Consider the following 56,826-nt stretch of genomic DNA (forward strand, 5'->3'; position numbering starts at 1 on the left):
AAGCCCGCCGTGCCCAGCGTGGTCGAGTTCGCCACCGCGTTCGTCCCCAGCGCCACCGAGTTCGCCGTCGTCGCGCTCGCGTTGCCGCCGATCGCCACTGCGTTCACGCCCGTCGCCACCGAATCCGCCAGCGTCGAGTTCGCGTGGAAATACTTGATGCCGCCACCGTTGACGATGTTCGTCACCTGGTTGTTGATGTTCGTCACGCGACCATCGATGTTGGTGATTGCACCGCCCACGTTGTTGTACGTGTTGCCGCCGACTACATACGTCGGGTTGCTGATCGCACCCGTCGTCGAGTTGTAGGTCGAGCCACCGCCCAGCGCCGCGGCCGTCGCTGCACCGTCCGTGTTGACCTTCGCGTCTTCCGACTGCAGCTGGCTGACGTTGACCGCGTCCGTCGCAGCCGAACCCGCCGCCACGTTCGTCACGCGACGCTCGGCGCCTGCCTTGCCCACCGACACTTCACCATTGGCCGCCGACGCCGTGCCCGACAGCGTGCCGTTGCCCGGGTTATAACCCGCTGCGCTCAGGTTGGCCGTCGTGGTCGAGCCCGCACCCAGCGCCACCGAGTTCGCGGCCGTCGCGCTTGCGCCATTGCCCAGCGCCATCGCGTTCGATGCGCTTGCCACGGCAACCGGACCCACTGCCACGCTGTTCGCGCCCGAAGCCGTCGAATCGGCCAGCGTCGAGTTCGCGTGGAAGTACTTGATGCCGCCACCGTTGACGATGTTCGTCACCTGGTTGTTGATGCTGGTGACGTTATTGCCCAGGTTGTTGACCGTGTTGCTCAGGTTCGACACGTTGTTCGACACGTTCGACACGTTGTTCGAGACGTTGTTGACCTTCGCATCTTCCGACGTCAGCTGGCTCACGTTCACCGCGTCGGTCGGGTTCAGGCCCGCCGCCACGTTCGTGATCCGACGTTCTGCCCCTGCCTTGCCCACCGATACTTCACCGCCTGCGGCCGTCGACGCCGAGATCGTCGTGCCACCCACAGGCGTAAAGCCAGCCGTGCCCAGCGTCGTTGAATTTGCGACCGCGTTCGCACCCAGCGCGACGGAGTTGGCCGTCGTTGCGGATGAGAGATAGCCGACTGCGACGGCCCCGTTAGCGCTGGTGGTCGCGTAGGAGCCCAGCGCGGTACTGCTCGCCGCCATCGCAGCGGCATACGTTCCGAATGCGGCCTGGTTATTGGCACCTGCTACATTGAGCGTCTGTGCGCCATAGCCGATCGCCGTCGACGCGCCGCCACCTGCCGTCGCGTATGCGCCCACCACAGTATCGGCGTTGTACGATGCATACGATGCGTCACCGATGGCGATCGCATCAGCTGTGAGTATGCCGCTAGTGTATGAAGTCGCATTCGGGCCGATCGCGATCGATCCGGGAGAGCCCGACTTTGCGTCGTCTGTGCCGTCGTTCTTTCCGGCCGCCTTGAAATAGCGTGTCCCCTGACCGTTGTTAATGTTGGTAATCGACGTGTTCAGCTTGCCCAGCGCCGTATCGACCGTGCTGAATGCCGTGCCGATATCCGTCTTCGCACCCGAGGTGCCGTCAATCGAGTTCGCGTTCGCGAGCGCATAGCTCGGCGCGCTGATCGCGCCCGTCGTCGAGTTGTAGGTCGAGCCGCCGCCCAGCGCGGCTGCTGTGTTCGCACCGTTCGTGTTGACCTTCGCGTCTTCCGACTGCAACTGGCTCACGTTCACCGCGTCCGTCGCAGCCGCGCCCGCCGCCACGTTCGTCACGCGACGCTCGGCATCCGTCGAACCCACCGACACTTCACCGCCGGCTGCAGTCGCCGCCGAAAGCGTGGCCGAACCGGGGTTGTATCCCGAATTAGTCAGGGTTGTGGAATTGGCGACCGAGCCGGCGCCAAGTGCGACGGAATTTGATGTGGTTGCGCTGGCACCACTGCCCAGAGCGAGAGAATTAATGTTCGACGCAATGCTCGCGGCGCCGATGGCAACTGCCTGCGCGCCAGTCGCCTTTGCTGCCGCCATCTGGCCGCCACCGGCCTGCGTGGCCCCGATGGCAACGGACTGGGTTCCCGTGGCCGATGTACCGCCCCCCAGCGCCATCGCGCCCGCTGCTGAGGCATTTGCATGATCCCCGATAACGATAGCCGAGGTACCCGTTGCACTAGTAGAAGTACCGATTGCGATCGTATCGGTTCCATTCGCCAAAGTGTTACAACCCATGGCGAGGTAGTTCGTCCCCGATCCTCCGATGGTCGTCCCGGGGCAGTCGTCTCCCTTGATCATCGGTTCGCCATTGCTATTATTTATATAGAAGCTGGACGCGAATGCATGGCCGGCCATGCCGGTCGATAACGTCAGCGCAAGGATGGAAGCGACTGTCTTAGACTTGCTAGAGCTTGACGTCGATTTGCCCCGACCCTTCGCATTCTCCTGCACCGCCACCCAAGTCCCAGTTGATTCATTCCAGACTGACCGATAAGCCTTATTCATCTGTTACGTATTCCTAAATATATTGAAATCTTGTCAACGTGCAGAACGACGTTCCGGCACGCCAATGAAATAACCTCTCGCATCCGTCTGGCGAATGCGACGCTCACGCGAAAATTGAGTGTTTCGACCGGCTTCGAATGCGTGGCTGCCCGATGTGGCAACTTCGATCGCCGATGTTTGATTTGAAGATGAGAGGCCTACGAAAAACTACGGCGACTCTTCTTTTTCCCTACGACCCCCGAACTTTATTGTGATATAGCACGCGTCTGAATCGGACGACTCCTAATCCACACTTAAACCGCATGACGAATGCGCTGATACGCGACTTGTCGAGTGCCGACGCGGTGAACGGCGCGCAACTATTTGATGTTGCGCAAACAACGGCTAACGCCCTGGGTGTCGGCTCGACGGTGAACATCGGCGGCACGGTCAGGAACCCGACCTGCGTGATCGGCGGCATCAAGTACTTCCAGATGAGTTCGACACTCGCCGATTCGTCGGCGACGGGCGGGACTCGATGGCAGTCGAAGGCGCGGCATCGGCCGCGGCGCAGAGCGCGGTAGGAGTCGGCAGCCAGTCGACGGCAGCGTCGGTGAACTCCGTTGCAGTGGGCGGTGCGGCGACGGCCACGGGTTGAAATGCCAGCGCGATCGGAAGCAACTCGACGGCCTCGGCGGACAACTCGGTGGCATTGAGCGCAGGGTCGATGGCGGATCACGCCGACACGATGTCGATGGGCTCGACGGCTAACGAACGTCAGATCACCAACGTCGCGGCAGGCCCGCAAGGTACGGACGTCCTCAACGTCGATCAGTTAAACCAGACGGTCGCCCACGCGATAGACAACCTGCCCGCAGGCACGAGCGAGAAGGACTACACGAACCAGCGCTTCAACCCAATGCACCACACCGCGAACCAGATCGCGAAGAACGCGTACGCAGGTGCAGCCGCCGCGATGGCGATGCCGAACCTCACGCCGTCGGAGCCTCTGGCGACACGATCACCGCAACGGGGCGCGGGCATGTACAAGAACGGCTCGGCCGTTGACGTCGGAGCAGCGTAGCGTTCGCGTAACAACAAGCGGCTCGTCAACGGCGCAGCGTCGGTCACCTCGACGGTCGGCGCAGGCGTTCGCGCTCAAGTCGGTTACCCGTTCTAAACCGCTCGTGTGAAGCGGGCGCCCGAAGGTTCAGGCGCCCGCCCCACAAAAGCACAAAGCCCGGTTTGCTGAAAACAGCAAACCGGGCTTTTCAATTCTCGCCGCGCTGAAAGAAAGATCAGAACGGCTTGATCACCACCAGCGCCACGGCCGCCAGCATGCCGAGCACGGGAAGCTCATTGAACATCCGATACCACTTGTGCGAGCGTTTATTCCCACCGCGTTCGAAAGTCCGCAGCAACACGCCGCAATACGCGTGATAAACGATGAGCAGCACGACCACGCCAACCTTCGCGTGTATCCAGCCCTGCCCGCTACCGATTCCAACCGCCAGCCACAGCCACAGCCCGCACGCGAGCGCCGGCACAGCGATGATCGTCATGAAGCGAAACAGCTTGCGCGCCATGATCAATAGACGCTTCACCGCATTGGAATCCGTCTCCATCGCGAGATTCACGAAGATTCGCGGCAGATAGAACAGCCCCGCGAACCACGAAGCGACCAGAACGATGTGAAACGTCTTGATCCAAAGGAACGACATGATCTTGTTCTTATTCGACGTTCGGGTTTATTGGCGGCCTTCGCCGTGCCCCAGCACCACGTATTTCATCGACGTCAGCCCTTCCAGCCCGACGGGACCGCGCGCATGCAGCTTGTCGTTGGAAATGCCGATCTCCGCGCCGAGGCCGAATTCGAAGCCATCGGCGAAGCGCGTCGATGCGTTGACCATCACGCTCGCCGAATCCACTTCGCGCAAGAAGCGCATCGCGCGGTCGTGGTCTTCGGTGACGATCGCATCCGTGTGGTGCGAGCCGTATTCGTTGATGTGCTCGATCGCCTGATCGATGTTGTCGACCACTTTGACGGCCAGCACGGGCGCCAGATATTCGGTGCGCCAGTCTTCTTCCGTCGCATCGACGAGCGGCCCGACGCCCGCATCTTCAAGCAGCTTGCGCGCAGCAGGATCGACGCGCAGTTCCACGTCCTTGCCGCGATACAGCTTGCCGAGCGCCGGCAGCACTTGCGCCGCGATATCCCGCGCGACGAGCAGCGTCTCCATCGTGTTGCAGGTGCCGTAGCGGTGCGTCTTCGCGTTGTCGCACACGGTCATCGCCTTCACGATGTCCGCGCGGCCATCGACGTACACATGGCAAATGCCGTCGAGGTGCTTGATCATCGGCACGCGGCCTTCTTCGATCAGACGCGCGATCAGGCTCTTGCCGCCGCGCGGCACGATCACGTCGACGTACTCGGTCATCGTGATCAGCTTGCCGACGGCCGCTCGGTCCGACGTTTCGACCACTTGCACCGCTCCCTGCGGCAACCCCGCCTTTTCGAGCCCCTCGCCGATCAGCTTCGCGAGCGCCGTGTTGCATTCGAGCGCCTCGGACCCGCCGCGCAGAATCGTCGCGTTGCCGGACTTGAGGCACAGCGCCGCGGCGTCGATCGTCACGTTCGGCCGCGATTCGTAGATGATGCCGATCACGCCGAGCGGCACGCGCATCTGGCCGACCTGGATACCGCTCGGACGATACTTCAGATTGCTGATCTCACCGATCGGATCGGGCAGCGCGGCCACTTGCCGCAAGCCTTCGACCATCGTCTTCAGCGCCTTGTCCGACAGCGTCAGGCGATCGATGAAGGCAGCGTCGTGACCCTTGTCGCGGGCGCGCGTCAGATCGCGCGCGTTCGCTTCCTTCAATGCTTGTGTCTCACGCTCGATGGCGGCTGCAACGGCTTCGAGCGCGGCGTTCTTCGCCGCCGTCGACGCCCGCGCCATCGCACGCGATGCGTGGCGCGCGCGGCGGCCGAGGTCGGTCATGTACTGGTCGATATCCATGATGATTCCCGTTGTGCCGCGTGTTGCTTCAGTCTCCTCTGAAGCGCGGCGGACAATTTCTGTAAGCGGAACGTTGCGACGATTGTATGACGTGTGACAGTTGTCTGCTCGGCGTGCGAACGCCGTGTCACGTGCTGTGGAAGGCTGCCGCGCCGTGCTGGCTGACGATCGGAAGGCTTTGCCGCTGCGAGCACGACGGGTGAAGCACGCGAAGCAGCGAAGCGACCCGAATCGTCAGGCGATGCGACAGCCTACGACGGTCGGCGAATCGGCGACGGTCGCGCTGGCGCTGGCCGCCCGCCTGGCGCGGGCCGGGAAGGCTCGGCGTGGGTGCGCGATGCGGACGCGCCGGCGACCGTCATCGCGAGTTCAAAGAGTCCCGCCCACGGATCGGGCGGCGGATCGTTAAGATGATTGCCGGGCGTGCCGCCCGACAAGCCCTTCACCTGACGATCGAGCCTGGCCGCGAGCGTGAGCGCCTTTTCGAGCGCGGCTTCCGTCACACGCGACAGCGCCGGTCCGACGAGCCGCTCGCGCGGTCCCCACACACGGTTTTCGCGCAATAGCATTGCGAGCGGCTTGCCCGCTTCCACACCGCGCTTGATCCGCAACAGCGTGCGAATCTCTTCGACGACAGCCCACAGCACCAGCACGGCCGCTTCGCCTTCGCCCTTCAGACCGTCGAGCATCCGCGCGAGGCGGCCGACGTCGCCCGCCAGCATCGCTTCGTTGAGCTTGAACACGTCGTAGCGCGCGACGTTGAGCACCGCGTCATGGATCTGTTCGAACGTCAGCGCACCCGACGGATACAGCAGCCCAAGCTTCTGGATCTCCTGGTGCGCCGCAAGCAGATTGCCTTCGACGCGCTCCGCGATGAACTGCAACGCGCGCTTGCCGTCCTCGCCCGCCGCGACACGCTGGCCTTGCAGCGCGAGACGCTGCCCGACCCAGCCAGGCAACTGCGCACGTTCGACGGAATCGATTTTCAGCGCGACGCCCGCATCGGCCAGAGCCGTGAACCACGCGGCCTTTTGCGTCGCCGCGTCGAGGCGCGGCAGCGTGACGAGCGTCAGCACGTCTGGATTGGCCGAAGCGGCCAACGTCTTCAGCGCATCCGCGCCTTCCTTGCCGGGCTTGCCCGTCGGAATGCGCAGCTCGACAAGCTGCCGGTCGCCGAACAGCGACATCGACTGGCTTGCGCCGAGCAGCGAACTCCAGTCGAAGCCCCGCTCGACCGTGAACACCGCGCGATCCGTGAAGCCATTCGCGCGCGCTGTCGCGCGAATGCGGTCGCACGCCTCCTGCGCGAGCAGATGCTCGTCGCCGTACACGACGTACAAGCCGGCGAGTCCTTTCGCGAGATGCGCTTCGAGCGCGTCAAGACGCAGTTGCATGGCGACGAATGAGCGAGAGTGAAAACAGTGGTGCGAGGCAGTGGATCAAAGCGGCGGCGGCGGCAGCGGCGCGCGCGGCGAGACACCCGGCACGCCTTGGCCCGGCGCCGGATGCAGCGAACGCACGACGGCGAGACGCCGCATCAGCTGATCGACGGCGTCGTTCTGCATGTCCGCGTAGAGGATGTCCGATTCCGCCGCCTTCGCCTGTGAGAACTGGTCGCTATAGGTCATCGCGCGGTTCAACGCGATCGAGCTCGGCGGGATCAGCAGCGTGCCGTCCGCGCCCCGCAGCGTGTAGTTCAGCGAATAGTTCAGCGCGTATTCTTCGACGACGCCCAGCGAGTTCAGCGTCAGCACGCTGTTGCCGCGCGCTTCCACGACCTGCAGGATGGCGTCGGCATTGACGGGTGAATTCACGATCACCGTGTCGCTGCCGCCCTGCACCATGCGCGTCAGGCGCGCGGCGACGGCCGGCGTCGCCCCCGTGATGGCGAGGCGCTTGAACGCATAGTCCTGCTGGCCGCGCAGCTGGAAGCCGCACGCGGACAGCAGCACCGCGCTGCACGCCAGGGTCAGAAAAGATCTGCGAGTCACATGGGCTCCTGGTTCGCAGTTGAGGCGCTATCGCCGTGTCCGTCAGACGACGATGTTCACGAGGCGGCCCGGCACGACGATGACCTTCTTCGCCGGCTTGCCTTCGCTGAACTTCGCGAACATTTCGTGCGCGAGCGCCGCGGCCTCGATGGCTTCGCGCGACGCGTCCTTCGCGATCGTCACGGCGCCGCGCACCTTGCCGTTCACCTGCAGCACGAGTTCGATCTCGCTTTGCTCCAGCGCCTTCTCATCGACCTTCGGCCACGGCGCGTCGAGCAGCGAACCGAACTCGTCTGCGTAGCCGAGTTCCTGCCAAAGCTGGAACGTGATGTGCGGCACGACGGGGTACAGCACGCGCAGCAGCACGCCATAAGTTTCACGCAGCACCACGGCGCTCGCGGTCTTCGCGCTTTCAATCGCGTTGAGCATTTTCATCGCCGCCGACACGACCGTGTTGTACTGCAGACGCTGGTAGTCGAAATCGGCCTGCTTCAGCACGCTATAGATTTCGCGGCGCAGCGTCTTCTCCGTATCGGGAAGCGTGGTGACCGCAAACGTGTCGCGCTGCGACAGCGCCGCTTCGTTCGCCTGGCCGAATGCCCACACGCGACGCAGGAAGCGGCTCGCGCCCTCGACGCCCGCGCCCGACCACTCGAGCTGCTGCTCGGGCGGCGCGGCGAACATCGTGAACAGACGCGCAGTGTCCGCGCCGTACTGGTCGATCAGCACCTGCGGATCGACGCCATTGTTCTTCGACTTCGACATCTTCTCGACGCCGCCCAGCACGACGGGCTGGCCGTCCGCGTTCAGCGTCGCGCCGAGCGGGCGGCCCTTGTCGTCGTGCGTGACGGTCACATCCGCCGGGTTGTACCAGGTCTTCTTGCCCGCGTCGTTTTCGCGGTAGTAGGTTTCGTTGAGCACCATGCCCTGCGTGAGCAGGTTCTTCGCCGGCTCGCCGAACTTCACGATGCCCAGATCGCGGCAAACCTTCGCCCAGAAACGCGAGTACAGCAGGTGAAGAATCGCATGCTCGATGCCGCCGATGTACTGATCCATCGGCATCCAGTAGTCGGTGCGCTCGTCGACCATCGTCTTCGCGTCGGGAGCCGCGTAGCGATAGAAGTACCAGGACGAATCGACGAACGTGTCCATCGTGTCGGTTTCGCGCTTCGCAGCCGCGCCGCACTTCGGACACGTGCAGTTCAGGAACGCTTCGGACTTCGCGAGCGGATTGCCCGTGCCGTCCGGCACGAGATCTTCCGGCAGCACGACGGGCAGATCCTTCTCAGGCACGGGCACGTCGCCGCACGACGGGCAGTGGATGATCGGGATCGGCGTGCCCCAGTAGCGCTGGCGCGAGATGCCCCAGTCGCGCAGACGCCAGGTGACCTGCTTGTCGCCGAGGCCGAGCGCCTTCAGATCCGCCGCGATGGCATCGACGGCTTCGCTGTAATTCAGGCCGTCGTACTTGCCGCTGTTGACGAGGACGCCGTTTTCCTTGTCTCCGTACCATTCCTGCCATGCGTCCGTCGAGAACAGCTGGCCTTCCACGGCCACGACCTGCTTGACGGGAATGCCGTACTTCTTCACGAACGCGAAGTCGCGCTCGTCGTGCGCGGGCACGCCCATCACCGCGCCTTCGCCGTAGCTCATCAGCACGTAGTTGCCGATCCAGACTTCGACTTTTTCCTGCGTCAAAGGATGCGTGACGTAGAAACCCGTCGGCATGCCCTTCTTTTCCATCGTCGCGATGTCGGCTTCGGCGACGCCGCCGTGCTTGCATTCGTCGATGAACGCGAGCAGTTCCGGCTTGCCTTGCGCGAGGCGCGTCGCGAGCGGGTGCTCGGCGGCGACCGCGCAGAACGTCACGCCCATGATCGTGTCGGCGCGTGTCGTGAACACGCGCAGCAGCTTGCGCTCGCCGTCGATTTCATACGGGAAGCCGAAGTTCACGCCGAAGCTCTTGCCGATCCAGTTCTGCTGCATGACCTTCACGCGCTCGGGCCAGCCGAGGCCGTCGAGATCGTTCAGCAGTTCATCCGCGTACTGCGTGATGCGCATGTAGTACATCGGGATTTCGCGCTTCTCGACGAGCGCGCCCGAGCGCCAGCCGCGGCCGTCGATCACCTGCTCGTTCGCGAGCACGGTCTGATCGACGGGGTCCCAGTTCACGGTGCCCGTCTTCTTGTATGCGATGCCCTTCTCCAGCATCTTCAGGAAGATCCACTGGTTCCACTTGTAGTAGTCGGGGCTGCAGGTGGCGACTTCGCGCGACCAGTCGATCGCGAGACCCATCGACTGCATCTGCTTCTTCATGTACGCGATGTTGTCGTACGTCCACTTCGCGGGCGGCACCCCATTGGCCATCGCGGCGTTTTCGGCGGGCATGCCGAACGCGTCCCAGCCCATCGGCATCAGCGTGTTGTAGCCGTTCATCCGCAGATAGCGGTACATCACGTCGTTGATCGTGTAGTTGCGAACGTGCCCCATATGCAGCTTGCCCGACGGATACGGCAGCATCGAAACGCAATAGAACTTCGGCTTGTCGGCCTTTTCCGTCGTTTTGTACGCGTCGGTCGCGCGCCATTGTCCTTGCGCGGCGGACTCGACGTCGGAGGGAACGTATTTTTCGTGCATGGTGTGATGGGATCGCTGTTCGGTGCCGCTGTTCAGTGCTTCGGCACCGCCACGGTGCTCTGCTTGATGAAATGTCTCGTCGGTTCCCCTTTCTTCAAGGGGAAAGGGCTGATTATACCGTTCGGCCGGGTTCACGCCGCGCGCGATGCGGGGGCGCAGCGCGTTATTGCGCGCCGATTGGACGTGTTCGACGGCGAATGCTGGCTGTTTGGCCTGGCGTGCCGTGCCGACGGGTTCGTCGATTTGCCCCGAATGGCTTGCCGGATCGCTTGTCGGATGGCTTGTCGAGTCGCCGCTTGCCGGATGGCTTGCCGAATCGCTTGCCGGATAGTTCGCTGAATGGCTTGCTGGGTGACTCGCTGAATCGTTTGCCGAACGACTCCCGCAGGACGGTTCAGCGGGCGGCCGGCACACCGCCCTCCGGCGGCGCTTGGGGCGCGGTTTGGGGCGCGGTTTGGGGCGCGGCTTGCGCCGCGTTCGCGCCGCCCGCTTCACCGCCCTTTGCCCCGCCCGCGCCGGCATTGCCCGCCGGCGGCTCCGTCACGAAACCGATCCGCTCCAGTCCCGCCTGCTGTGCCGCGCCCATCACCTGCGCGATCACCTCGTAGCGCGTCGAGCGCTCGGCGCGCAGATGAATCTCCGGCTGCGCCGTCTGCTTGCCCGCGTCGTTGAACTGGGCGCGCATCTGTTCGAGCGTGATGGGCTTGTCGTTCCAGTAGAGCTTGCCCGCCGCATCGATCGACAACGTGATGGTCTGCGGCGTCTCGCGCGCCTCGGCGGCCGCGACGCGCGGCAGATCCAGCCGGATCGCGTGCGTGAACAGCGGCGCCGTAATGATGAAAATGACGAGCAGCACGAGCATCACGTCGATCAGCGGCGTCATGTTGATGTCCGCCATCGGCGCGGCCGTCTTGTGCCTGTCGAGTCCGCCGAATGCCATATTCCGTGCCTCGTTCCTCGCGTTGAAGCCTGCTGTCTCGTCCGCGCCTGGCGGCGCGTCGACATGCGCGTCGTACGGCCCTACGCCTGCGTCCGCGCGGGCGAACGCCTGCCGTGACCGTCCCGCGTGTCGCCGCGCTGGGCGTCGTGTGCTTCGCCCGCAGGCGCGCAGACATACGCGTGCAGATCGTGCGCGAAGCCATCGAGTTCCTCAGACAACTGCCGCACCATCCGCCCCAGCACGTTATAGGCAAGCACGGCGGGAATCGCGACGACGAGACCGAATGCCGTCATGATGAGCGCTTCACCGACAGGCCCCGCGACGTTTTCGATCATCGCCTGCCCGCTCTGCGCAATGCTGCCGAGCGCGTGATAGATGCCCCATACGGTCCCGAGCAGTCCGACGAACGGCGCGGTGCTGCCCACCGACGCCAGCAGCACTTGCCCGAATTCCAGCCGCCGCTGCGAGCGGTGCAGCGCCTGGCGCAGCGCGCGCAACACGCGTTCACTGCGCTCGACACGCGCGAGCAGCACGCCCGGCGACTCGACTTCCGAAGCCTGCAGCGCCGCCTCCGCCAACGGAGAAAAGATATGCTCGCGATCCGCGCGGCGCAGCGCGGCGACGCCATCGGAAAGCGTCGGCGCCTGCCAGAAAAGCGCAATGGCGCGCGGCCCCTGGCGCTTCGCGCGCCCGAGCATCCAGCTCTTGACGATCAGGAAACACCAGCTCGCAATCGACATCGCCAGCAGCACATACGTGACGCCATGCGTGATGGCGTCGCTGGATTGCAGGTAGTGGATGATGCCTGTATTTGCCATCGGAACTCGCCGTTCGCCTCGGCTGCTACAGCGCCTCAGCGCGTGGAAAGAGGCTCGCGCGGGACTTAACGCAAGCCCAGCACGTCCTGCATGTCGAACAGACCCTTCTGATGGCCTTCGAGGAAACGCACTGCGCGCAGCGCGCCTTGCGCATACGACAGCCGGCTCGCCGACTTGTGCGTGATCTCGATGCGCTCGCCGATGCCGGCGAACAGCACGGTATGGTCGCCGACGATATCGCCGCCGCGAATCGCCGAGAAACCGATGGTCGACGGATCGCGTTCGCCCGTCACGCCCTCGCGCGCGTAGACGGCGCAATCGTCGAGCTTGCGGCCAAGCGCGCTGGCGATCACTTCGCCCATCGTCAGCGCTGTGCCCGACGGCGCATCGACCTTGTGACGGTGATGCGCCTCGATGATTTCGATGTCGTAGCCATGCGAAAAATGCTTCGCGGCGAATTCGAGCAGCTTCATCGTCACGTTCACGCCGACGCTGAAGTTCGACGCGAAGACGATGCCGATCTTTTCAGACGCGGCGCGAATCTGCGCCTTTTGCGCGTCGTCGAAACCCGTCGTGCCGACCACGAGCTTCGTGTTCGTGCGCAGCGCGGCCTCGATGTGCGCGAGCGTGCCCTCGGGACGCGTGAAATCGATCAGATAGTCGGATTGCGCAAGCACGGCGTCGATATCGTCCGAGATCGGCACACGCGTCTCTTTACCCAGAAACGCTCCTGCATCCTGACCGAGTTGCGCTGAGCCTGTGCGATCGAGCGCGCCCGACAGCGACGCTTCAGGATCGTTGAGGACGGTTTCGATGAGCATCCGGCCCATGCGGCCCGACGCGCCGGCGATAGCAATTTTCATGTGTAGTCCAGCAAGCAGCGCCGAAAGACGGCACTGTTAGCCAGCGCGTCGATCGGCGACGAAAGAAACGAAGCGAGCGATGCCCGCCCAAGCGCGAAACCCGACAACAATCGACAACAATCGACAACGAGCGGCTACACGAGGCGAGGGCGCATCGCGGGATGACACATGACGGACGAACGCGCCCGCCCGTCATGTTAGGGACAACGGAATCAGCCGCCCGTTCCCGTGTTGGTCTGCGATGACGACTGCGACGACGTGACAGGCGCGCTCTTTTGCTGACCGTTGTTGCTTTGCGGACCCGTCGGGCCAACCGGGTTGTCGCTCGGAACGCCCTGCATCTGCGGCGGCGGCGGACGCGTGAAGCGGAACTGCGGCTTGCCCGGCTCCGTCGAGTTTTGCGGCACTCCGCCATTCGACGGCGGAGTGCCCGCGCGCACCGACGGCGTCGTGCCGGGCGCCGGTGGCGGCACGGCATTGGTCAGTCGGTTCGCGGCCTGCGCGGCCTGCGCGTTCGGATCGACGACGGGCAGATTACCCGCCTGCGCCGCGTCGGACGTCGCGGAGCGCACCGTGTCAGGCGTGACGGCGGGTGCCGGCGCAGCCGCAACGGGCGCGCTCGCCGCGGCCGAGTCGCTCGCGACGACTACCGGGGCCTTCACCTTCTTGCCGCTGCGGTCGCCGTCGATATCGGCGAGCAGCTCAAGGTTCGACGGCAGGTCCTCACCGCCCGACCAGCTCGCGACGCGATCACCCGAGAAATTCACGATGAAGTCACGCTGCTGGACGACGGACGTCGACCCGCGCTTGAAATAGAAGACGTAGTCCCAGCGATCGGCGTGGAACATGTCGGAGAGCAGCGGCGTGCCAAGCACCTGCTTGACCTGCGCGCGCGACATGCCGACCTGCATCTGGGCGGCCATTTCCTTCGACACGAAGTTGCCCTGAACCACGGTGATGCGGTACGGGGTGATGCTTTGGGCGACGCGCTGCGTCAGGCTGTCGTATGTGGAACATCCAGCCAGAACCGCCACAGCGGCAGCGACGACCAAGGTACGGCGCATGCTGCTCCCCCGGTTGATCAATAGAGCTTTTGGAATCATTTCCCCCACCGTGCGGGCTTCCCGAGCCGCGCGAGTTTCCGTCAAAGATGACCTGAACAGCAATTCACATTACTATTAGAACCCTGCATTGTACTCTAGGGATCCCTTGCCATGACCAATCCAACCGATCTGAAAAATATCGGACTCAAGGCGACCCTACCGCGCCTCAAGATTCTGGAAATTTTTCAGCACAGCCCGGTGCGCCATCTGACCGCCGAAGACGTCTACCGTAGCCTGCTGCATGAAGAACTGGATATCGGCCTCGCCACGGTATATCGCGTGCTCACGCAGTTCGAGCAGGCGGGTCTGCTGTCGCGCAGCAACTTCGAGTCGGGTAAAGCCGTTTTTGAGCTGAACGAAGGGACGCACCACGACCATCTCGTGTGCATCGACTGCGGTCTTGTCGAAGAATTTTTCGACCCCGAGATCGAGAACCGCCAGCAGGCGATCGCGAAGGAACGCGGCTTCAAGCTGCAGGAACACGCGCTCGCACTTTATGGCGCATGCACGAAGGACAAGTGCCCGCATCGCAAGCATTGATGCGCTCAGGGACGCGTTCGGGGACGCGGCCCGTGCAGATTCGCCAGCAGGACGCAGAAAGGCCCGGTCGATGAACATCGGCCGGGCCTTTTGCTTAGCTCAGTCGACGGCCGTCAGCGTAACTCAAACGGCCAGCGCTTCGAACGATTCGCGCGCGAGGCGCCAGCTTTGCGGCAACGGCGCCTCGTCGCAATTCGGCCCTTCTCCGCCGCGATCGATCACGAGGAAGTCGCTCACGCGCTCAAGCGCCAGCAGCGGATGATGCCAGACGCCCTTTGCATAATTGACGCCCTGCCAGCCGCGCGTCGAAAACGCTCTGAGCTTCGACGGGTCCAGTTCGCCCGCCGGCGCGACGACGATCAGATAAGGCGCATCCGACAGCGGCACGAACGCCTGGCTGCCGAGGGGATGCCGCTCCATCATCGCGATATCGATCGGCCATGAGCGCGGCTGCGCACGGAACACGTTGATGAGCGGACGGCCGCCCTGCGTGCTCACGTCGACTTTCGCCAGGTCGTGATAGCGCTCGGTCGTGCCTCCGTTGATCGGATAGTGGCGCGCGCCTTCCAGTTCGATCACGTCGCCGAATGGGGCAAACGCTTCGCGCGTCAGGCGCTCGATGCGCAGTGTGTTCATGGCCGTCTCCGTCGATGATGTGTGCCCGTGCAGCGTGCGTTATTCGAGTTCGCCCCACAGACGCAGGCGCGACACACCGCCGTCCGGGAAGATGTTGAAGCGCACATGCGTCACCGGGCCGAGCGCGGCGAGTTCCGCGCTGAACGTGTGCACGTTGTCCATCTCGAGCTTCTGCTCGGGCAACAGGACGGGCCAGAACATCGCTTGCGTGACGAGCGAGTCGTCGGTGCCGCCCGTGACGGACGCCGCCTGCAGCGAGCAGCGGTCCGGGAAGTTGCCCTTGAAATGCGCCGTGTCGACTTCGACCTTGCGGATCACGCCCGGCCGCGCGAGCGCGACGATAGCCCAGTCGTTGCCCGGCTCGCGGCGGCGCCGCGTTTCCCAGCCGTCGCCCATGTTCACGCCGCGCCCGGGCATCAGGATCTGCGAAGCCGGCCCGAAATGCTGGTTGTTCGCCGCGACCAGATACGCGCCGTTTTCGATTGCCGCCAGATCGATCAGGCTGCCGCGCTCGATGCGGTCCCAGTCGCGCTTCGGCTGTCCGTAGACACGCAGACGCGCGAGGCCGCCGTCCGGATACAGGTTCACGCGCAGATGCGTGAACGCGCGCGTATCGCCGACTTCGACGTAGTGGTGCTGATTGCCTTGCAGCGTGGTCGCGGGGACGATGGTTTGCCAGTCGGCATGGTCGGCGGGAAGGTCGTCGTCGCAATAGCACGCCTCGATCGACGCCGCCGGCGGGAAATTGCCCGTGAAGTGGCTCGTGTCGAGGTCGACGCCGTGCACGATGCCCGGCCGCGCGAGCCGCACGACGCAGTAGTCGTGGCCCGTGGTGCGCTTGCGGCGCGTCTCCCAGCCGTCCATCCACTTGCCGTGGTCGTCGTACTTGCCGGGGATGAATACGGCCGGCTGCGGGTCGAGCATCCGTTCTTTCGGCGCGAAGAATTCGTCGCTGGCGAAGAGCGCCTTCGCGCCCAGACGCGGGTCGGCGAGATTCATGTAACGGCGGGTGAAGGCGGGTGCGTTCGGATCGAGAATCGGATTGGCCATGATCGGTTCAGTCTTCAGTCGGTGAGGTGATGTGTTGCGGCGGACCTTGCGAGCCCGCCGCCGTTGCCATTGTTGGTCGGTCAGATGGCGGAAAGCGGTGTCAGACAGCGTGCGCCGGGTTCGCGTGGCCCGCTTCGCCGTCGAGATCGGTGCTGGTCGGCACGAAGCGGTAGTCGCTGTCGAGGTTCAGCACACGGTGGGCGCGCGCCTTGTCAATATCGTTCTCCCACACGCCGACGACGACTGTCGCGACGCAGTTGCCGATCAGATTCGTCAGCGCACGCGCGATGCCGACAAACCAGTCGACGGGCAGGATCAGCACGAGGCCGAGCACGGGAATCGCCGGAATCGCGGAGAGCGTCGCCGCGAGAATCACGATTGCGGAGCCGGGAATGCCGTGCGCGCCTTTCGACGTAATCAGCGAGACCAGCACGACGACGATCAGATCGTGCGTCGAAAGCGGTGTATTCGTCGCCTGCGCGATGAAGATGACGGCGAGCGTCAGATAGATCGAGAAGCCGTCGAGATTGAACGAGTAGCCGGTCGGGATCACGAGGCCGACCGTCGAATCCTTCACGCCCATCCATTCGAGCTTGCGCATGATCTGCGGCAGCACGGCGTCGGACGAAGCGGTGCCGAGCACGATCGACAGCTCTTCGCGCAGATAGCGGATCAGCTTGAACACGCTGAAACCGGCCAGACGCATCACGACGCCGAGCACGACGGCAACGAAGACGATGCAGCTCGCGTAGAACACGACGACGAGCATGCCGAGCTGCTTCAGCGACGCGACGCCATACGTGCCCGTGGTGAACGCGATCGCGCCCAGCACGCCGAGCGGCGCGAGCTTGATGATGAAGCTCATCACGCGGAAGAACACTTGCGCGAGCTCGTCGATCAGACTGTTGACGAGCTTCGCGCGCGGCCCGAGCAGCGACAGCGCAGAGCCGACCAGCACCGAGAACACGAGGATCTGCAGAATGTCGCCCTTCGCGAATGCATCGATCGCCGTGTCGGGGATGATCTTCAGCAGGAAGCCTGCCGTGTCCTTCAGGCTCTTCGCATGCTCCGTGTAGGTGGCGAGCGACGCGGCGTCGAGCGAATGCAGATCGATGTTCATGCCGACGCCCGGCCGCGTCACATACGCGAGCACCGCGCCGATCACGAGCGCGATCGTCGTCATGATTTCGAAGTAGACGACCGCCTTCAGGCCGACGCGCCCCACTTTTTTCAGATCGCCGGCGTGCGCCATCCCGCTGACGACGACGCAGAACACGATCGGCCCGATCACCATCTTGATCAGTTTGAGAAATCCATCGCCCAACGGGCGCAGGGACTGCGCGAAATGCGGAAACAGTGCGCCGATCACGATGCCCGCCACCAAAGCGATCACCACCCGGCCAAACAGCGAATTGAAGAACTTCAACACGGCTTTCTCCCGGTCAGGAATTGAGTCTGCAGTACGGTTTCAGCACCTGTTCATACTGGTCCGACCAGTACTGTTATGGCGAATAGTAGGAAGCCGATATAGTGAGGTCAAGGATTCTCGGACCGGTGTTTACCCGCTCTGGTCTGACCGGCCTTCTCGCGCGAAACTTGCATTGCAAAGGCGATTTGCGCGAAGCGATCGAAGCCGTTCTACAATACTGGTCAGACCGCACTGAACCGCCGACGAACTCATGAAAAACGTCCCGCATACCGTCACCGACGCCGCCATCGCGACGATCCGCGAGAGGATCGAAGGCGGCGCTTACCCTGTCGGGAGCCTGCTGCCTGCGCAGCGGCAATTGTCGGAGGAACTGGATATCAGCCGGGCGTCGCTGCGCGAGGCGCTATCGACGCTCGAAGCACTCGGCATGCTGACGATCCGTCCCGGCAAAGGCGTGTATGTGCAGTCGACGAAGGCATCGTCGGCGCATCCGTGGCGTTTTGCGGACCAGTCGTCGCTGCCGGACACGTACCAGATGCGTTTCGCGCTGGAAGGGTTTGTCGCGCGGATGGCGGCGCTCGCGATCGGCGACGACGACGTCGAATGGTTCGAGGACAACATCGCGGCGCTGCATGGCGCGCTTACCAACGGCGAGCTCGATGAGGCGGCGCAACTCGATTTCGACTTTCATATGCGCATCGTCAATATCGCGGGCAACGCGGCGATCGAGTCGATCTTGCGGAGCAGCGCCGACATCATGAAGGAAAGCCAGCGCATGCCGTTTTACCGGCGCGAGTTGGTGCTATCGACGTATCACGAGCATCGCGCGATTCTCGATGCGTTGAAGACGCATGATCCGCACGCCGCCGGCAAGGCGATCGAGAAGCATATTGCCAATGCGGCGCAGCGGGCGGGGGTTTATTTTCCGACGCCGCAGTGACGTTTTGGTCTGCGACGGCCTCGCGATCTGCGACGGCTTGTTTGGTTTAGTTCATTCTTGGCCTGCGCGGGCATGGCGCAATGCGATTTGCTTTGGCTTTTGCCGGCATCCGCGATTGCGCATCGCATCGCGGATGCCAGCGACAGCGGCAATACACAAACCGCATTCGCGGATGCCAACGTGCACCACAAAGAAAAAGCCGCCCCGAAGAGCGGCTTCTTCACTGAAAGCAAAAAAACTTACTTCGCGTTAGCGAGAGCAACCGCCGTATCCAGCATGCGGTTCGAGAAGCCCCACTCGTTGTCGTACCAGCTCGACACCTTCACCAGACGGCCCGACACCTTGGTCAGCGTCGCATCGAACGTCGACGAAGCCGGGTTGTGGTTGAAGTCGATCGACACCAGCGGCGCCGAGTTGTAGCCGAGGATGCCCTTCAGCGCGCCTTCCGATGCTTCCTTCATGATCGCGTTGACTTCATCGACGGTCGTGTCGCGCTTCGCGATGAACGACAAGTCGACGATCGACACGTTGATGGTCGGGACGCGAATCGCGTAACCATCCAGCTTGCCGTTCAGTTCCGGCAGAACGAGGCCGACAGCCGATGCAGCGCCCGTCTTCGTCGGGATCTGGCTGTGCGTGGCCGAACGCGCGCGGCGCAGGTCTTCGTGGTAGACGTCGGTCAGCACCTGGTCGTTCGTGTACGCGTGAATCGTGGTCATCAGACCCGTTTCCAGACCGATCTTGTCATTCAGCGGCTTGACGAGCGGCGCGAGGCAGTTCGTCGTGCACGATGCGTTCGAGATGACCGTGTGCTCGGCCTTCAGCGTGTTGTGGTTCACGCCGTAGACGATCGTTGCGTCGACGTCCTTGCCGCCCGGCGCCGAGATGATCACCTTCTTCGCGCCGCCCTTGATGTGTGCGCTCGCCTTTTCCTTCGTCGTGAAGAAGCCCGTGCATTCCATCACGACATCGACGCCCAGCTCGCCCCACGGCAGTTCAGCCGGGTTGCGGTTCGCCAGCACGCGGATCTTGTCGCCGTTGACGATCAGGTTCTCGCCGTCGACGCTCACTTCGCCCGGGAACTTGCCGTGCGCCGTGTCGTACTGGGTCAGGTGCGCGTTGGTCTTGGCGTCGCCAAGGTCGTTGATCGCGACGATCTCGAGATCATGCTTCTTGCCGTTTTCATAGAAGGCGCGCAGCGTGTTGCGGCCGATCCGGCCATAGCCGTTGATTGCGACGCGAATCGTCATGTTCTATCTCCTGATGACTAAAAAATTCTTCCGTGATGCTTCGTCTGATCCAACTCGAAGACGTCATGCGTGCCGCCTTTCGACAGCGCGCATGACGCGCGGCTCGCGTGGTTAGCCGAGCGCTGCCTTGGCCGTCTCGACCACCCGCTCGACGGTGAAGCCGAAAAACTTGAACAGAGCACCTGCCGGAGCAGACTCGCCAAACACATCGATACCGACGACGCCGCCTTCCAGACCCACGTACTTGCGCCAGAAATCCGTCACACCCGCTTCGATCGCGACGCGGCGCACGCCGGCCGGCAGCACCCGCTCGCGATAGTCGGCGTCCTGCTTGTCGAACGTGGTGGTGGACGGCATCGACACGACGCGGGCCGCAATGCCTTCACGCGCGAGCGGTTCGACGGCCTTCATCGCGAGTTCGACCTCCGAGCCCGTCGCGATCAGGATGATCTTGCGCGCGGGAATGTCGTCGTTCCAGTCCTTCAGCACGTAGCCGCCCTTGGCGATGTTCGCGATCTGCGCGTCGCTGCGCGGATTGAACGCCAGATTCTGGCGGCTGAAGATCAGGCACGACGGGCCATGATGCTCGACGGCCTGCGTCCAGGCGACGGCCGTTTCTACGGTATCGGCCGGACGCCATACCTGCATGTGCGGAATCAGACGCAGGCTCGCGACGTGCTCGATCGACTGGTGCGTCGGGCCGTCTTCGCCGAGGCCGATCGAATCGTGCGTGTACACGAAGATGGACGGCGACTTCATCAGCGCGGCGACGCGCAGCGCGTTGCGGCTGTAGTCCGAGAACGTCAGGAAAGTGCCGCCGAACGCCTTGTAGCCGCCGTGCAGCGCAAGGCCGTTGATTGCCGCGCTCATGCCGAACTCGCGCACGCCCCAGTTCACGTAGTTGCCGGCCGCGCCGTGTTCGCCTACGCGCACGTACTTCGCCGCCTTCCAGTTGGTGAGGTTCGAACCCGTCAGGTCGGCCGAGCCGCCGAGCAACTCGGGCATCACGGCTGCGAGGCCTTCGATCGCCTGTTGCGACGCCTTGCGGGTCGCGACGGTTTCAGCGCGCCCGTTTGCGCCAGCGATGATCGCCTGCGCCTTTTCCGCCCAGTTGTCGGGCAGTTTCTTCGCCATCCGGCGCTCGAATTCCGCGGCTTCCTGCGGATACTTCGCGCGGTAGGCAGCAAACGCATCGTTCCACTCGCCTTCGATCTTCACGCCCTTTTCCTTCGCGTCCCACGCTGCGTAGACTTCTTCGGGAATCACGAACGGCGGATAGTGCCAGCCGAGCTTCTCGCGCACGGCCGCGACTTCCTTGTCGCCGAGCGCCGCGCCGTGCACGTCATGCGTGCCTGCCTTGTTCGGCGAGCCTTCGCCGATCACGGTCTTGCAGCAGATCAGCGTCGGCTTGTCCGACTGCTTGGCGTTGCGGATCGCCGCATCGACTGCTTCGACGTCGTGGCCGATCACGCCTGGGATCACGTTCCAGCCGTACGCTTCGAAGCGCTTAGGCGTGTCGTCGTGGAACCAGTGGACGACTTCGCCATCGATCGAGATGCCGTTGTCGTCGTAGAACGCAATCAGCTTGTTCAGCTTCAGCACGCCGGCGATCGATGCCGCTTCGTGCGAGATGCCTTCCATCAGGCAGCCGTCGCCAAGGAACACGTACGTGTGGTGATCGACGATCTTCGCGTCCGGCTTGTTGAATTCGTTTGCGAGCAGCGATTCGGCGAGCGCCATGCCGACTGCGTTCGCGACGCCCTGCCCGAGCGGGCCCGTCGTCGTTTCGACGCCCGGCGTGATGCCGTATTCCGGATGGCCCGGCGTCTTCGAGTGCAGTTGACGGAAGTTCTTCAGCTCTTCCATCGGCAGGTCGTAGCCGGTCAGGTGCAGCAGCGAGTACAGCAGCATCGAGCCATGACCGTTCGACAACACGAAGCGGTCGCGATCGGCCCATTGCGGGTTCTTCGGGTTGTGGCGCAGATGACGCGACCACAACGCGACACCGATTTCGGCCATGCCCATCGGCATGCCCGGATGACCGGAATTCGCTTGTTGAACGGCGTCCATGGCAAGCGCGCGAATCGCGTTGGCCATCAGGGAGGTGGGGGCGGGAGACGAGGTCGTCATGTCGATTCCGGAGAATGGTCCAAAAAGCGGAGGCCGTTGGTGGTCCGGAAGCCCGGCGGCCGGTCTGCTTCGGCGCACGGTGCGGCGCCGGGAGACGCGAGGGCGGGCAGAGCAAACGGACAGGGCTGCAAAGCGGGATATTCTAACAGATAGCCGGCCTTGGCTTCCGCCATAGACGGGCGTTTCGGGGCGTTTCGGCACGCATCGCGCGGGCGTCGAGGCGGCTGGCCTGGCGCGCGGCTTGCGGTTCGCGGGCGGGCATTTTACGTCGCGAGTGCGCGCGAGCACCGCTTACCGGCAACGTCCGCGGGACGGTGGCTGTGCCCATGAACGATGCAATGCAACGCACATCGCTCGTCCCCGGTCCACACAGCCGCCTCCCCCGGTCAGTCGCAATCACTCAATCAATCAGCCGCGCCAAGACACTGCGAGTCCGAGACAGGGTTGAGGGAAATGTCGTCGCGCGATCGATTGTTCGCCATTCGTCGCGTATTCGACGGTAAACTAGGCCGATTCTTAGAGCGTTCGCTTTTGGAGTGCTGCAAAATTCATCGCTTCTTCGGCACGGCTGCCTGTGGCAAGGCAAAGCCGGACGCGCAGCGACGGCATGACGACACGATGGTTCAGGAGAGTTCGATGACCGCCCCACGCCCCGCCGGAGTGCCATGGCTGACACCCTATTTGACGGTCCGCGACGCGCGCACGGCCATCGCGTTCTTCGAGGCGGCGTTTGGTTTTCGCGTCCGCGACAGCATGCACGACGACGGTGTCGTGATGCATGTCGAGATGACGTATCAGGATCAGTTGATCATCATGTTTGCTCCCGAGGGCGCGTTCGGCTCGACGGCAAAGACGCCGAAAAGCGCGGGCACGACGGCACCCCAGTCCTTTTATCTTTATGTCGACGATGTCGACGCGGTTTATGCGCGGGCCATCGCCGCCGGCGCCAGGTCGCTGAGCGAGCCGCAAGATCAGTTCTGGGGCGATCGTTTTGCCCAGATCGAAGATCTCGACGGCTATCGCTGGGCGTTAGCCTGTCACCTGTCTTGAATGAATGAGAACTTCCCTTATGCCTCGCTTCTTCGTCGGCACCCCGTTCAGAACCGACGACATCGTTTCCCTGCCAGATGAAGTCAACCGGCATGTCCGCGTCCTGCGGCTGCAGCCGGGCGACACCGTGAGTCTGTTCAACGGCGACGGCGGCGAGTACGGCGCCGAGATCGTCGATATGGACCGGCACGGCACCATCGTCCGGATCGGCGCTTTTCGAGACGTCGAAGTGGAACCGCCCTATCGGCTGACGCTTGCGCAGGGCATCGCCGGCAGCGACAAGATGGACTGGCTGATCGAAAAAGCGACTGAACTGGGCGCATCTGAATTCGTGCCGCTCACGACCACGCGCAGCGTCGTGCGTCTCGCCGGCGAACGTGCGCAGCGCCGCCAGCTTCACTGGCAGCGGATCGTGCAGTCGTCATGCGAACAATGCGGGCGCAACCGCCTGCCCGAAGTGATGCCGACGCGCGAGCTCGCGACGTGGCTCGGCTCGATGGCGAAACAGCCCGTCGACGGCGAACTGCGGCTGCTGCTTTCGCCGCGCGCCAGTGTGCCGTTCTCCGCCCTGCCCATCGAGCCGCCGAGGGTCCGCGCGCTGGTGCTGGTCGGCCCGGAGGGCGGTTTTTCCGCGGCGGAAGAGGCCGCCGCAGCCAGTCACGGCTTCATGGCCGTCGGCCTCGGACCGCGCGTGCTGCGCACCGAAACGGCCGGAATCGCGGTGCTGTCAGCGCTGGCTGCGCGCTGGGGCGGCTGGTAAGCCGCTCGCGTTCACAGCGCGCTCGCAGGCCACAACGGCACGCGCCAACAAACGAAAAGCCCGCCAATTGGCGGGCCTTTTCCATCGAACCGGCGCGTCTCGAACGGCAGACGACTCACGCAAACGAGTAAAACACCCGGAAAGCCACCTTGCGCTCGGCCCAGAATTCTGCGGCTTCGCGGAACACGTCGAGCAGCGTCTCGCGCGCTTCCTTGTCGAATTTGGTCGCGATCGGCAGCGCTTCGAGCACAATGACGAAGCCCGGCTGCGCGCCTGCCTTGTGAACGAGATCCGTCAGTGAGTCGTACAGCGCGTCGTAGTTTTTACCGAAATGCTTGGGAAACAGGAACGACGTCGCGATCGTCTCCATGACCTCCTGCTTGGACTGCGCGTTTCCGACATACGCATAGAGGAAATGCTGACCGAGCCGGTTCGCCTCGTCGGCGAGATCCTGTACGCGGAATGCGCGGATCGACTGCACGATGTTCGGTCGTACGGTCTGAAAAAGACTCATGCGTTCCCCTTCCGAAGAAAGGCCCGTACTGGCTTCGCTCTGGATATGTCGGGCCTGGCCGGCGTCGCGCATCTGCATGACGCGCTGAAACATATTGCCGTCGCCGGGCGCGAAAAAATCCGTCGCGACTTTCGAGTCGTGCGCGTAGACGTTGTCGCTCATGCCGATTATCCCGATGTCATTCAATAATGCGATTAAAACTGGCGTAGTGGTCGTCTGAGTAATAACAATTGTCGGTCCGCCTGAGCGGGCCTCCACAGACTATGCGGCGTGCGCCGCGATCGCGGGCGCGTGGCGTGGGAACGGTGTATTCGTGGTAATAGCCGCGCCGGTGCGACGGCAGCAACCGCTCACGATTGCCGAATACGACGCCGTCCTTCTCATACGGGTAAGGCCCGCCAGCTGCAATCAAGTTCAATGTCTTGACGGCTTCCGGCGGCAATTGCGCCACCGCGATGGTGCCCCCGGCCTGTCCCTGCTGTGCTTCCCGGGCTGCGGCGCCCGTTGGAAAACCGCCGGCAAGACCGCCGACCGTCAACGCGGCGATCAGCACGCCGTTGCGGAGCCACTTGCGTGCCATGAATCAGAATTCCCGCTGTTGACGAACGAGTTTGACGACCATGTAGGGTAGCCCCCTTTCCTTTCGGATCAGGGGCCCCCGAAGAACTGTACGTGCGAGTTTCCCCGCATACAGCTCAAGCCTACATACAAAATCCCGCTTATAGCAGAACCGGCTTAGTCACCGCAAGTTTACCAGCATGTACCTGGCGGTGGCAGTCCGGGTGAAGCAACGCTCGATTGGAAATAGCGTCTGACCCGCCCAGCATCCGATACGTCAAATGATGATCGTGCCAGCCCGTTTCTTCCGTCAAGGCTTGTCCGCAGTGCGCACAAAGTCCGTTCTGCGACATGTACAGCGAGACCCATTGTTTACGGTAGCGCTTGGAAAGCCACATCCGCTCCTGACGCAGCGTCTCACCGTATTGCTCCCATCTGACATCGAAGGGATTGTATTCACCCGCTACTTTCTTGGTCCGCCGAACCGGCGTACTACTCGGCCGGAACAATTCCAGCAACCAAGTACTGCCATCGTCTTCCGCTATCGGCGCGCCGAATACCCACGTCCGTTTGCCAACTGTGTGAAAGTACTTCTTTCGTACCCACCTGGCATTCTTCTGTGGATGCCGGCGCCTGCACCACCGCCAGAGCCTCTTGAAAACCAGATGCTCCATGCGGCTGTACGCCTGCTTGGCCACGACGGGGCTGTGATACTGCGCCCAGCCTCGCAACATCGGATTCAACAGAAGGATCAGACCTTCCTGAGTCGCCTCCTTGTTGCCACTGATCGTTTCCGCCACCTTGCGATAGAACGCTTTCACGTTCTTCTTGCTTGGCTTGATGAGCAGCTTTCCCGAATACTTCCGGAAATTCCACCCCAGGAAGTCGAAGCCGTCATCAATGTGAGTGACCCGCGTTTTCTCCTCCGATAGTCGCAGTCCTCGAACGTCAAGGAATGCTTCCACCCAAGGTTTCACCTCGTTTTCCAGCAACTCCTTCGAATTGCCAGTGATCACGAAGTCATCCGCGTATCGCACCACATTCACTTTCAGCTTCGAGGCTTTAACCACTCCATACCGGGCACGAAGGTGCTTCAGTAGTTCAGGTTCAAGCCCGTTCAGCGTCACGTTAGCCAGCGTCGGGGAGATGATCCCTCCCTGCGGCGTACCGGCCTCAGTCGCCTGCAGCTGACCCTTGTAAATCAGGCCAGCCTTCAACCATTTCCGCAGGATCTCCGCGTCCATAGGGACGTGGTGCTCCAGCCAGTCGTGGTTGATGTGGTCAAAGCAGCCCTTGATATCTGCTTCCAGTATCCATTGGGCCGAGGCCTTCTTGGACGTGCAAACAAATATCTGACTCTTTGCGTCGGCCGTCGAGCGGTTAAGCCTGAACCCATATGAGTTCGGATCGCTCGTCGATTCCGACACCGGCTCCAATGCCAGCAGATAAAGAGCCTGCATCGCCCTGTCCCGCATCGTCGGGATACCCAGAGGGCGCTCCTTCCCATTGGCCTTGGGGATAAAGACCCTCCGTAGTGGCAGGGGTCTGTATCCACGCCGCTTCAACCTGCCGACAGCTTCCCATCGGCTTTCAGGCGAATCCCATAGCTCGCGATCGACTCCCGCCGTTCGCGCACCCTGGTTTTGCGTAACACGTCGTACCGCATATAGCTTTGCGGACAACGTGCGGGTCAGCATCCGTTGCAGAGTTTTCACCCTGCGCCAATCGCTTTCCCGCGTCGCCTTCGCAATTCGAATCTGCATCCCTCTCACGTTCCGTTCAACCCGACGCCAATCGACGGCGTGCCAGTTGTTCGGCGCGTGGGAAAGCGCAGATCTATCCTTTCGGACAGATACTCTCATGCTGCTCTCCTGCTCGATGAAGTGAAACCCGAGCGGAGACCAGACCACCCCTTGCGGGAGCGATCTGCTCCCGCAAGGGGGTTAAAAACGTACGTTGATGGTCCGGAAGCCCATCAACAATCACTTTCCAGCCGAGGGTAATCAGCCGTCTTGCGACGGTAGACCAGACGGAAGTCTGCCCGCTTATCGCGTGAGGTAATGTCTCAACCCCTATCCGGACCATTACAGCCCGGCATTCGCTTTCTCCGTCCTCCCATACCCGCACCGTCAACAGCGTTCCTTGCGGTCCGCCTGCCAGCCCTCCTGCACTGGCAACGATACGGGCTTACCACGTTCCCGGCATGTCACACGACTGACGTAGGTCCCACCTATTCCCCGGCGGTCTGTTGGCGACGTAACCCGAACTTTCAGCGGGGTAGCCGACCGCACACCATTTTGGTTAGTGCCCAGCAGCAGTTGGCACTTTCCTTATCACGAGGTTTATCAGTGATTCACATACGTTGACCATATCAGCCAGCCTAGCTCCGAATCCCCTGCTGCTGAGGATTACCAGACGGGTACCTCGCGGCACTCGCCTGCCCGAAACGTCCGGGGGCTTCATTGTCAGAAGAGCTTCACACCCCACCGTTGCCAGTGGCGCATGTCTTCTTAGGCTACTGCTAGTCGCATAGCAGGTTCTCTGCTTCGCTCCTACATCTCGCGAAGGCGAACAATGACACGCCGAGCTTTGCGCTCGACTTGTGCCGAACCACGTCCAAACTCGGACGCAGGTATCACATACTCCAATCCGCTTGGTTAGCGGAGTTGAAGCCGCTAACTGGGCGGAACCTGACGGTAATCAGGTCAATGCAATCAAATTGACCGGCGCGGACGCCGACCAATATTCACGGCAGCGATTCCTAACAAGCAGCACTAGGTATCGCTTACTTCACAGGGGTGGCATCAAGGTGCCACGCATATGGGACGGCTTTCGCCGTCCAGTCGATGCGACGCGTGTCGCACGAAAGTCGTAAGGGTATCGCTAATGTCTTTTGGAATCAACGTTCATTCGTCGGACAAAAGGCCGCCCGGGCGAAACGGCTCGCCGTCGAAGTCGGTTTTTACAATTCTTGACGCAGAATTTATCTCGAGCGAGATAAACTTATCTCTGAGGCACGATGTTGGACGACTTTCATGCCTCGTCGTCCGGACTGCATGCAGTAAAAATCAAGTCAAGCGTCGGCCTTTTTGCGGGATGGCTAATCCCCAGCCACTGCTCGGAAGGCGTGCCCGTTGCGGGCACGCCTCTTTTTTAGCCCGAACAGGCTAAAAAACCTCTAGCCTGCGCGCGCATCGGCAAACTTAACGTGCCGCGTTCACGTCGGCGACCAGCAGCGCCGTCATGTTGACGATCCGGCGAACCGTCGCGGACGGCGTCAGCACGTGGACCGGCTGCGCCGCGCCCAGCAGGATCGGCCCGATCGCGATGTTATTGCCCGCCGCCGTCTTCAGAAGGTTGTACGAGATATTCGCGGCGTCGATGTTCGGCAGCACCAGCAAGTTCGCGTCGCCTTCCAGCGTCGACTCGGCGAGAATCTCGCGGCGCAGGTTCGCGTCGAGCGCGAGGTCGCCGTGCATTTCGCCGTCGACCTGCAAATACGGCGCGCGTTCCTGCAAAATTGCCAGCACATCGCGCATTTTCTGTGCAGAGGGCGCATTGCTCGTACCGAAGTTCGAGTGCGACACCAGCGCGATCTTCGGCTCGATGCCAAAGCGCCGTACTTCGTCGGCGGCCATGATCGTGATTTCGGCCAGTTCTTCCGCCGTCGGATCGACGTTCACATGCGTATCGACGAGGAAGATCTGACGTCCCGGCAACACGAGCGCGTTCATCGCCGCATAGACCTTCGCGCCGTCCTTCTTGCCGATCACCTGGTCGATGAAGTGCAGGTGGCGATGCGTCGTGCTGACCGTGCCGCAGATCATGCCATCTGCATGCCCCTTTTTCACCAGCATCGAGCCGATCAGCGTCGTGCGACGGCGCATTTCCAGCTTCGCCATCTGCTCGGTGAAGCCCTTGCGGCACATCATCTTGTGATACGTCTGCCAGAAGTCGCGATAGCGCTCGTCGTGGTCCGTGTTGACGATCGTGTAATCCTGCCCGTTGACGAGACGCAGGCCATACTTCGCGATGCGCTGCTCGACGACGGCCGGGCGGCCGATCAGGATCGGCTTGGCGAGCTTTTCGTCGACGACGATCTGCACCGCGCGCAGCACGCGCTCTTCCTCGCCCTCCGCGAACACGATCCGCTTCTTCTCCGGTTCGACGCCGCGCGCGAGCTGGAAGATCGGCTTCATCGTCGTGCCGCTGTGGTAGACGAACTGCTGCAAATGCTGCTTGTACGCTTCCATGTCCTCAATCGGACGCGTCGCGACGCCCGAATCCATCGCGGCTTGCGCGACGGCTGGCGCGATCTTGACGATCAGGCGCGGATCGAAGGGCTTCGGAATCAGGTATTCCGGACCGAACGACAGATCCTGAATCCCATACGCGGTCGCGACGATGTCAGATTGTTCCTGACGCGCCAGTTCCGCGATCGCGTTGACCGCGGCGATTTCCATTTCCTTCGTGATAACCGTCGCGCCGACGTCGAGCGCGCCACGGAAAATGAACGGGAAGCAAAGGACGTTGTTGACCTGGTTCGGATAGTCGGTGCGGCCCGTCGCGATCACGGCATCCGGGCGCACTTCCAGCGCGAGCTCCGGCAGTATTTCCGGCGTCGGGTTGGCGAGCGCCAGAATCAGCGGCTTTTCGGCCATCTGCCTGACCATGTCCTGCTTCAGCACGCCGCCCGCCGACAGGCCGAGGAACACGTCCGCGCCGTCGATCACTTCCGACAGCGTGCGCGCATCCGTCTCACGCGCGAAACGCTCCTTGTCCGGGTCCATCAGCTCCGTGCGGCCCTTGTAGACCACGCCGGCGAGATCCGTCACGTAGATGTTTTCGAGCGGCAGCCCCAGATCCACCAGCAGGTTCAGACACGCGAGCGACGCGGCGCCCGCTCCCGAGGCGACCAGCTTGACTTTCTCGATGCTCTTGCCGACCACCTTCAGACCGTTCGTGACGGCCGCTGCGACGACGATCGCCGTGCCGTGCTGGTCGTCGTGGAACACGGGAATCTTCATCCGCTTGCGGCATTCGCGCTCGACGATGAAGCAGTCGGGCGCCTTGATGTCTTCGAGATTGATGCCGCCGAAGGTCGGCTCCAGCGCGGCGATCACGTCGACCAGCTTGTGCGGGTCCGACTCGTTCAGCTCGATGTCGAATACGTCGATGCCGGCAAACTTCTTGAACAGGACGGCCTTGCCTTCCATGACGGGCTTCGACGCGAGCGGCCCGATATTGCCGAGGCCGAGCACCGCCGTGCCGTTCGACACGACGCCGACCAGGTTGCTGCGCGCCGTGAAGCGCGCGGCATTCAGCGGATCTTCGACGATCGCCTCGCACGCGAACGCAACGCCCGGCGAGTACGCCAGCGCGAGGTCGCGCTGGTTGATCATCTGCTTCGTCGGGGCGATCGCGATCTTCCCGGGGGTCGGGAATTCGTGGTAGTCGAGAGCGGCTTCGCGGAGTTTGGTATTGACGGGAGTCGACATAAGCGGACTTGGAAGTGCGGATTAGAATAGATGTTCGACGGCATTGTAGCGCCAATCCCAAAAGTCGAACCCTGCAATCCAGGTGCAACTGCCGCGACAGAAACAGCGTGAAAGGAACGCGTCCCGTTTTGCGTCAGGCAATGCGACGACTGGAATGCGCGCCTTTAGCGTCGTGTTAGCTTCCTGTTAGCGTTTGTTAGGCGCATCGATCCCATTCGCGTGCGCTGCCTTTCGCCCTCTCACGCCCATTTATGCTTTCAGAGTTTTCACTGATCGACCGATTCTTCGCACGCCGCGCTTCGGCTTCGTCTTACCCTCAAGGCGCTGCTCTGGGAATCGGTGATGATTGCGCGCTGCTTTCGCCACCGACGGGCGAGATGCTTGCCGTGTCGACGGACATGCTGGTGGAAGGCCGCCACTTCTTTCCTGATGTCGATCCGAAAGCGCTCGGCCACAAGGCGCTCGCGGTTAACCTGTCGGACCTCGCGGCGATGGGCGCGAAGCCACAGGCATTCACACTCGCGTTCTCGTTGCCGAGGGCCGACGCCGCATGGCTGGCCGCTTTCAGCGAGGGCCTGTTCGAATTGGCCGAACGCCACGGCTGCGAGCTGATTGGCGGCGATACGACGGGCGGCCCGCTCAATCTGTGCATCACAGTGTTCGGTTCGGTGCCGCCGCAAACCGCGCTGCGCCGCGACGCCGCGCAGCCGGGCGACGACATCTGGGTGTCGGGCATGTTGGGCGACGCGCGCGCGAGCCTCGGTGTGCAGCGCGGCGAGTGGTCCGCCGATTCCGGCGACGCTGCGGCATTCCGGCGCGCCATGGAGCTGCCCGAACCGCGCATCGCGCTGGGCCTCGCATTGCGCGGCGTCGCACGCGCCGCGCTCGACATTTCGGACGGCCTGGCCGGTGACCTGATGCACATTCTCGAGCGCTCGCGCCTGAACGCGTCCGTCGATGCCGACGCGCTGCCGCGCTCGGACGCGCTGCGCCGTCTTTCCGCCGACATCCAGCGCCGCTGCGCCGTCGCGGGCGGCGACGACTACGAACTGTGCTTCACCGCGCCGCCGTCCGCGCGTGACGCCGTCGTTGCGGCAGGTCAACAGGCGAGCGTTCCCGTGACGCGCGTCGGTACAATAACTCCCCTCGATGCGGCGGGCACCGCGCCCGCAATCTCGTGGCACGACGCATCGGGCGCTCCACTCACATTGACCTTGCAAGGCTTCGACCATTTCCATGCAGAATGAAACCTCGCTTGGCCCGTCCGGCAACTTCTCCGACGCGCCAACGGGCGGACAACCCGGCGGACCATCCAGCGCATCGGCCAACGGGACCCCTGACGGAACGACAAGCGGCGCGCCGCAAGGCCAGCCGCGCGCGCCCAGGCCCCGGCGTGCGACCGCGCGCTTCATGCTGTCACACCCGTTCCATATCTTGTCGCTGGGTTTCGGCAGCGGCCTGTCGCCGGTTGCGCCGGGCACCGTCGGCACGCTGTTCGCATGGGCGTCGTTCGCTGCGTTCAGCGCGCGGCTGACCGTGCTCGAATGGGGCATTCTGATCGCGGGCGGTTTCGTCGCCGGCATTGGCATCTGCAACTTCACCGCGAACAAGCTCGGCATCGGCGATCCGTCGCCCGTCGTGTGGGACGAGATCGTCGCATTCTGGCTCGTGCTGCTGATGGTGACGCCCGCCGACTTCACCGGTCAGTTGTGGGCGTTCATCGTCTTCCGCTTCTTCGACATGGTGAAGCCGCCGCCTATCGGATACTTCGACCGTCGACTGAAAGGCGGCTTTGGCATCATGTTCGACGATCTCGTCGCGGCGTTCTTCACGTTGCTCGTGATTGCGCTGTGGCGAATGTCGGTCTGATCTTTTCGTGCTTCCGGCGTTTCTCTCACTCAGAGTCCAGCATGGCTACCGATTCCGTCGTTCACCAACTCGCCATTCGCGTCGGCAACCGTCTGCGCGACGAGCGGCTGATGCTCGCCACAGCTGAATCATGCACGGGCGGGATGGTCGCAACGGCCATCACCGATATTTCCGGCAGTAGCGGCTGGTTCGAGCGCGGCTTCGTCACGTACTCCAATCAGGCCAAGAGCGAGATGATCGGCGTCCCGGCCGATCTCATCGACAAGCACGGGGCCGTGTCCGAGCCCGTTGCGCGGGCGATGGTCGAAGGGGCTTTGAGGAATTCGCGCGCGCAGGTCGCGCTTTCCGTTACGGGCGTGGCGGGGCCCGGCGGTGGCACGGAGACCAAGCCTGTCGGCATGGTGTGCTTTGGATGGAGCAACCGGCTTCATACCGTCGTCGAGACGCTCGTGTTCAAGGGCGACCGCGAGCGTGTCAGGGTTCAGGCCGCGACGCATGCGCTGCGCGGGCTGCTCATTTTGCTCGAAGAGCGGGAACGCTGAGAACGCGCATGGCCGCGAAACCTGTCCATCTCGCCCGCGACGAGCTGATCCGCCGCTTCGGCCTTCAGCCCCATCCCGAAGGCGGGTTCTTTCGCGAAACCTATCGCGCTTCGGATTCCGTGCGACGCGACGGGTCCGCCGACCTCCGCAGCGCATCCACCGCCATCTACTACCTCCTCTGCGATGGCGCGCACTCGACCTGGCATCGGATCAAGTCAGACGAAGTCTGGCATTTCCATGCCGGCGATCCGCTCAATGTCTACGTGCTCGAAGACGACGGCTCGCTCACCGTTCATCGGCTGGGCAATGCGCTCGAACACGGCGATTGCGTGTTTCAGGCCGTCGTGCGATCCGGCCGGTGGTTCGCCGCCCAGTGCGATGACACGGCGAGCGTTGCGCTCGTCGGCTGCACGGTTGCACCTGGTTTCGAGTTCAGCGAGTTCGAGATCGCCGCCGTCGATGCGCTGCTGAAAGCATTTCCCGAGCATCGTGATCTGATCGTCAGGCTCGGACCGGCTGGTTAAGCACGCTGCCAACACAGACGCGCTCGACGCACGAACCCGTCCGTCCTCGACGATCAACGGAACGCGTTGATCTTGTCACGCGTGTCCTGCGCCGCCTGCGCCGCGGCTTGCGTCCAGTCGTCGCCGTTGCCCGCGTACAGGATCGCGCGCGACGAATTGATCAGCATGCCCGTGCCCGCCGCCGTGCGGCCCGCCTTCACGGTCGCCTCGACGTCGCCGCCCTGCGCGCCGATGCCCGGAATCAGCAGCGGCATGTCGCCGACGATCCCGCGCACGGCTTCGATTTCCTTCGGAAACGTCGCGCCGACCACGAGACCCAGTTGGCCCTTGATGTTCCACTTTTGCGCCGCCAGTTCCGCGACGGTCTGATACAACGGACGGCCGCCCGCCTCGAGGAACTGCAGGTCCGACCCGCCGGGATTCGACGTGCGGCACAACACGATCACGCCCTTGCCGTCATGCTCCAGATACGGCTCGATCGAATCGAAGCCCATATACGGATTCACCGTGACGGCGTCCGCGCGATAGCGGTCGAAGGCCTCGCGCGCGTATTGCTCGGCCGTGCTGCCGATGTCTCCGCGCTTCGCGTCGAGAATCACGGGCAGGCCCGGATGCTTCAGATGAATGTGCGCAATCAGCTGCTCCAGCTGATCCTCGGCGCGATGCGCGGCGAAGTACGCGATCTGCGGCTTGAACGATGACGCATACGGCGCGGTCGCATCGACGATTTTCTTGCAGAAATCGAAGATCGCGTCCGAACGGTTCACGTACGCACCGGGAAACTTCGACGGCTCAGGATCGAGACCGACGCACAGCAGCGAATTCGTCGTGTGCCATGCGTGGTTGAGCGTCTGGATGAATGAGGACATAGGAAATCTCGCGGCGCGCCAGTGACTGATGAGGCGCGTATTTTACCGCGCCGCCGGGCGCCCGCCCGCCCTGGCGCATGGCGCGCAACCGTTATGCCATAGGATCTGCGGCCCTTACTGCCCGCGCCTCGCCGCGCGCCCGCCCGCCATCGCGCGCAGCCCGGTGCGCTCGACAGTGAAGCTGAACGACCGTGCAAGCCGCTCGCCGCGCGCGAGCATCGTCATGCCGTTGGCGGCTGCGCCGCCCGGCAGGTTCATCGCGTTGATCGGGTGATCGACGGGTTCGAAGCAGAAGAAGTCTTTCGATGTCGGCGTGTAAAGAATGTAGTACTCGGTGTTCGCCGATACCGTCAGCGACAGCCGACGCTTCGGCCATACCACCGTTGCATGTCCGCTCCACCCGGTGAACGCGTGATTGACCACCGTGCGCGGCAACGGATACGCAACGCCGAACTGCCATGCGGGCGGCACGGGCACATGGCGCACGGGCAGCCAATCGTCGCCCGACAGCCATAAGCCCGCCGCTGCCGCCGACAACTGCGTATCGGCGTCGCGCACGAGAAACGGATGCACGCCGAGGCCGAACGGCATCGCATCGCGCCCCGTGTTTTCGACTTCGAGCGTGATCACGAGCGTCGAGCCTTCCAGCGCGTAAGTCTGCGTCGCGCGATATGCGTAGGGCTTGCCGTCGCGCCGGTCGAGCGTCAGCGTCACGCTTTCGGGATCAGCCGCCGCGATGTCCCACTTCGCGAGCCAGCCGTCGCCGTGGATCGGCAGCCGTTCACCCGCGCGATTGCACGGCACGTCGATCGCGCGCTCGCCCAGCCTGAACTGTCCGCCGCCGATCCGGTTCGAATACGGCAGCAGCGAATAACAGGCGAGATCGTTCGCGTCGGTCTGCGCATCGACCTGGCGGCAGCGCCTGAACACGGGAACAAGCGTGCCGTCGTTGCGGAAGTCGAAGCGCGTGATGCCGCCGCCCAGCGACGGCGCGACATCGAGCCTCAATAGCGAATTGGCGAGCGTCACGCACGCGACGTCGCCCGCGCTCGCCGCGCCGACCGCCACCGCGGACGTGCTCGGCCCGGCCAGCACGGGCTGCACGGCGGCCGCAAGCCGCGCTCGCCGCGCGCGAGACTGTGGAGAAGATGGGACAGCGGAATTCGCAACAGTCATATCAAGCTCCCATGAGAGGCATCGAACATCGCCACCGGCGCTTCTGAAAAAGATGGCTGCTTATGCGGGCGGCGCGGCAAACCGGCCGCCTCTTGGGTCTTTGCTGCATGCTGTGCCCCAACGAGCGTTCCTTCGGGGCGCGAACTGCCCTGCTCCAGATGCTTCCTTCGAACACCTGCTTAGACTGCCTGTGACTATCCCTGCTCGCTACGCACTCCGGTTCGGCGCGAGCGCCGCAGGCGAGCCCTGGAACACCGGCTCCGGCAAGCCACGCCGGCCCGGCGTTGCGACATATACGCCACCGGCGCGTGTATCGCCCGCGAGAGCCTGCGCATCGAGCCCGACACGCGCGCTCGTCACATACAGCGTGCCGAGCTGCGCGCCGCCCAACGCGACGCAACTGGGCTGCGCGGTCGGCACATCGACGCGCTGCGTCTGCGCGCCGTTGGCGTCGTAGCGCACGACGCGGCGTCCGCCCCACTGCGCGTTCCACAAGCCGCCTTCGCTATCGACGGTCGAACCATCCGGTTCACCCGTCGCATCCTTCAGCGTCACGAACAGGCGCTCGTTCGTGACGTCGCCGTTAGCGTGGTAATCACACGCGCGGATTTCTCGCGTCGGCGAATCGCAGAAGTACATCGTCGCGCCATCGGGACTGAACGCGATACTGTTCGAAATCGCGGGCGATGGCAATGGCAATCGCTCCAGCGACAGATCGTGATTCAGCCGGTAAAACCCGCCGATCGCCTGCACGGGCGACGCTTCGTCCTTCGTGCCGAACACGAAGCGGCCCTGACGATCGCAACGGCCGTCGTTGACACGCGTATTCATCCCCGCTTCGACGTCGACGATGTGCTCGATCCGGCCCGTTGCAAGGTCGAAGAATGCAAGCCGCGATGCGAGACCCAACAGCATGTAATGCGGATCTGCGCACAGCGCGAACGTCGCGAGCCGTTCCGGCATCGGCCAGAACGTACTGCGCCCATCGCGCGGATCGTACCGCCACAGGCGCGCGCCTTCAATATCCGTCCAGTAGAAAAGGCCGCTGCGCGCATCCCACGTCGCGCCTTCGCCGAGCGTGCATTTCGAATCGACGAGCAACGCCGCCTGGATGTTGTTTGCCGCCTCGCTCATGCCCAGCCTCCGTCGACGATGATGTCCTGAGCGGTGATCATGCGGCTGTCGTCGGCGGCGAGGAAGAGCGCCATGCGCGCGAGATCTTCGGGCAGCAGCTCGGCGTCGATGCACTGGCCCTGCTTGATCGCGAGCCGCCCCGCGTCGTCGAGCCACAGACGCTTTTGCTTGTCCGTCATCACCCACCCCGGCACCAGCGAATTCACGCGGATGTTGAAAGGACCGAGATCGCGCGCGAGCCCGCGCGTAAGCCCCTGCACCGCGGACTTCGACAGCGTGTACACGGGGAAGCCGCCGTTCTTCAGCATCCAGCTGATCGAGCCGAGATTGATGATCGAACCGCTTTTGGCCGCCTTCATGTCTTCAGCGACGGCCTGCGCCGCGAAGAACTGGTGACGGATGTTGACGGCAATGCCCGCGTCGAACGACTCGGGCGTGACGTCCTCGATCCTGTGGCGCACATCGTTCGCCGCGTTGTTCACCAGCACCGCGATCGGGCCGAGCGCCGCGCGCACGTCGGCGATCGCCTTTCGCAGCGCGTCGATATCGGTCAGATCGACGCGCAGAAACAGCGGCTCGTGACGCGAATCGCCGAGTTCGTCGGCACGCGCATCGCCCGCCGTTTCATCGATATCGAAGAACGCGACGCGCGCGCCCTGCGCGACGAAGTGCTCGACGAACGACGCGCCGATGCCCGTCGCGCCGCCCGTGATCAGCACCGTGCGGTCCACGAGGCTCGGATAGCGCGCATAGGCGCTGTGTGCTTCACGCGCGTTCGCGCTGGCGGGAGACGACATCGTCCGGTTTCCTTCTTCTGAATTGAGCGTAACGAACAATCAGCCGCGCGTTAGTCGCGCGAGCCGCGGTTCTTCAACTGGTCGAGCAGCACCGCCGCGAGCAGGATCGCACCGCGCACGAGGTACTGGTAGAACGCGTCGATGTTCAGCAGGTTCATCACGTTTTCGACGGTGCCCATGATCAGCACGCCGATCACGACGCCCGAAATCGTCGCACGTCCGCCGAGCAGCGACACGCCGCCGAGCACGCACGCCGAAATCACGTTCAGCTCGAAGCCTTGCGCGGCGTTCGGCTGACCCGACGTGATACGCGATGCGAGGATCACGCCCGCCAGCGCCGTCACCGCGCCTTGAATCAGGAAGATGTAGACGCGCGTGCGCTCGACGTTGATACCGGCGAGGCGCGACGCTTCCGGATTGCCGCCGATCGCGAGCGTGTTGCGGCCATAGACCGTCGAGTTGAGCATCACGCCGAACATGATGAAGCACACGAGCGTGACCCAGATGGGCAGCGACACGCCGAACATCGTCAGGCCGCCGAGCGCGATGAACGTATCCGACGACACGCCGACAGCCTGGCCGTGCGACACGATGAAGCCGAGGCCACGCACGATTTCCATCGTCGCGAGCGTCGTGATCAGCGCGTTGATGCGCAGGTACGCGATCACCGCGCCGTTGACGAAGCCGATCACGGAACCCGCGACGACTGCGGCGACGATCGCGATAAACGTGTTGCCCGTCGCGTTGAGCACCATCGCGCACAGCACGCCGGCGAACGCGACCGTCGAGCCGACGGACAGGTCGAAGTCGCGCGACGCGAGACAGAACATCATCGTGCACGCGACCATGCCGATCTGCGAGATCGACAGCGCGAGGCCGAGCATGTTCTCGATCGAGAAGAAGTGATCGACGGTCAGCGACATCGTGATGAACATGATGGCGAAGATCACGATCAGGCTGTACTCCGTGATCTGCTGCCACCACTTCTGCTTGTCGCTGGCTTGCGGAATCAGCGCGTCGGCGGCGCTCTTGGCGGCCTGTTGCGCGAGGTTTTCTCTGGCTTGCATTTGGTTCACTCCTCCCGTTCCCCACGGGTTACAGGACTGTTTCAGGTTCCGTCAGTTACAGATGACTTGCTGTCTTCGTTTCACGCGATGCGCTGCGTTCAGGCCGCCTGCGCCGTCGTCGAACTCTTCGGCAGCGCGAGGCTCAGCACCGATTGCTCCGTCGCGGCGTTGCGCGGCAGTTCGCCGGAAATGCGCCCCTGCCGCATTACGACGATGCGATCGGACACGCCCAGCACTTCCGGCAGCTCCGACGAAATCATCACGATCGCGCAGCCGCGCTCGGCGAGTTCATAAATCACGTTGTAAATTTCGTGCTTCGCGCCGACGTCGATGCCGCGCGTCGGCTCGTCGAGAATCACGACTCTCAGATCCGGCTCCGCGAGCCAGCGCGACAGAATCGCCTTCTGCTGGTTGCCGCCCGACAGGAAGCGGATTTTCTGCCGGCGGCTCGGCGTCTTGATCTTCAGCAGCTTGATGAAACGGTCGGCCGTTTCGGCCTCCTTCTTGCGATCGAGAAACAACCCCGCCTTCAGATAGTGACGGCGGCAGCTGATGTTGATGTTCTCGGCCACCGACGCAATCGCGACGATGCCTTCTTCCTTGCGGTCTTCGGGGCACAGCACGATGCCCTGGCGGATCGCTTCGCCCGCGCTCTTTACCTTGATCGGCTTGCCGTCGAGCACGAGTTCGCCGCCCTTCTTCGGGTCGTCGCCGTAGACCAGGTGCATCAGTTCGCTGCGGCCCGCGCCCACCAGTCCGAAGAAGCCGACGATCTCGCCGCGCCGCACGTCGAAGCTCGCTGGCTCGGCAAGCGCATGGCCCTCGATGTTCTTCGCCGAGAAGCGCACTTCGCCGATTTCGCGCGGCCGGTAGCCGTAGATGTCCGAGATTTCGCGGCCGACCATCTCGCTGACGATCGTGTCGCGGCTCACGCCTTCGAGCGTCGGATGCGACGCAACCTTGCGGCCGTCACGGAAGATCGTGCACGCGTCGCACAATTGATAGATCTCGTCCATCCGGTGCGAGATGTAGATCAGCGCGCGGTTATCGGCGCGCAGATCGCGCACGAGCTTGAACAACACTTCCGTCTCGCGGTGCGACAGCGAACTCGTCGGTTCGTCGAGCGCGATCACGCGGGCGTTGCGCATCAGCGCCTTGCAGATTTCGACCATCTGCCGCTGCGCGATGGAGAGCTTGCGCAGCTTCGCGTTCGGATCGAGATCGACGCCCATCGCCGCAAGCTGCTCGCGCACGTAGCGCTTGGCATTGTTCTTCTTCACGAAGCCGATCGAGTTCGGCAAGCGTCCGAGCAGCAGGTTCTCCGATACCGTCAGGTCCGGCACGTACTGCAGCTCCTGGTGAATCACCGCGATCCCCGCGGCAATCGACGCGCCGGCATTCGCGAAGCGCACTTCGTTGCCGTCGATCATCACGCGGCCCGAGTCGGGCTGATATTCACCGCCCAGAATCTTCAGCAGGGTCGATTTCCCCGCGCCGTTTTCGCCCATCAGGCCATGCACCTGTCCCGCATGCACGTCGAAAGAAATTCCGTCGAGCGCACGCACGCCTGGAAACACCTTGCCGATATTGTCAAAACGCAGCGTCGCTGACACTTTGCCTCCTTTTGCTTCGATTGAGCCTTCGTGCATTCCGCAGTGGTCCGGCGTTACCTGCACGACGGCTTGCCCTCTTCTGCTTCGCATCTGTTCATCTGTCATGCGCGCGGCGCTTGCGACGGCAGGCGCCAGCACCCATGACGCGCGCGAGCGCCGTTCACCGGCATTCGCGCGCCTTCGTCCCGCACGTATCCCGCGCTTACTTCGCCGCGAGACCCATCTTTTCACGCACTTCGCCGACGTTGTCGCGCGTGGCCAGCATGCCCGACGTCAGCGTGAGCTTCGGCGGTTCCTTGCCTTGCGTGATCCACGCGTACATCAGTTCCGAGGTTTCCTCGCCGTGGCGCTTCGGGCTGATGATCACAGTGCCGAAGAAGCCCGTCGGGGCCGGCTTCTTGAACTCGTTCAAAGCCGAGTCCGCCCCGCCGATGCCGACTCCGATCATGTTGTCTGCCTTGAAGCCGCGGCCTTCCGCTGCGCGCACCGCGCCGAGCACGGCTTCGTCGTTCAGGCCGTAGGCGACCCAGTGCTTGAACTGCGGGTTCTTCGTCAACGCGATGTTGGCTGCGTTGAACGCATTTTCCGTGTCGGTCTTCGCTTGCGGCGCGGCGATGATGTTGGCCTTCGGGAAACCGGCGGCGAGCAGCGCGTCGGTGGCGCCCGTGGTGCGGTCATGCGCCGTCGGCAGCTGTTCGTAGGTCACGTCGATCGCGCCGACGTCCTTCATGTCCCAGCCGCGCTTCTTGATTTCAGCCGCGATGCCTTCGCCGACCTGCTTGCCGATGTTGTAAGCCGAGATGCCCATGTGCGGGACAGATTCAATCGGCTTGCCCGAGCCGTCGACGAGGCGGTCGTCCACCGTCATCATCTTCAGGCCGTCAGCCTTCGCCTTCGCGACGATGCCGGGCCCGAGCTTCACGTCCGGCGTGCAGATCACGAAGCCCTGCGCCTTTTGCGCAGCGAGGTTGTCGATCGCGCTCATCACCTTCTCGCCAGACGGCGCGCCGATCTTCACCAGCGTGAAGCCCTTTTCCTTCGCTGCCTGCTCGGCGAACTTCCACTCGTCCTGGAACCACGGTTCTTCCGGCTGCTTCACGAGGAAGCCGATCTTGACCTGGTCGGCGGCCTGCGCGACAGGGCCGTTGAAGAGCACCGCCGTCGCCGCGGCTGCCAGCGTGAGGAAAATTCTGCGTTTCATGATGCGTGTCTCCTGACTAATGAGTAACGAGAAGGTATTGGCCGCGTCTTCTTGTACCGCCTTCGACACACGCGGCCAGCGCGTCAGGCGGTTCACACCGTCGCCTCGTTCGCGAGGCGGCTTTGCTGCTTTTTCTGTTTCCTTCGCTACTGCTGTTGTTCTCTGTTGCGGGTTCGGTCTTCAGTCGTGGTACACCGCCGAGCGCCCGCCGTCGACGGTGATGCAGCTCGCGTTGATGAACGGCGCTTCATCCGACGCGAGAAAAACGGCTGTCATCGCGACTTCTTCCGGCTTGCCGATGCGCTTCATCGGCTGCAGGTCGAGCGTCGCCTGCTGCGCGGCGGCGGGATCGGTCTGGCCGTTCCACCAGTCGCGCGTCAGTTGCGTTTCGATGTAGCCCGGCGCGATCGCATTCACGCGCACGTTGCGCGCCGCGTACTCGATGCCGAGCGCACGCGTGAGGCCGATCACGCCATGCTTCGCGACGGGATACGGGAAGCAGCCCGGAATGATCTTGAACGAGTGTGTCGACGCGATGTTCACGATGCTGCCCGCGCCGCGCTCGACCATGCCCGGCAATACCGCGCGGCAGCCGTTCCAGACGCCGTCGAGATCGACGGCGAAGCAGCGGCGCCAGTCGTCGTCGGTCATCGTCAGCGGGTCGCAGAAGACGTTGATGCCCGCGTTGTTCACGAGCACGTCGATCGGGCCGAAGACCTTTTCGCCTTCGCTGACCGCGCGCTGCACCGACGCCCGTTGCGTGACGTCCGTCTGCACCGCGAGCGTCTGGCCGCCCGTCTGTGCGGCGATGTCGGCGGCCGTGCGCTGCGCCGTTTCGAGGTCGAGCTCCGCGAGCACCACGGCGGCTCCCTCGCGCGCGAACGCCGTCGCGATCGCCGCGCCGATCCCGCGTCCCGCGCCTGTCACCAGCGCGACCTTGCGTTGCAGCCGGTTCATTTCTTCATGCCCGCCCGCGCGATGCGCAGGCCGTTGATGAATGCCTTTGCGTGCGACGCTGTCGTGGCCGCCGGCTGGCCCGGCGTGTACAGCGCCGAGCCGAGCCCGAAACCGTTCGCACCCGCCGACAGGAACGGCCCCATGTTGTCCGGCGCGACACCGCCGACGGGAACAAGCGGCACGTCGTTGTGAATCACCGCGCGCCAAGCCTTCACGACCTGGCAGCCGAGTTGCTCGGCGGGGAACATCTTCAGCACGTCCGCACCGTTCTTTAGCGCGATGAATGCTTCCATCGGCGTCGCGACACCCGGCGCGCACGCCATCGCGAGCGACTTCGCCGTCGTGACCACTTCGGGGTCGCTGTGCGGCATCACGATCAGCTCGCCGCCCGCCGCCTTCACGTCATGCACGAGCTCGCCGCGCAGCACGGTGCCCGCGCCGATGATCGCATCGACGGGCAAGGCCTGACGGATCGCCGCAATGCTGTCGAACGGGTTCGGCGAATTCAGCGGCACTTCGATGATGCGAAAGCCCGCTTCGTAGAGCGCGCGACCGTGATCGGCGGCGTCGGCGGGCGTGATGCCGCGCAGAATCGCGATCAGCGGACACGCTTCGAACGCGGCCATCAGGCCGGCGTGCGGCTGATACGGTGCGGGCAGATTCAGATCGAGTTGCATGTCGGTTCCTTTGGTTCGTTGCGCGCCAGATCAGGTCGCTTTCTGGCTCGCGCTTGTGTCCGCCTGCGCGGCGCCCAACGCACTGACGAGGCCCGCTTGCGCCGCGATGCGCCATAAGCCGCGCTCCGTCGCCTGCCTGACGAGGACCGCCTGCTGACAGCCGAATTGCGCAAGCGCGAGCCGGTAGCGCTCGCACAGCGCTTCGTTGCCGATCAGTTGCAGCGCGCGGCCGGCGAGTGTCGATTGCTGTTGCGCGAGCGCGGTTTCGAGGCCGCTCAGTTCGTGGCCGATCAGCAGGCCGGACAGGTAATCGGGCTGCTGCTCGCGAGAGAGCTGTCCCGTGAGGCCGAGCGTGCGCGTGCTGAAGATCGTCGCGAGCATGCCGGCCTGGCCCTTGTCGCGCGCGACCTTCACGCCGCGCAAGAATGCATCCGTATCGGGACGCTCAGGTGTGACCATCGTACGGCCGAGAATCGTGTGCTCGGAGAGCGCCGCGAATACCTCGCCCGTCATGAACGTATGAAAGCGCTCGATCTTCGCGTTGCGCACGATGACCCATTTTGCGTGTGTGCCCGGCAAGCCGACCAGCACGCCCTCGTTCGCCGCGGGCGGCTGCGCGCACGCAAGCGCGCCGAAAATCTGCGTTTCCTCGCCGCGCATCACGTTCGGCAGATCGCCGTTCTGCAATACGCCGGGCACGATGTTCAACGTGACGCCGCGCGCCGTCTGCACGCGCACGATGCCGCCGACGAGCGCATCGGCGCTGGCGGGCGCGTTCACATAGGGCGCTTCCTTCCAGCCCTGCGCACTGCCGACCATGCCGGCGGCGACCACGGGCAATTCAGGCGCGCCGTCCAGCCAGCCGCCGACGACGGCGTCGAACGCCGCATCGAAACCGCCTTCCACTGCGGGACGCGGCAAATTCATGATGCCCGCCGTCGACGCACGCGTGTCGAGCACCTCGCCGTTCGCGCCGAACAGGTACGCGCGCAGCGAGGTCGTGCCCCAGTCGAGCGCGATCAGCGATGCGTCGCCTGCCTGCCCGGCTCGCTGGGCGGGATGGATGGACAGGGTCGAGCCCGTCTGAGTCATCGTTTGATCCTGCGGGTGGTCGGTTGCGGAACACGCCAGCCCAGTTCTTCCGATATGGCGCGCGCTTCGCGCTGCACGACGGGAATCAGTTCGTCCATGCGCTCGAGCGACATGTACGGAATCGTGCTCGCCACCGACAGCGCCGCGACGATCGAGCCCGACGCGTCGCGCACGGGCGCGGCCACGCAGCGGATCGATGCTTCGTTCTCTTCGAGGTCGAACGTGAAGCCGCCCGCCGCGTAGTGCGTCATGCGCTGCATGAAGGTCTGCTGATCGGGCCGGTTGTCGGGCCTGAAGCTCACGCCCGCGAGCGCGCGGCGCGACGCGTCGAACAGCGACTGCCATTGATCGGGGACGAGGTCGAGCATCATCGCCTTGCCGATGCCCGTCGACGCGAGCGGCATCCGGTGGCCGACGCGCGATCGCATCTCGAGGCCGCGCGTGCCGGGAATCTTGTCGATGTACAGCACGTCGTCGCCGTCGCGCACGCCCAGATGAATCGTGTCGTGCGTGAGCTCGGCGAGCGACTCGAGATGCGGGCGTGCAACGGTCGTGAGCGGCATCTGTTCGAGCGCAATGGTGCCGAGTTCGATCAGCTTCGGGCCGAGCAGATAGCCGCCCTGCACCTGGCGCAAATAGCGCGCCTGCACGAGGCTGCTGACGAGCCGGTGAGTCGTGCTGCGCGTCGTGCCGAGCGCGGCGCCGAAGGTGCGCAGGTCGCGCACGCCCGCGGCGGCGGCTTCGAGAATCGCGAGGCCGCGCAGCAGCGTCTGCGTGCCGGCTTGCTGCGGCGTGATGTCGAGCAGCGTGCTCGGCAGACCGATGGTGTCGGCGGGCGGAGGCGGAACGACGGCGCCGTTCGCAGGGCGGGCGGCAGGCTTGCGTCCGGCTCCGGCAGCGGCTGCGGGCGCCTCTGACGTTTCAGGCTGGGCCGGCGTTTCGCGCACTTCGGACTCGAAGGGAGTGGTCATCGCTTTGTTCATGGCGACTGGGCAACGGGCAGAGGGTCGTTACCGCGAATTCGCGGCTTGACGGGTCGCGTCGAAAGTGGCTTCAACGAGCGCGCGGCGCGCGTGCTCGATGCGCATCGCGCGCGTGTCGTGCAGCGGAGTGCTGGAAAGCATGGCGTGGTGTCTCCGGTTTTCGTCCCGCATCATGCGCCGCGCGTGTTTGCGCGTGCGACGAGGCGGTGTTTCTGGCCGTCTTGGCTTGTTGAACCGGATTGTAGGGCGCTTTTTTGAGATTCACCAACATATGAGCGGTGCATCCATATGTTGGGAAATCAGGCGAAACGACTTCTTAGACGAAGACGCTGCGGGACACGGGCCGGCGTCAGCGGATTGTGAAATATCGGGAAAAGTGCCGCGCGAATTCGGAGTCCGCTTATTGAGCGATGTTTTGGCCCTCATTAGGCTGCTTAGGCTCAAGCAAATCTCAGATGAAACCGAGCCGTTCGCTTGGGTCGCCTGCCGACATTTGCGATTCGCTGGCGCTCTCGCAAAATCAAATCCCGTAAAAACATGAAAACACTCAAGACGCTTCTCACATGTGCAGCGCTGGTCGGTGCAAGCATGGCTCACGCACAGCCGACGTACGATCAAATGGTGAGTGACTTCTCCGGTCCTTACATCGGCGTCAAGGCTGGCTTTAACTTTTCGCGCGCCTCTGGTGCGACGGAAAAACCGTCGCATACGACGTTCTTCCCCGGTGTGGTGGTCGGCTATGGCTTCAACGCGGGCCCCGTGTTGCTCGGCGCTGAAGCGTTCATGGACTTCCACGATGGTTCGGCGACAAAGAAGGATGGCGGCATCGATGCGAAAATCGGCTACCCGGTCGGCCAGTTCATGCCCTATGCGCGCCTTGGTGTGAAGGTCGGCTGGCCCGCGTCGGCCTTCCACTACGGTCTCGGCGTCGAATACCAGTTCACGAAGAATGTGAGCATGTTCACCGAATGGACGCATGACTCGGCCAACGCGTACGACACGCGCTGGACCAACAACAGCGTCACGGTCGGCGCGAATTACCGGTTCAAGTAACCGGCGTCACCAAAATCAAAAAGGCGATCATCCGTGGGGATGATCGCCTTTTTGTTTGCGCTCGGAGCCTGTCAGTCATTCCGGCAATTCCGCCGCGCCCATTCTGCGGGCGATCACGCGGGCGCGCTGCGCGAGATAGCCTGAACCACGGTGTTCGTCGAAGTATTTGGGCCTGGGCAGCATCACGGCAAGCCGCGCGGACTGGCCAGCCGTCAGCTTCGCCGCCGATGTCTTAAAGTAATAGCGCGCTGCCGCTTCCGCCCCGTACACGCCATTGCCCCATTCGACCGAATTCAGATAGATCTCGAAGATGCGTTCCTTGTCCATCAGCGTCTCGAGCATCCACGTGATGATTAGCTCCTGGCCCTTGCGGATATAGCTCTTTTCTCGCGATAAGAAGAGATTGCGCGCCAGTTGCTGCGTGATCGTCGATCCGCCTGCGACTATCTTGCCGCGAGCCTTGTTCTTCTCCCAGGCCTGGAGAATCGCATCCGTTTCGTAGCCGTTGTTCGTCGCGAAGTTCGCGTCTTCCGACGCAATGATCGCGCGCTTCAGATTGCGCGAGATCTGCGCGTAAGGCACCCAGATGTGCTGGATCGACAGATCGGGACGATCCTGTGCGAGACGCCAGGCATCCGAGCGCATGAACGCCGACGATTGGGGATTCACGTAGTTCCACACGGCGATCTGCGTGAAATAGAAGAGTTGCGTTGCAAGCCAGGCGGCGGCGACAACCGCGCCGGCGTACAGCAGCCAGCGCAATGGACTCGGACTTGCCCCGTGCCCCCTCGCGCGCGTCGTTTTTGTCATCGCCGTCGCAGTGTCGTGAATTTCAGTAGCGGACGAAGCGCGCGCTCATGCGCTCACACGCTTTGCGGCGCGCGCAGCATATCGCGCAATGCCGCGAGGACGGGCGCGCCGTCAGGACGCACGCCGCGCCATACGAAGAACGACTCCGCGGCCTGCTCGACCAGCATGCCGAGACCGTCCGCCGCGCGCGCGCCGAGCTTCGCCGCGTGCTGCATGAAGACGGTCGGCTGTGCGCCGTACATCATGTCGTATGCGAGCGTGGCCGCGCCGAACGCGCCGTCGTCGCACTCGGGCAGCGACCCATCGATGCTGCCCGCCGTCGCGTTCACGATCACGTCGTACGCACCCGCTTCGATCGCTTGCGCGCCGCCGCTCGTCAGACGGCACGCGGCGTCGCCTGCCGCGCTCGCGAACTGCGCGCCGAGCGCCTCGGCCTTCGACGCCGTGCGGTTCACGATGGTCAGCGTGTGCGGCTTGCGCTCGAGCATCGGCAGCACGACGCCGCGCGCCGCGCCGCCCGCGCCCAGCAACAGCACGCGCGCGCCCTTCAGCGACACGCCGAGATTCGCTTCGATATCGCGTACTAGACCGAAGCCATCGGTGTTGTCGCCATAGACGCCGCCGTCTTTCTCGAAGCGCAACGTGTTCACCGCGCCCGCGGCGGCAGCGCGCGGCGACAGCGTGGTCGCGAACGCATGCGCGTCCAGCTTGAACGGCACGGTCACGTTCATCCCGCGCCCGCCTTCATCGATGAAGGCGCGCACATGCGAAGCGAACTGATCGACGGGCGCGAGCAGCCGGCCATACTCGACGGGCTCGCCCGTCTGCTCGGCAAAGCGTGCATGGATGAACGGCGACTTGCTGTGCGCGATCGGATTGCCGATCACCGCATAGCGGTCGCGTTCCGTCGTCGTGCTTGCGCTCATTGCCCTTGCTCCGTCGCGTGTTGCTGGTGGGTGGGCTGCTCGCCCTCCGCCGCCGCCGCGCCCGTTCCGGTGTCGGTAGCGGTGTCAGTGCCGGTGTCCGCCTCGGCCTGCGCTTCGGCTTCGCTTTCGGCGGATTCGTCGGCGGCGTCGACGATCTCTTCGTCGGCCTCTTCCTCTTCTTCCGCGCCGCTCGTCACGGTCGGCGCGTCGAGCACGTGCAGCAGACGCACGGATGCCTCGACCGTCAGCTCATCGACCGACATCACTTCAAGCATCAGCCGCGTGCCGCGCGCATGCACGCCGAGACCCGGGACGTGAAGCAGCAGCGGCACTTCTTCGAGCCGCACGAGATCGCCCTTGACCATGGAAGCCGTCACCTGCTTCTTGTTCTCTTGCGTGAGCCAGCGCAGACACCAGAAATACTCCATCCGGCGCTGATGATCTGCGTACGCGGTGTAAGTGTCGTCGAAACCTTGCACGACGGCGAACAGGTCCGCGTCCTTCGGCTTGAACGGCGCCGCGAGCTTCGCCGTCACGCCATGCTGGATGCACGCGATCAGCTGCCACTGGTTGACGAGGTCGACATAGCGGCGCAGCGGCGATGTGCTCCACGCATATTGCGCGACGCCGAGGCCTTCGTGCGGCGCGGCCGTCGTCTGCATGCGCGTGCGCTTTGGCCCCGTCGGCGCGCCGAATGCGCGCTGCGACCGGTAGATGCCGGGCACGCCATGATCGTGCAGGAACGCGCCCCACGTCGAATTCGCGAGAATCGCCAGTTCGGCGACGATCGTGTCGAGTGGCGAACCACGGCGGCGCGGCGTAATCGTCACGTGCTCGCCTTCGACGTAGAAATTGAAGTCGGTATTGCGTTGCACTTCGCGCTTGAGGCCATAACCGGCGCGCGCGACCTGGCGCTTCTCGAACAGCGACTGCGCGAACGGCCACAGCACCGCGATATCTTCCTTGTGCGGATAATCGCCCGTGCCATTGGCGAGCGCCTCTTCCGTCACGAGTTCGTCGAGCGTGTTGTGGCGCAGGTTGTTCTTCACATAGACGAGTTCGGCGCGCGTTTCGCTCGCGACAATTTCCTGCGTCTCGCGCTTCACGATGCTGTACAGCGACAGCGCCGGGCGCAAACCGCCTTCGGCCAGCGTGAACCTGTCGACCACGCCATGGGGAAGCATCGTGATCTTGTCGCCCGGCATGTACACCGTCGATAGGCGGCCGCGCGCGAGCGCATCGACGGCGTCGCCGCGCTCGATGCCGAGCGCCGGCGCGGCGATGTGAACGCCGATCCGCACGCGGCCATCGGCCAGATGCTCGACGGAGAACGCATCGTCGATTTCCGTCGTGGTCACGTCGTCGATCGAGAACGCTTCGACTTCGGCTTGCGGCAGGTCTTCCGGCAATTCGCCGACCGTCACGGGCGGAAAACCGGTGCCGTGCGGAAAGAATTCGGACAGGAAGCGCGCCTCGTGCAGCGCGCGCGCCGACGGGATGCCGCCGCATTCGAGCATCAGACGCGCCATTGAAATGCCGCGCGCCGCCGCTGCCGCCTCGAGCGCCTTATATTCGATCGAGTTCTTGTCGGGCTTCGTCAAAAGACCGAGCGCCTTGCCCTGGAATCCGTCCGGCAGACGGCCCGCCTTCAGTTCCTCCTCGTAGCCCTGCTGAACCAGCGCCTGCTGGCGCTTGCGCTCGAGCGACGCGAGCGCCATCTTCAGTTGCTCTTCCGGCGCGCGCTGATACTGGCCGCGCCCTTTGCGGCGAAAGTAGATGGGTGAGCCGTGCATGCGCAGAATGAGCGCGGCGCGCTCGACGGGCCCGAACGAGTCGCCGAAATACTCCGCGCCGAGCGTCGCAAACGGAAACTCTTCTTCGGGCGCGCATTCCCACAGGAAGTCCAGATCGATATCCTGCGCGGTCACGTCGGCCTGCTCCATCAACTCGCCCGCCGTCGGCTTGTCGAATTCGATCAGCACGTCCTTGGCGCGGACTTTCGCGCGACGGCCACCCGGCAGTTCCACCTGGAACGCGTCGCCCTGACGCGACAGCACGCTGCCCGCCTTGAAACTACCCGATTCCTCAAAGAAAACGTTCACTCAATACTCTCGTTCTGGCTTGCGTCAGCCGGCGCGCGGTGCTGCGTGATTGCGCGGCGGCGTCGTGTTCTGTGTGGTGCTCCGCGGCGAGCGCGCCAACGGGGGCGCGCGGTGCCTTGCGGATCATCGGATCATGCCGCCTCGCGCGGCGCGGGCGGCCCGGCGTCGGCGGCGTCGCAAAACGCGAGCACGTCGTCGACATAGTCGGGAAATTCGCTGATCGCGTGGTCGCTGCCTTCGATCAGCTTCGTCCGTACACCGGGATAGTGCGCGAGCATCTCGCGATAATCGAGCACTTCGTCGCCAGTGGCGGCAAACAGATAATAGCGTTCCGGACGCGTGATCGACGCAATGCCGAGCGCACGCAATTCATCGAGATGATGCGGCTCGACGACGATGCTGCCCCCACCATGCCATAACGGCTGCTCGCCGAGATAATGGCTCAGGTCGCGCTGCGGCACGACGGCGGGATTCAGCAGCAAGGCCGGCCAGCCATGCTTTTCGGCCAGATACGTCGCGAAGTACCCGCCAAGCGAGCTGCCGATCAACGTCACGCGCGCCGGTTGCGCCGTCGCGACCAGCCGTTCGACGAGCGCGACCGTTTCCAGCGGCGACACGGGCAGCACGGGGCAACACCATTCGGCGCTGCGTCCAAGCGCGGCAAGACGCTCAGCCATCACGCGCGCCTTGAACGAATTGGGCGACGAGCGGAAGCCGTGCAGATAAAGAATCACGCGACGCCTCGTGCCTGCGCCACGGGGCGCGCCGACAATGCGTCGAGCAGCTTCTGGTGCACGCCGCCAAAGCCGCCGTTGCTCATCACGAGCACCTGATCGCCGGGCTGCGCCGCAGCGACGACGGCGTTGACGAGCGCGTCGATGTCGTTGAAGGCCTGCGCCTTGTCGCCCATCGGCGCGAGCGCTTCGGCGAGGTTCCAGCCGAGCGCATCCTTGCCCGCCGGCGCGCCGTAGCCGAACACGAGGTCGGCGTCGGCGAGGCTCGACGGCAGTTGCGCCTTCATCACGCCGAGCTTCATCGTGTTCGAGCGCGGTTCGAGAACGGCCAGAATGCGCGTGCGCCCGCCGTTCGCGTCACGGCCGATGCGCGTGCGCAAGCCGGCGACCGTCGTCTGAATGGCGGTCGGATGATGCGCAAAGTCGTCGTAGACGGTCACGCCGTCGACGCTGCCGCGCACTTCCATGCGGCGCTTCACGTTGCGGAACGTCGACAGCGATTTCGCGGCCTGCGCGGGCGGCACACCGATATGACGCGCGGCGGCAATCGCAGCGATCGCGTTCATCCGGTTGTGCTCGCCCTGCACTTGCCAGTCGACCACGCCGACGCGCTCTCCGCCGTGATAGACGGCGAAGCGCTCGTCGACCGCGACGCCGGCTTCAGCGGGCAGCGCCTGCCAGCCGCCTTCGACGCCAAAGCGCTCCACTTCGCTCCAGCAGCCGCGCGCGAGCACGCGGTCGAGCGCATCTTCGCGGCCGTTCGACACGATGCGGCCGATGCCCGGCACCGTGCGCACGAGATGGTGAAATTGCGTTTCGATGGCCGCGAGATCGGGGAAGATGTCCGCATGATCGAACTCGAGGTTGTTCAGGATCGCCGTGCGGGGCCGGTAATGGACGAACTTCGAGCGCTTGTCGAAGAACGCTGTGTCGTACTCGTCGGCTTCGATCACGAAGAAGCTCGAATCCGTGAGCCGCGCCGACACGCCGAAGTTCAGCGGCACGCCGCCGATCAGGAAGCCTGGGTTCATGCCCGCGTCTTCGAGAATCCACGTCAGCATCGACGTCGTGGTCGTCTTGCCGTGCGTGCCCGCCACCGCCAGCACCCATTTGCCGTTGAGCACGTGCTCGCCCAGCCACTGCGGACCGGACGTGTACGGCAGGCCCTGGTTCAGGATGGCTTCCATCAGCGGATTGCCGCGCGTGACGACGTTGCCGACCACGAACAGATCGGGTTTCAGATCCAGCTGCTCGACGCCCCAGCCCTCGATCAGCCTGATGCCTTGCGCCTCGAGCTGGGTGCTCATCGGCGGATAGACGCCGGCGTCGCAACCCGTCACCGTATGACCGGCGTTGCGCGCGAGAACCGCGAGACCACCCATGAACGTGCCGCAGATGCCGAGGATGTGAATGTGCATAAGCTGTCGCGCCGCAAGGCGAATTTTGCGTGGAAGGAGATGCGCGCGAAGGGCCGGAAAGTCCTCGCGCAAAGGACGCCTATTGTAACCGACGGCCCCGCCCGTTCCTGACCGCGTGTGCTTTTCCGAAGCGCCGCCCGCATCCGCCGGGGCCCGCCAGAACCCGCCTCAGGCCCGCCCGTCGCGACGCCGCGCGTAAAAGGGCTGTCAGACTTTCTCTAGTATGATTGACGGATGGTCCGCAAATCACATTTCGATCCCCAGCGCGTACGCGAGGAAATCGCGATTGCGGCTGCGAGAATGATCGCCGAAGACGGTCTCGATTACTCGACGGCCAAGCGCAAGGCTGCGCGTCAAGTCGTCGGGGAAACGCGCGTCGCGGGCGAATGGCTGCCGGATAACGACCAGATCGAGGAAGAAATCCGCGAATATCAGTCGCTGTTTCAGGGCGACAGCCAGCCAGCCGTGCTGCGCCGCCTGCGGGAAATCGCGCTGAACTGGATGCAGCAGCTCGCATCGTTCAACCCTTATTTGACAGGCGCGGTGCTGGGCGGGACGGCAGGCGAACATTCGGATATCCATCTGCAGGTGTTCTGCGACGATCCCAAGGAAGTCGCCATTCATCTGTTGAACGCTAATGTCCAGTATGACGTGTCCGAAACGCGGCACTTTGCGGGGCGCGGCTACGTCGAAACCTTGAGTTTCCTCTGGCGTCCCAGCAGCGAGGGGCAGGACGCCGAACCCGTGGGCATTCACGTCGCGCTATACGACACGGACGACCTGCGCGGCGCCGTACGCGCCGACGCCCGCGGCCGGCTCGCGCGCGCCGATGCCCGGGCCGTCCAGGCACTGATTGACGAGAGCGACGCCGCGTCCTCACCCAACTGAATAGACTGAGATTCTCCCTATATATGAAGCGGATTCTGGTAATCGCGGCGGTGGCCGTCGTCGCGACGGCAGGCGGAGCGGTAGCGAGCCGCTGGTTCCTCGGCAGCAACGACCTCGCGGGCGTCGCGAACGCCGCGCCTGCCGACACCGGCAATGCCGTCAATCAGCTGTGGGCGGCGAGCGTAACGAATCCCGACGGCAAACCCCAGTCGCTCGCGGGGTTCAAGGGACATCCCGTCGTCGTCAATTTCTGGGCGTCGTGGTGCGGGCCGTGTGTCGAGGAAATGCCGTCGCTGTCGCAACTGCACAAGGAATATTCAAAGAAGGGCATCGAGTTCGTCGGTCTGGGCGTCGATTCCGACAAGAACATCAAGGCCTTCCTGCAGAAGGTGCCCGTCGACTACCCGATTTTCGTCGCGGGCTTCGGCGGCGCCGACCTCGCGCGCGCGTTCGGCAACGACGCGGGTGGCTTGCCCTTCACCGTCGTAATTGACGCAAAAGGCGTCGTACGGTCGACAAAATTAGGCCAGATCAAACCCGACGAGCTGAAACGCACCCTCGATGCGCTATGACGTCGACAACTTATTGACGTTTAGTTGAGAACGTTTCGCCTCAGATTGCCCGACTTTGAGCCTGAAATGTCAGAAGTTCCGTCAGTTGCCATCATTCCGGACAGGGCGCGCAGCAATACGCGCGTTCGAGAAACTAGACAAATTTCTCTAATCGGCGCTAAAGTGCGCCCAATTCCACGGAAAAAGAAGCGACCATGACGCGACTGCTGGTTCTGCACGGGCCCAACCTCAATCTTCTCAGCACCCGGGAACCTGAGGTCTATGGCCGCGTCACGCTCCCGCAGATCGATCAGGCGCTGGCGGACCGCGCAGCGGATGCCGGCGTCGAACTGGCGACATTCCAGAGCAATCATGAAGGCGCGCTCGTCGATCGCATCCAATCCGCCCGAATAGAGAAGACCGACTTCATCCTGATCAATCCCGCCGCCTACACGCATACGAGCGTGGCGATCCGGGACGCGCTGGCGGGCGTCGGCATCCCGTTCGTCGAGATTCATCTATCGAACGTGCATCGTCGAGAACCGTTCCGGCATCACTCGTATTTCTCCGACCAGGCGGAGGGCGTCATTTGCGGCCTCGGCTGGAAGGGCTATCTGTACGCACTCGAATATGCGCTCGACCGTTTGTCCGCAGGGGCGGCCGGATCGTCGCGCAACTGACAACCCAAAACTCGAATTCGGCGCCGGCGGCATCCCGCCGGCGCTCCACGCATTGAAGGGGAAAGCCCATGGATCTACGTAAACTGAAGACTCTGATCGACCTCGTCTCCGAGTCCGGCATTTCGGAACTCGAAGTGACCGAGGGCGAAGGCAAGGTGCGCATCGTCAAGAACGCACCGCCCGTTTACGTCCAGCAGCCCGGCAACTTCGCGCCGCAATTCTCCTCGACGGCCTCCGCACCCGCCGTCCATGCATCCGAGGCGCCCGCCGTCGCCGCACCGGCCACGCCCGCAGCGGCTGCGCCGCAAGGCCATGTCGTGACGTCGCCGATGGTCGGCACGTTCTACCGCGCGCCGTCGCCGGGCGCCGATCCATTCGTGCAGGTGGGCGACTCCGTCAAGGAAGGCCAGACGATCTGCATCATCGAAGCGATGAAGCTCCTGAACGAGATCGAATCGGATCAGGCTGGCGTCATCAAGGAAATCCTCGTCGAGAACGGCCAGGCAGTCGAGTACGGCCAGCCGCTCTTCGTGATCGGCTAAGACGGCGCTCGTTAGCCGCTCGCTATCCGCGCGCCCTCCTTCTTCGGGCGCGCCACCGATCCTCTGAGGCCGCCGGGTATCTGGAAGCACTGCGCAACCGGCCCGCGGCCCATTGATGAGTCGAATATCCGCTATGTTTGAAAAAATCCTCATTGCCAATCGTGGCGAAATCGCGCTCCGGATTCAGCGTGCGTGCCGCGAACTCGGCGTCAAGACGGTCGTCGTCTATTCGGAAGCCGACAAGGAAGCGAAATACGTGAAGCTCGCCGACGAGGCGGTCTGTATCGGACCGGCTCCGTCGAATCTTAGCTATCTGAACATGCCCGCGCTGATCAGCGCGGCAGAAGTCACGGACGCCGAAGCGATCCACCCCGGCTACGGCTTCCTGTCGGAAAACGCGGACTTCGCGGAGCGCGTCGAGCAATCGGGCTTCGTGTTCATCGGCCCGCGTCCCGACACGATCCGCATGATGGGCGACAAGGTCACCGCGAAGCAGACGATGATCAAGACGGGCGTGCCTTGCGTGCCCGGTTCGGAAGGCGCGTTGCCGGAAGATCCGAAGGAGATCGTGAAGATCGCGCGCTCGATCGGCTACCCCGTCATCATCAAGGCGGCAGGCGGCGGCGGCGGCCGCGGCATGCGCGTCGTGCACACGGAAGCAGCGCTCGTCAATGCCGTCAACATGACGCGCGAAGAGGCCGGCCGTGCGTTCGGCAACCCGCAGGTCTACATGGAGAAGTACCTGGAGAACCCGCGCCACATCGAAATCCAGGTGCTCGCCGATTCGTTCAAGAACGCACTTTGGCTCGGCGAGCGCGACTGCTCGATGCAGCGCCGCCACCAGAAGGTGATCGAGGAAGCGCCCGCGCCCGGCATCGCGCGCCGGCTGATCGAGCGCATCGGCGACCGCTGCGCGGATGCGTGCAAAAAGATGGGCTATCTCGGCGCGGGCACGTTCGAGTTCCTGTATGAAAACGGCGAGTTCTACTTCATCGAAATGAACACGCGCGTGCAGGTCGAGCACCCCGTCACGGAACTGATCACGGGCATCGATATCGTTCAGGAACAGATCCGCATCGCCGCCGGCGAGAAGCTCGCCATCCGCCAGCGCGACATCCAGTTCCGCGGACATGCGATCGAATGCCGTATCAACGCCGAAGATCCGTTCAAGTTCACTCCGTCACCGGGGCGTCTTACGTCATGGCATATGCCGGGCGGTCCCGGTATTCGCGTCGATTCGCATGCATACAACGGCTATTTCGTACCGCCGAACTATGATTCGATGATCGGCAAGCTGATCGCTTACGGCGCAACACGCGAACAGGCGATCAGGCGGATGCGCATCGCGTTGTCGGAGATGGTGGTCGAAGGCATTCAGACCAACATTCCGCTGCATCGCGAGCTGATGCTCGACGCGAAGTTCGTCGAGGGCGGCACGAGCATCCATTACCTCGAAAACCGGCTGGCTGCGAAGCAGCAGGTCGCACCGGAAGAAGCGTAAGCGATGAGCTACCGGGAACTGGTCGTCGAACTCGCGCGCGAGCACGCCGAGGCGTTGTCGGATGCGCTGCTCGAACTCGGCGCGCTGTCGGTGTCCGTCGAAGATGCGGACGCCGATACGCCCGACGAGCAGCCGCTGTTCGGCGAGCCCGGCCTCACGCCGGAACGTACCGCGTGGACGCATTCGCGGGTGATCGCGTTGCTGGCGCCCGAACACGAGCCGGCCGTGCTGCTCGCGGCCGCCGCGAACGAGCTCGGCCTCGCCGGCACGCCGTCGTTCAGCGTGCGCGAGGTCGAAGAACAGGACTGGGTGCGCCTCACGCAATCCCAGTTTGATCCGATTCCGATCGGCGAACGCATCTGGGTCGTGCCGTCGTGGCATGACGCGCCTGATCCGAACGCGCTCGTGCTCGAACTCGATCCGGGCCTGGCATTCGGCACGGGCAGCCACCCGACGACACGCCTTTGCATGGAGTGGCTCGAACAGAACGTGAAGGAAGGCGAGTCGGTGCTCGACTATGGCTGCGGCTCGGGCATCCTCGCGATTCTCGCGAAGAAGTGCGGCGCGAACCCCGTCGTCGGCATCGACATCGATCCGCAAGCAGTTGAGTCCGCGCGCCATAACAGCGAGCGCAACCGCGCCGAGGTCACGTACGGCCTGCCCGACGATTGCCCCGCGGGCGAGTTCGATATCGTCGTCGCGAACATCCTGTCGAACCCGTTGAAGCTGATGGCGTCCATGCTGTCGTCGAAGGTGAAGCCGGGCGGGCGCATCGCGCTGTCGGGCATTCTCGCGCGGCAGGCGGACGAAGTGGCGCGCGTCTATCAGGAATGGATCGATATCGCGGTGTGGCGCGAACACGAAGGTTGGGTATGCCTTGCGGGTGTGCGACGCGAAAGCAATTAGAATAAGGCATATTTGTTTGCTTCCGGCCCTTTAAACG

At 63.7% G+C, this 56,826-nt stretch carries 53 protein-coding genes and 1 pseudogene; 17 read left to right on the forward strand and 37 right to left on the reverse strand.

What is annotated here, in order from left to right; genetic code table 11:
- A partial coding sequence (locus tag J8I87_RS19295; protein WP_409518772.1) for a YadA family autotransporter adhesin occupies positions 1-2,081 on the reverse strand: 2,081 nt, incomplete at its 3' end.
- Between the two features lie 33 nt (positions 2,082-2,114).
- Positions 2,115-2,471: pseudogene (locus J8I87_RS46015) on the reverse strand (ESPR domain-containing protein); the annotation flags it as partial.
- Between the two features lie 302 nt (positions 2,472-2,773).
- Here J8I87_RS46015 and J8I87_RS44785 point away from each other — a divergent pair.
- On the forward strand, positions 2,774-3,034 hold the full coding sequence (locus J8I87_RS44785; protein WP_245254018.1) for a hypothetical protein: 261 nt from the start codon (positions 2,774-2,776) through the stop codon (positions 3,032-3,034).
- Positions 3,035-3,156: 122 nt separating this feature from the next.
- A complete protein-coding gene (locus J8I87_RS44795; RefSeq protein ID WP_245254019.1) occupies positions 3,157-3,534 on the forward strand; it encodes a hypothetical protein in 378 nt (125 codons plus the stop codon).
- A 214-nt stretch (positions 3,535-3,748) separates the two neighbouring features.
- Here the strand turns inward: J8I87_RS44795 and J8I87_RS19305 are convergent, their stop codons facing one another.
- The 9 genes from J8I87_RS19305 to J8I87_RS19345 form a co-directional block, all read right to left on the reverse strand.
- A complete protein-coding gene (locus J8I87_RS19305; RefSeq protein ID WP_209933343.1) occupies positions 3,749-4,171 on the reverse strand; it encodes a CopD family protein in 423 nt (140 codons plus the stop codon).
- 27 nt (positions 4,172-4,198) lie between these two features.
- Positions 4,199-5,470: a glutamate-5-semialdehyde dehydrogenase gene (locus J8I87_RS19310; protein ID WP_209933345.1), complete on the reverse strand. Its 1,272-nt coding sequence runs from the start codon at positions 5,468-5,470 to the stop codon at positions 4,199-4,201.
- Between the two features lie 251 nt (positions 5,471-5,721).
- Complete coding sequence (gene holA, locus J8I87_RS19315) at positions 5,722-6,864, reverse strand: DNA polymerase III subunit delta (protein ID WP_209933346.1); 1,143 nt, start codon at positions 6,862-6,864, stop codon at positions 5,722-5,724.
- Positions 6,865-6,909: 45 nt separating this feature from the next.
- Positions 6,910-7,461, reverse strand: a complete 552-nt coding sequence (gene lptE, locus J8I87_RS19320) for an LPS assembly lipoprotein LptE (RefSeq protein WP_209933347.1) — start codon at positions 7,459-7,461, stop codon at positions 6,910-6,912.
- 42 nt (positions 7,462-7,503) lie between these two features.
- Entirely contained in the window at positions 7,504-10,098 is a 2,595-nt protein-coding gene (gene leuS / locus J8I87_RS19325) for a leucine--tRNA ligase (protein WP_209933348.1), read from the reverse strand.
- Positions 10,099-10,492: 394 nt separating this feature from the next.
- The gene (locus J8I87_RS19330; protein WP_209933349.1) at positions 10,493-11,038 is read right to left on the reverse strand and encodes an ExbD/TolR family protein; all 546 of its coding nucleotides are present in this window, start codon (positions 11,036-11,038) and stop codon (positions 10,493-10,495) included.
- A gap of 80 nt (positions 11,039-11,118) precedes the next feature.
- A complete protein-coding gene (locus tag J8I87_RS19335) occupies positions 11,119-11,856 on the reverse strand; it encodes a MotA/TolQ/ExbB proton channel family protein (RefSeq protein ID WP_209933351.1) in 738 nt (245 codons plus the stop codon).
- 65 nt (positions 11,857-11,921) lie between these two features.
- Entirely contained in the window at positions 11,922-12,719 is a 798-nt protein-coding gene (dapB, locus tag J8I87_RS19340; RefSeq protein WP_209933352.1) for a 4-hydroxy-tetrahydrodipicolinate reductase, read from the reverse strand.
- 212 nt (positions 12,720-12,931) lie between these two features.
- The gene (locus tag J8I87_RS19345) at positions 12,932-13,783 is read right to left on the reverse strand and encodes an outer membrane protein assembly factor BamE (RefSeq protein WP_209933353.1); all 852 of its coding nucleotides are present in this window, start codon (positions 13,781-13,783) and stop codon (positions 12,932-12,934) included.
- Positions 13,784-13,933: 150 nt separating this feature from the next.
- Between J8I87_RS19345 and fur the strand changes: the two genes are divergently transcribed.
- Positions 13,934-14,362 carry a ferric iron uptake transcriptional regulator gene (gene fur / locus J8I87_RS19350; RefSeq protein ID WP_209933354.1) on the forward strand — a complete coding sequence of 143 codons (429 nt, stop codon included), beginning with the start codon at positions 13,934-13,936 and terminating at the stop codon, positions 14,360-14,362.
- A gap of 123 nt (positions 14,363-14,485) precedes the next feature.
- On the opposite strand, the gene J8I87_RS19355 is transcribed toward fur, so the two are convergent.
- The 3 genes from J8I87_RS19355 to J8I87_RS19365 form a co-directional block, all read right to left on the reverse strand.
- Positions 14,486-14,998 carry an ureidoglycolate lyase gene (locus J8I87_RS19355; RefSeq protein ID WP_209933355.1) on the reverse strand — a complete coding sequence of 171 codons (513 nt, stop codon included), beginning with the start codon at positions 14,996-14,998 and terminating at the stop codon, positions 14,486-14,488.
- Positions 14,999-15,037: 39 nt separating this feature from the next.
- Positions 15,038-16,048, reverse strand: a complete 1,011-nt coding sequence (gene alc, locus J8I87_RS19360; RefSeq protein WP_209933356.1) for an allantoicase — start codon at positions 16,046-16,048, stop codon at positions 15,038-15,040.
- A 100-nt stretch (positions 16,049-16,148) separates the two neighbouring features.
- Complete coding sequence (locus J8I87_RS19365; protein WP_209933358.1) at positions 16,149-17,477, reverse strand: C4-dicarboxylate transporter DctA; 1,329 nt, start codon at positions 17,475-17,477, stop codon at positions 16,149-16,151.
- Between the two features lie 250 nt (positions 17,478-17,727).
- Between J8I87_RS19365 and J8I87_RS19370 the strand changes: the two genes are divergently transcribed.
- Entirely contained in the window at positions 17,728-18,417 is a 690-nt protein-coding gene (locus J8I87_RS19370; protein ID WP_209933359.1) for a FadR/GntR family transcriptional regulator, read from the forward strand.
- Positions 18,418-18,656: 239 nt separating this feature from the next.
- Here J8I87_RS19370 and gap read toward each other — a convergent pair whose 3' ends face one another.
- Positions 18,657-19,667 carry a type I glyceraldehyde-3-phosphate dehydrogenase gene (gene gap / locus J8I87_RS19375; protein WP_209933360.1) on the reverse strand — a complete coding sequence of 337 codons (1,011 nt, stop codon included), beginning with the start codon at positions 19,665-19,667 and terminating at the stop codon, positions 18,657-18,659.
- Positions 19,668-19,778: 111 nt separating this feature from the next.
- A complete protein-coding gene (gene tkt, locus J8I87_RS19380; RefSeq protein ID WP_209933361.1) occupies positions 19,779-21,797 on the reverse strand; it encodes a transketolase in 2,019 nt (672 codons plus the stop codon).
- Positions 21,798-22,433: 636 nt separating this feature from the next.
- Between tkt and J8I87_RS19385 the strand changes: the two genes are divergently transcribed.
- Positions 22,434-22,847: a glyoxalase/bleomycin resistance/extradiol dioxygenase family protein gene (locus J8I87_RS19385; RefSeq protein ID WP_209933476.1), complete on the forward strand. Its 414-nt coding sequence runs from the start codon at positions 22,434-22,436 to the stop codon at positions 22,845-22,847.
- Between the two features lie 19 nt (positions 22,848-22,866).
- A complete protein-coding gene (locus tag J8I87_RS19390) occupies positions 22,867-23,607 on the forward strand; it encodes a 16S rRNA (uracil(1498)-N(3))-methyltransferase (protein WP_209933362.1) in 741 nt (246 codons plus the stop codon).
- A gap of 115 nt (positions 23,608-23,722) precedes the next feature.
- On the opposite strand, the gene J8I87_RS19395 is transcribed toward J8I87_RS19390, so the two are convergent.
- The 4 genes from J8I87_RS19395 to J8I87_RS19410 form a co-directional block, all read right to left on the reverse strand.
- Positions 23,723-24,283 carry a barstar family protein gene (locus J8I87_RS19395; RefSeq protein WP_209933363.1) on the reverse strand — a complete coding sequence of 187 codons (561 nt, stop codon included), beginning with the start codon at positions 24,281-24,283 and terminating at the stop codon, positions 23,723-23,725.
- Positions 24,284-24,299: 16 nt separating this feature from the next.
- The gene (locus J8I87_RS19400) at positions 24,300-24,701 is read right to left on the reverse strand and encodes a ribonuclease (protein WP_209933365.1); all 402 of its coding nucleotides are present in this window, start codon (positions 24,699-24,701) and stop codon (positions 24,300-24,302) included.
- A 139-nt stretch (positions 24,702-24,840) separates the two neighbouring features.
- Complete coding sequence (ltrA, locus tag J8I87_RS19405) at positions 24,841-26,541, reverse strand: group II intron reverse transcriptase/maturase (protein WP_209933366.1); 1,701 nt, start codon at positions 26,539-26,541, stop codon at positions 24,841-24,843.
- Between the two features lie 1,341 nt (positions 26,542-27,882).
- Positions 27,883-30,177 (reverse strand): NADP-dependent malic enzyme, encoded by a 2,295-nt coding sequence (locus J8I87_RS19410; RefSeq protein ID WP_209933367.1) that lies wholly within the window; start codon positions 30,175-30,177, stop codon positions 27,883-27,885.
- Between the two features lie 251 nt (positions 30,178-30,428).
- On the opposite strand from J8I87_RS19410, the gene thiL reads away from it, so the two are divergent.
- The 4 genes from thiL to J8I87_RS19430 are packed head-to-tail and all read left to right on the forward strand — an operon-like array spanning position 30,429 to position 33,112.
- Entirely contained in the window at positions 30,429-31,424 is a 996-nt protein-coding gene (gene thiL, locus J8I87_RS19415) for a thiamine-phosphate kinase (protein ID WP_209933368.1), read from the forward strand.
- Positions 31,414-32,046 (forward strand): phosphatidylglycerophosphatase A, encoded by a 633-nt coding sequence (locus J8I87_RS19420; protein WP_209933369.1) that lies wholly within the window; start codon positions 31,414-31,416, stop codon positions 32,044-32,046. Before thiL ends, J8I87_RS19420 begins: the two co-directional genes overlap by 11 nt.
- Before the next feature lie 41 nt (positions 32,047-32,087).
- Positions 32,088-32,588: a CinA family protein gene (locus tag J8I87_RS19425; RefSeq protein ID WP_209933370.1), complete on the forward strand. Its 501-nt coding sequence runs from the start codon at positions 32,088-32,090 to the stop codon at positions 32,586-32,588.
- Positions 32,589-32,596: 8 nt separating this feature from the next.
- Positions 32,597-33,112: a cupin domain-containing protein gene (locus tag J8I87_RS19430; protein ID WP_209933371.1), complete on the forward strand. Its 516-nt coding sequence runs from the start codon at positions 32,597-32,599 to the stop codon at positions 33,110-33,112.
- 53 nt (positions 33,113-33,165) lie between these two features.
- Here the strand turns inward: J8I87_RS19430 and pyrF are convergent, their stop codons facing one another.
- From pyrF to J8I87_RS19490, 12 genes are all read right to left on the reverse strand, one after another.
- Positions 33,166-33,981: an orotidine-5'-phosphate decarboxylase gene (gene pyrF / locus J8I87_RS19435; RefSeq protein ID WP_209933373.1), complete on the reverse strand. Its 816-nt coding sequence runs from the start codon at positions 33,979-33,981 to the stop codon at positions 33,166-33,168.
- Between the two features lie 114 nt (positions 33,982-34,095).
- The gene (locus tag J8I87_RS19440; protein WP_209933374.1) at positions 34,096-35,157 is read right to left on the reverse strand and encodes an aldose 1-epimerase; all 1,062 of its coding nucleotides are present in this window, start codon (positions 35,155-35,157) and stop codon (positions 34,096-34,098) included.
- Between the two features lie 207 nt (positions 35,158-35,364).
- On the reverse strand, positions 35,365-36,291 hold the full coding sequence (locus J8I87_RS19445; protein ID WP_209933375.1) for an SMP-30/gluconolactonase/LRE family protein: 927 nt from the start codon (positions 36,289-36,291) through the stop codon (positions 35,365-35,367).
- Complete coding sequence (locus J8I87_RS19450; protein WP_209933376.1) at positions 36,288-37,088, reverse strand: SDR family NAD(P)-dependent oxidoreductase; 801 nt, start codon at positions 37,086-37,088, stop codon at positions 36,288-36,290. The genes J8I87_RS19445 and J8I87_RS19450 overlap by 4 nt, the downstream gene beginning before the upstream one ends.
- 50 nt (positions 37,089-37,138) lie before the next feature.
- Positions 37,139-38,155 (reverse strand): L-arabinose ABC transporter permease AraH, encoded by a 1,017-nt coding sequence (araH, locus tag J8I87_RS19455; protein ID WP_209933377.1) that lies wholly within the window; start codon positions 38,153-38,155, stop codon positions 37,139-37,141.
- Between the two features lie 98 nt (positions 38,156-38,253).
- Positions 38,254-39,768 carry an L-arabinose ABC transporter ATP-binding protein AraG gene (araG, locus tag J8I87_RS19460; protein ID WP_209933378.1) on the reverse strand — a complete coding sequence of 505 codons (1,515 nt, stop codon included), beginning with the start codon at positions 39,766-39,768 and terminating at the stop codon, positions 38,254-38,256.
- Between the two features lie 202 nt (positions 39,769-39,970).
- Entirely contained in the window at positions 39,971-40,969 is a 999-nt protein-coding gene (locus J8I87_RS19465) for an arabinose ABC transporter substrate-binding protein (RefSeq protein WP_209933380.1), read from the reverse strand.
- Positions 40,970-41,149: 180 nt separating this feature from the next.
- Positions 41,150-41,926 carry an SDR family oxidoreductase gene (locus J8I87_RS19470; protein ID WP_209933381.1) on the reverse strand — a complete coding sequence of 259 codons (777 nt, stop codon included), beginning with the start codon at positions 41,924-41,926 and terminating at the stop codon, positions 41,150-41,152.
- Positions 41,923-42,603: a 2-dehydro-3-deoxy-6-phosphogalactonate aldolase gene (locus J8I87_RS19475; protein WP_209933382.1), complete on the reverse strand. Its 681-nt coding sequence runs from the start codon at positions 42,601-42,603 to the stop codon at positions 41,923-41,925. The genes J8I87_RS19470 and J8I87_RS19475 overlap by 4 nt, the downstream gene beginning before the upstream one ends.
- A 30-nt stretch (positions 42,604-42,633) precedes the next feature.
- Positions 42,634-43,695: a 2-dehydro-3-deoxygalactonokinase gene (locus J8I87_RS19480; protein ID WP_209933383.1), complete on the reverse strand. Its 1,062-nt coding sequence runs from the start codon at positions 43,693-43,695 to the stop codon at positions 42,634-42,636.
- Positions 43,692-44,678, reverse strand: coding sequence for an IclR family transcriptional regulator (locus tag J8I87_RS19485; RefSeq protein ID WP_209933384.1), 987 nt, complete (start codon positions 44,676-44,678; stop codon positions 43,692-43,694). The genes J8I87_RS19480 and J8I87_RS19485 overlap by 4 nt, the downstream gene beginning before the upstream one ends.
- Before the next feature lie 27 nt (positions 44,679-44,705).
- On the reverse strand, positions 44,706-44,852 hold the full coding sequence (locus J8I87_RS19490; RefSeq protein ID WP_209933386.1) for a hypothetical protein: 147 nt from the start codon (positions 44,850-44,852) through the stop codon (positions 44,706-44,708).
- 363 nt (positions 44,853-45,215) lie between these two features.
- On the opposite strand from J8I87_RS19490, the gene J8I87_RS19495 reads away from it, so the two are divergent.
- The gene (locus J8I87_RS19495) at positions 45,216-45,731 is read left to right on the forward strand and encodes an outer membrane protein (protein ID WP_209933387.1); all 516 of its coding nucleotides are present in this window, start codon (positions 45,216-45,218) and stop codon (positions 45,729-45,731) included.
- A 75-nt stretch (positions 45,732-45,806) separates the two neighbouring features.
- Here the strand turns inward: J8I87_RS19495 and mtgA are convergent, their stop codons facing one another.
- From mtgA to mpl, 5 genes are all read right to left on the reverse strand, one after another.
- Complete coding sequence (mtgA, locus tag J8I87_RS19500) at positions 45,807-46,541, reverse strand: monofunctional biosynthetic peptidoglycan transglycosylase (protein WP_209933388.1); 735 nt, start codon at positions 46,539-46,541, stop codon at positions 45,807-45,809.
- Between the two features lie 53 nt (positions 46,542-46,594).
- Entirely contained in the window at positions 46,595-47,467 is an 873-nt protein-coding gene (aroE, locus tag J8I87_RS19505; protein WP_209933389.1) for a shikimate dehydrogenase, read from the reverse strand.
- Positions 47,464-49,569 carry a ribonuclease catalytic domain-containing protein gene (locus J8I87_RS19510; protein WP_209933390.1) on the reverse strand — a complete coding sequence of 702 codons (2,106 nt, stop codon included), beginning with the start codon at positions 49,567-49,569 and terminating at the stop codon, positions 47,464-47,466. The genes aroE and J8I87_RS19510 overlap by 4 nt, the downstream gene beginning before the upstream one ends.
- A gap of 131 nt (positions 49,570-49,700) precedes the next feature.
- Positions 49,701-50,303 (reverse strand): YqiA/YcfP family alpha/beta fold hydrolase, encoded by a 603-nt coding sequence (locus J8I87_RS19515; protein WP_209933392.1) that lies wholly within the window; start codon positions 50,301-50,303, stop codon positions 49,701-49,703.
- Positions 50,300-51,721 (reverse strand): UDP-N-acetylmuramate:L-alanyl-gamma-D-glutamyl-meso-diaminopimelate ligase, encoded by a 1,422-nt coding sequence (mpl, locus tag J8I87_RS19520; protein WP_209933393.1) that lies wholly within the window; start codon positions 51,719-51,721, stop codon positions 50,300-50,302. Before mpl ends, J8I87_RS19515 begins: the two co-directional genes overlap by 4 nt.
- A 234-nt stretch (positions 51,722-51,955) precedes the next feature.
- On the opposite strand from mpl, the gene J8I87_RS19525 reads away from it, so the two are divergent.
- The 6 genes from J8I87_RS19525 to prmA all read left to right on the forward strand — a co-directional run bounded on the left by J8I87_RS19525 (position 51,956) and on the right by prmA (position 56,789).
- A complete protein-coding gene (locus J8I87_RS19525) occupies positions 51,956-52,609 on the forward strand; it encodes a UDP-N-acetylmuramate--alanine ligase (RefSeq protein ID WP_209933394.1) in 654 nt (217 codons plus the stop codon).
- 23 nt (positions 52,610-52,632) lie between these two features.
- Positions 52,633-53,181 carry a TlpA family protein disulfide reductase gene (locus J8I87_RS19530; protein ID WP_209933395.1) on the forward strand — a complete coding sequence of 183 codons (549 nt, stop codon included), beginning with the start codon at positions 52,633-52,635 and terminating at the stop codon, positions 53,179-53,181.
- Positions 53,182-53,375: 194 nt separating this feature from the next.
- The gene (aroQ, locus tag J8I87_RS19535; RefSeq protein WP_209933397.1) at positions 53,376-53,840 is read left to right on the forward strand and encodes a type II 3-dehydroquinate dehydratase; all 465 of its coding nucleotides are present in this window, start codon (positions 53,376-53,378) and stop codon (positions 53,838-53,840) included.
- Positions 53,841-53,908: 68 nt separating this feature from the next.
- Entirely contained in the window at positions 53,909-54,382 is a 474-nt protein-coding gene (accB, locus tag J8I87_RS19540; protein WP_209933398.1) for an acetyl-CoA carboxylase biotin carboxyl carrier protein, read from the forward strand.
- Between the two features lie 133 nt (positions 54,383-54,515).
- On the forward strand, positions 54,516-55,883 hold the full coding sequence (gene accC, locus J8I87_RS19545; RefSeq protein ID WP_209933399.1) for an acetyl-CoA carboxylase biotin carboxylase subunit: 1,368 nt from the start codon (positions 54,516-54,518) through the stop codon (positions 55,881-55,883).
- Between the two features lie 3 nt (positions 55,884-55,886).
- The gene (gene prmA, locus J8I87_RS19550; RefSeq protein ID WP_209933400.1) at positions 55,887-56,789 is read left to right on the forward strand and encodes a 50S ribosomal protein L11 methyltransferase; all 903 of its coding nucleotides are present in this window, start codon (positions 55,887-55,889) and stop codon (positions 56,787-56,789) included.
- The last annotated feature ends 37 nt before the right edge of the window (positions 56,790-56,826 follow it).

The sequence above is a fragment of the Paraburkholderia sp. LEh10 genome (genome assembly GCF_017814945.1).
GTDB lineage: Bacteria > Pseudomonadota > Gammaproteobacteria > Burkholderiales > Burkholderiaceae > Paraburkholderia.

Excerpts from the sequence above, each read along its gene's own strand:
- mpl (WP_209933393.1), bottom strand. The coding sequence starts at position 51,721 with ATGCACATTCACATCCTCGGCATCTGCGGCACGTTCATGGGTGGTCTC.
- accC (WP_209933399.1), top strand. The coding sequence starts at position 54,516 with ATGTTTGAAAAAATCCTCATTGCCAATCGTGGCGAAATCGCGCTCCGG.
- pyrF (WP_209933373.1), bottom strand. The coding sequence starts at position 33,981 with ATGTCCTCATTCATCCAGACGCTCAACCACGCATGGCACACGACGAAT.
- accB (WP_209933398.1), top strand. The coding sequence starts at position 53,909 with ATGGATCTACGTAAACTGAAGACTCTGATCGACCTCGTCTCCGAGTCC.
- J8I87_RS44785 (WP_245254018.1), top strand. The coding sequence starts at position 2,774 with ATGACGAATGCGCTGATACGCGACTTGTCGAGTGCCGACGCGGTGAAC.
- mtgA (WP_209933388.1), bottom strand. The coding sequence starts at position 46,541 with ATGACAAAAACGACGCGCGCGAGGGGGCACGGGGCAAGTCCGAGTCCA.
- J8I87_RS19355 (WP_209933355.1), bottom strand. The coding sequence starts at position 14,998 with ATGAACACACTGCGCATCGAGCGCCTGACGCGCGAAGCGTTTGCCCCA.
- aroE (WP_209933389.1), bottom strand. The coding sequence starts at position 47,467 with ATGAGCGCAAGCACGACGACGGAACGCGACCGCTATGCGGTGATCGGC.
- J8I87_RS19395 (WP_209933363.1), bottom strand. The coding sequence starts at position 24,283 with ATGAGCGACAACGTCTACGCGCACGACTCGAAAGTCGCGACGGATTTT.
- gap (WP_209933360.1), bottom strand. The coding sequence starts at position 19,667 with ATGACGATTCGCGTCGCAATCAACGGCTATGGCCGGATCGGCCGCAAC.
- J8I87_RS19470 (WP_209933381.1), bottom strand. The coding sequence starts at position 41,926 with ATGAACCGGCTGCAACGCAAGGTCGCGCTGGTGACAGGCGCGGGACGC.
- J8I87_RS19370 (WP_209933359.1), top strand. The coding sequence starts at position 17,728 with ATGAAAAACGTCCCGCATACCGTCACCGACGCCGCCATCGCGACGATC.
- J8I87_RS19430 (WP_209933371.1), top strand. The coding sequence starts at position 32,597 with ATGGCCGCGAAACCTGTCCATCTCGCCCGCGACGAGCTGATCCGCCGC.
- J8I87_RS19465 (WP_209933380.1), bottom strand. The coding sequence starts at position 40,969 with ATGAAACGCAGAATTTTCCTCACGCTGGCAGCCGCGGCGACGGCGGTG.
- aroQ (WP_209933397.1), top strand. The coding sequence starts at position 53,376 with ATGACGCGACTGCTGGTTCTGCACGGGCCCAACCTCAATCTTCTCAGC.
- J8I87_RS19305 (WP_209933343.1), bottom strand. The coding sequence starts at position 4,171 with ATGTCGTTCCTTTGGATCAAGACGTTTCACATCGTTCTGGTCGCTTCG.
- J8I87_RS19440 (WP_209933374.1), bottom strand. The coding sequence starts at position 35,157 with ATGACTGTTGCGAATTCCGCTGTCCCATCTTCTCCACAGTCTCGCGCG.
- J8I87_RS19310 (WP_209933345.1), bottom strand. The coding sequence starts at position 5,470 with ATGGATATCGACCAGTACATGACCGACCTCGGCCGCCGCGCGCGCCAC.
- J8I87_RS19530 (WP_209933395.1), top strand. The coding sequence starts at position 52,633 with ATGAAGCGGATTCTGGTAATCGCGGCGGTGGCCGTCGTCGCGACGGCA.
- alc (WP_209933356.1), bottom strand. The coding sequence starts at position 16,048 with ATGGCCAATCCGATTCTCGATCCGAACGCACCCGCCTTCACCCGCCGT.
- J8I87_RS19330 (WP_209933349.1), bottom strand. The coding sequence starts at position 11,038 with ATGGCATTCGGCGGACTCGACAGGCACAAGACGGCCGCGCCGATGGCG.
- J8I87_RS19495 (WP_209933387.1), top strand. The coding sequence starts at position 45,216 with ATGAAAACACTCAAGACGCTTCTCACATGTGCAGCGCTGGTCGGTGCA.
- J8I87_RS19390 (WP_209933362.1), top strand. The coding sequence starts at position 22,867 with ATGCCTCGCTTCTTCGTCGGCACCCCGTTCAGAACCGACGACATCGTT.
- J8I87_RS19525 (WP_209933394.1), top strand. The coding sequence starts at position 51,956 with ATGGTCCGCAAATCACATTTCGATCCCCAGCGCGTACGCGAGGAAATC.
- J8I87_RS19400 (WP_209933365.1), bottom strand. The coding sequence starts at position 24,701 with ATGGCACGCAAGTGGCTCCGCAACGGCGTGCTGATCGCCGCGTTGACG.
- J8I87_RS19335 (WP_209933351.1), bottom strand. The coding sequence starts at position 11,856 with ATGGCAAATACAGGCATCATCCACTACCTGCAATCCAGCGACGCCATC.
- leuS (WP_209933348.1), bottom strand. The coding sequence starts at position 10,098 with ATGCACGAAAAATACGTTCCCTCCGACGTCGAGTCCGCCGCGCAAGGA.
- thiL (WP_209933368.1), top strand. The coding sequence starts at position 30,429 with ATGCTTTCAGAGTTTTCACTGATCGACCGATTCTTCGCACGCCGCGCT.
- ltrA (WP_209933366.1), bottom strand. The coding sequence starts at position 26,541 with ATGAGAGTATCTGTCCGAAAGGATAGATCTGCGCTTTCCCACGCGCCG.
- holA (WP_209933346.1), bottom strand. The coding sequence starts at position 6,864 with ATGCAACTGCGTCTTGACGCGCTCGAAGCGCATCTCGCGAAAGGACTC.
- J8I87_RS19445 (WP_209933375.1), bottom strand. The coding sequence starts at position 36,291 with ATGAGCGAGGCGGCAAACAACATCCAGGCGGCGTTGCTCGTCGATTCG.
- J8I87_RS19480 (WP_209933383.1), bottom strand. The coding sequence starts at position 43,695 with ATGACTCAGACGGGCTCGACCCTGTCCATCCATCCCGCCCAGCGAGCC.
- J8I87_RS19485 (WP_209933384.1), bottom strand. The coding sequence starts at position 44,678 with ATGAACAAAGCGATGACCACTCCCTTCGAGTCCGAAGTGCGCGAAACG.
- dapB (WP_209933352.1), bottom strand. The coding sequence starts at position 12,719 with ATGAAAATTGCTATCGCCGGCGCGTCGGGCCGCATGGGCCGGATGCTC.
- J8I87_RS19345 (WP_209933353.1), bottom strand. The coding sequence starts at position 13,783 with ATGCGCCGTACCTTGGTCGTCGCTGCCGCTGTGGCGGTTCTGGCTGGA.
- araH (WP_209933377.1), bottom strand. The coding sequence starts at position 38,155 with ATGCAAGCCAGAGAAAACCTCGCGCAACAGGCCGCCAAGAGCGCCGCC.
- J8I87_RS19450 (WP_209933376.1), bottom strand. The coding sequence starts at position 37,088 with ATGTCGTCTCCCGCCAGCGCGAACGCGCGTGAAGCACACAGCGCCTAT.
- J8I87_RS19425 (WP_209933370.1), top strand. The coding sequence starts at position 32,088 with ATGGCTACCGATTCCGTCGTTCACCAACTCGCCATTCGCGTCGGCAAC.
- J8I87_RS19490 (WP_209933386.1), bottom strand. The coding sequence starts at position 44,852 with ATGATGCGGGACGAAAACCGGAGACACCACGCCATGCTTTCCAGCACT.
- tkt (WP_209933361.1), bottom strand. The coding sequence starts at position 21,797 with ATGACGACCTCGTCTCCCGCCCCCACCTCCCTGATGGCCAACGCGATT.
- fur (WP_209933354.1), top strand. The coding sequence starts at position 13,934 with ATGACCAATCCAACCGATCTGAAAAATATCGGACTCAAGGCGACCCTA.
- J8I87_RS19385 (WP_209933476.1), top strand. The coding sequence starts at position 22,434 with ATGACCGCCCCACGCCCCGCCGGAGTGCCATGGCTGACACCCTATTTG.
- J8I87_RS19420 (WP_209933369.1), top strand. The coding sequence starts at position 31,414 with ATGCAGAATGAAACCTCGCTTGGCCCGTCCGGCAACTTCTCCGACGCG.
- J8I87_RS19410 (WP_209933367.1), bottom strand. The coding sequence starts at position 30,177 with ATGTCGACTCCCGTCAATACCAAACTCCGCGAAGCCGCTCTCGACTAC.
- prmA (WP_209933400.1), top strand. The coding sequence starts at position 55,887 with ATGAGCTACCGGGAACTGGTCGTCGAACTCGCGCGCGAGCACGCCGAG.
- J8I87_RS19475 (WP_209933382.1), bottom strand. The coding sequence starts at position 42,603 with ATGCAACTCGATCTGAATCTGCCCGCACCGTATCAGCCGCACGCCGGC.